Annotated in this window: 53 protein-coding genes (2 of these 53 cut by a window edge); 32 read left to right on the forward strand and 21 right to left on the reverse strand. The window is 42.3% G+C overall.

The window, feature by feature from the left end:
• The 9 genes from tgt to WCG05_01935 all read right to left on the reverse strand — a co-directional run.
• A protein-coding gene (gene tgt / locus WCG05_01895; GenBank protein MEI8320747.1) for a tRNA guanosine(34) transglycosylase Tgt crosses the window boundary here: on the reverse strand, positions 1-276 show its 5' portion. It extends 909 nt beyond the left edge of the window; only the first 276 of its 1,185 coding nucleotides appear in the window; its start codon is at positions 274-276; the stop codon falls past the left edge of the window.
• Positions 266-1,000, reverse strand: a complete 735-nt coding sequence (locus tag WCG05_01900; GenBank protein MEI8320748.1) for a queuosine precursor transporter — start codon at positions 998-1,000, stop codon at positions 266-268. The genes tgt and WCG05_01900 overlap by 11 nt, the downstream gene beginning before the upstream one ends.
• Positions 1,001-1,183: 183 nt before the next feature.
• On the reverse strand, positions 1,184-1,480 hold the full coding sequence (gene rpmB, locus WCG05_01905) for a 50S ribosomal protein L28 (protein ID MEI8320749.1): 297 nt from the start codon (positions 1,478-1,480) through the stop codon (positions 1,184-1,186).
• Positions 1,481-1,571: 91 nt separating this feature from the next.
• Complete coding sequence (locus tag WCG05_01910) at positions 1,572-2,387, reverse strand: NUDIX hydrolase (GenBank protein ID MEI8320750.1); 816 nt, start codon at positions 2,385-2,387, stop codon at positions 1,572-1,574.
• Between the two features lie 106 nt (positions 2,388-2,493).
• A complete protein-coding gene (locus tag WCG05_01915; protein MEI8320751.1) occupies positions 2,494-3,075 on the reverse strand; it encodes a mobile mystery protein B in 582 nt (193 codons plus the stop codon).
• Between the two features lies 1 nt (position 3,076).
• Positions 3,077-3,526 carry a mobile mystery protein A gene (locus tag WCG05_01920; GenBank protein MEI8320752.1) on the reverse strand — a complete coding sequence of 150 codons (450 nt, stop codon included), beginning with the start codon at positions 3,524-3,526 and terminating at the stop codon, positions 3,077-3,079.
• Positions 3,527-3,621: 95 nt separating this feature from the next.
• Complete coding sequence (locus WCG05_01925; protein ID MEI8320753.1) at positions 3,622-4,320, reverse strand: uracil-DNA glycosylase; 699 nt, start codon at positions 4,318-4,320, stop codon at positions 3,622-3,624.
• Between the two features lie 2 nt (positions 4,321-4,322).
• Entirely contained in the window at positions 4,323-5,672 is a 1,350-nt protein-coding gene (locus tag WCG05_01930) for a M48 family metalloprotease (protein ID MEI8320754.1), read from the reverse strand.
• A gap of 32 nt (positions 5,673-5,704) precedes the next feature.
• Positions 5,705-6,298: a hypothetical protein gene (locus tag WCG05_01935; protein MEI8320755.1), complete on the reverse strand. Its 594-nt coding sequence runs from the start codon at positions 6,296-6,298 to the stop codon at positions 5,705-5,707.
• Between the two features lie 183 nt (positions 6,299-6,481).
• Between WCG05_01935 and WCG05_01940 the strand changes: the two genes are divergently transcribed.
• Both WCG05_01940 and WCG05_01945 read left to right on the forward strand, forming a co-directional pair.
• Positions 6,482-6,673, forward strand: a complete 192-nt coding sequence (locus WCG05_01940) for a hypothetical protein (GenBank protein MEI8320756.1) — start codon at positions 6,482-6,484, stop codon at positions 6,671-6,673.
• Between the two features lie 127 nt (positions 6,674-6,800).
• Positions 6,801-9,725: an AsmA-like C-terminal domain-containing protein gene (locus WCG05_01945; GenBank protein MEI8320757.1), complete on the forward strand. Its 2,925-nt coding sequence runs from the start codon at positions 6,801-6,803 to the stop codon at positions 9,723-9,725.
• Here the strand turns inward: WCG05_01945 and rlmB are convergent.
• The 6 genes from rlmB to accD all read right to left on the reverse strand — a co-directional run bounded on the left by rlmB (position 9,679) and on the right by accD (position 15,085).
• Positions 9,679-10,407 (reverse strand): 23S rRNA (guanosine(2251)-2'-O)-methyltransferase RlmB, encoded by a 729-nt coding sequence (gene rlmB, locus WCG05_01950; GenBank protein MEI8320758.1) that lies wholly within the window; start codon positions 10,405-10,407, stop codon positions 9,679-9,681. The two genes, WCG05_01945 and rlmB, sit on opposite strands and share 47 nt — an antisense overlap.
• Positions 10,404-11,831, reverse strand: a complete 1,428-nt coding sequence (gene pyk, locus WCG05_01955) for a pyruvate kinase (GenBank protein MEI8320759.1) — start codon at positions 11,829-11,831, stop codon at positions 10,404-10,406. Before pyk ends, rlmB begins: the two co-directional genes overlap by 4 nt.
• Positions 11,832-11,951: 120 nt before the next feature.
• Positions 11,952-12,740: an inositol monophosphatase family protein gene (locus tag WCG05_01960; protein MEI8320760.1), complete on the reverse strand. Its 789-nt coding sequence runs from the start codon at positions 12,738-12,740 to the stop codon at positions 11,952-11,954.
• Positions 12,740-13,306: an elongation factor P gene (gene efp / locus WCG05_01965; protein MEI8320761.1), complete on the reverse strand. Its 567-nt coding sequence runs from the start codon at positions 13,304-13,306 to the stop codon at positions 12,740-12,742. The genes WCG05_01960 and efp overlap by 1 nt, the downstream gene beginning before the upstream one ends.
• Positions 13,307-14,218 carry a class I fructose-bisphosphate aldolase gene (locus WCG05_01970; GenBank protein ID MEI8320762.1) on the reverse strand — a complete coding sequence of 304 codons (912 nt, stop codon included), beginning with the start codon at positions 14,216-14,218 and terminating at the stop codon, positions 13,307-13,309.
• A 9-nt stretch (positions 14,219-14,227) separates the two neighbouring features.
• A complete protein-coding gene (gene accD / locus WCG05_01975) occupies positions 14,228-15,085 on the reverse strand; it encodes an acetyl-CoA carboxylase, carboxyltransferase subunit beta (GenBank protein MEI8320763.1) in 858 nt (285 codons plus the stop codon).
• 172 nt (positions 15,086-15,257) lie between these two features.
• Here accD and WCG05_01980 point away from each other — a divergent pair, with 172 nt between their 5' ends.
• Together WCG05_01980 and WCG05_01985 are read left to right on the forward strand one after the other, a co-directional pair.
• Positions 15,258-16,931: a monovalent cation:proton antiporter-2 (CPA2) family protein gene (locus WCG05_01980; GenBank protein ID MEI8320764.1), complete on the forward strand. Its 1,674-nt coding sequence runs from the start codon at positions 15,258-15,260 to the stop codon at positions 16,929-16,931.
• A gap of 53 nt (positions 16,932-16,984) precedes the next feature.
• Entirely contained in the window at positions 16,985-18,385 is a 1,401-nt protein-coding gene (locus tag WCG05_01985; GenBank protein MEI8320765.1) for a hypothetical protein, read from the forward strand.
• Here WCG05_01985 and WCG05_01990 read toward each other — a convergent pair.
• Complete coding sequence (locus WCG05_01990; GenBank protein ID MEI8320766.1) at positions 18,382-18,618, reverse strand: hypothetical protein; 237 nt, start codon at positions 18,616-18,618, stop codon at positions 18,382-18,384. The genes WCG05_01985 and WCG05_01990 overlap by 4 nt on opposite strands.
• A gap of 96 nt (positions 18,619-18,714) precedes the next feature.
• On the opposite strand from WCG05_01990, the gene tkt reads away from it, so the two are divergent.
• The 10 genes from tkt to WCG05_02040 all read left to right on the forward strand — a co-directional run bounded on the left by tkt (position 18,715) and on the right by WCG05_02040 (position 33,572).
• Positions 18,715-20,667: a transketolase gene (gene tkt, locus WCG05_01995; GenBank protein ID MEI8320767.1), complete on the forward strand. Its 1,953-nt coding sequence runs from the start codon at positions 18,715-18,717 to the stop codon at positions 20,665-20,667.
• A complete protein-coding gene (gap, locus tag WCG05_02000) occupies positions 20,654-21,670 on the forward strand; it encodes a type I glyceraldehyde-3-phosphate dehydrogenase (protein MEI8320768.1) in 1,017 nt (338 codons plus the stop codon). Before tkt ends, gap begins: the two co-directional genes overlap by 14 nt.
• Positions 21,663-22,112, forward strand: a complete 450-nt coding sequence (smpB, locus tag WCG05_02005; protein ID MEI8320769.1) for an SsrA-binding protein SmpB — start codon at positions 21,663-21,665, stop codon at positions 22,110-22,112. The genes gap and smpB overlap by 8 nt, the downstream gene beginning before the upstream one ends.
• A 21-nt stretch (positions 22,113-22,133) precedes the next feature.
• Complete coding sequence (locus WCG05_02010; GenBank protein ID MEI8320770.1) at positions 22,134-22,766, forward strand: hypothetical protein; 633 nt, start codon at positions 22,134-22,136, stop codon at positions 22,764-22,766.
• A gap of 58 nt (positions 22,767-22,824) precedes the next feature.
• The gene (gene alaS, locus WCG05_02015; GenBank protein MEI8320771.1) at positions 22,825-25,449 is read left to right on the forward strand and encodes an alanine--tRNA ligase; all 2,625 of its coding nucleotides are present in this window, start codon (positions 22,825-22,827) and stop codon (positions 25,447-25,449) included.
• A 158-nt stretch (positions 25,450-25,607) separates the two neighbouring features.
• The gene (locus WCG05_02020) at positions 25,608-26,738 is read left to right on the forward strand and encodes an efflux RND transporter periplasmic adaptor subunit (GenBank protein ID MEI8320772.1); all 1,131 of its coding nucleotides are present in this window, start codon (positions 25,608-25,610) and stop codon (positions 26,736-26,738) included.
• A complete protein-coding gene (locus WCG05_02025; GenBank protein MEI8320773.1) occupies positions 26,731-29,865 on the forward strand; it encodes an efflux RND transporter permease subunit in 3,135 nt (1,044 codons plus the stop codon). Before WCG05_02020 ends, WCG05_02025 begins: the two co-directional genes overlap by 8 nt.
• Positions 29,850-30,149 carry a HigA family addiction module antitoxin gene (locus WCG05_02030; GenBank protein MEI8320774.1) on the forward strand — a complete coding sequence of 100 codons (300 nt, stop codon included), beginning with the start codon at positions 29,850-29,852 and terminating at the stop codon, positions 30,147-30,149. The genes WCG05_02025 and WCG05_02030 overlap by 16 nt, the downstream gene beginning before the upstream one ends.
• 89 nt (positions 30,150-30,238) lie before the next feature.
• Positions 30,239-31,786 carry a murein biosynthesis integral membrane protein MurJ gene (gene murJ, locus WCG05_02035; GenBank protein MEI8320775.1) on the forward strand — a complete coding sequence of 516 codons (1,548 nt, stop codon included), beginning with the start codon at positions 30,239-30,241 and terminating at the stop codon, positions 31,784-31,786.
• Positions 31,787-31,799: 13 nt separating this feature from the next.
• Entirely contained in the window at positions 31,800-33,572 is a 1,773-nt protein-coding gene (locus WCG05_02040) for an extracellular solute-binding protein (protein ID MEI8320776.1), read from the forward strand.
• Between the two features lie 36 nt (positions 33,573-33,608).
• On the opposite strand, the gene WCG05_02045 is transcribed toward WCG05_02040, so the two are convergent.
• Positions 33,609-35,537 (reverse strand): lytic transglycosylase domain-containing protein, encoded by a 1,929-nt coding sequence (locus WCG05_02045; protein MEI8320777.1) that lies wholly within the window; start codon positions 35,535-35,537, stop codon positions 33,609-33,611.
• Between the two features lie 227 nt (positions 35,538-35,764).
• Between WCG05_02045 and WCG05_02050 the strand changes: the two genes are divergently transcribed.
• From WCG05_02050 to WCG05_02080, 7 genes are all read left to right on the forward strand, one after another.
• Complete coding sequence (locus WCG05_02050) at positions 35,765-36,418, forward strand: IS1595 family transposase (protein MEI8320778.1); 654 nt, start codon at positions 35,765-35,767, stop codon at positions 36,416-36,418.
• 51 nt (positions 36,419-36,469) lie between these two features.
• Entirely contained in the window at positions 36,470-36,928 is a 459-nt protein-coding gene (locus WCG05_02055) for a hypothetical protein (GenBank protein MEI8320779.1), read from the forward strand.
• Positions 36,929-37,065: 137 nt separating this feature from the next.
• Complete coding sequence (locus tag WCG05_02060; GenBank protein ID MEI8320780.1) at positions 37,066-37,566, forward strand: DUF3576 domain-containing protein; 501 nt, start codon at positions 37,066-37,068, stop codon at positions 37,564-37,566.
• An 18-nt stretch (positions 37,567-37,584) separates the two neighbouring features.
• Complete coding sequence (leuS, locus tag WCG05_02065; GenBank protein MEI8320781.1) at positions 37,585-40,134, forward strand: leucine--tRNA ligase; 2,550 nt, start codon at positions 37,585-37,587, stop codon at positions 40,132-40,134.
• Complete coding sequence (locus WCG05_02070) at positions 40,124-40,633, forward strand: hypothetical protein (protein MEI8320782.1); 510 nt, start codon at positions 40,124-40,126, stop codon at positions 40,631-40,633. Before leuS ends, WCG05_02070 begins: the two co-directional genes overlap by 11 nt.
• Complete coding sequence (locus tag WCG05_02075) at positions 40,614-41,594, forward strand: hypothetical protein (GenBank protein ID MEI8320783.1); 981 nt, start codon at positions 40,614-40,616, stop codon at positions 41,592-41,594. Before WCG05_02070 ends, WCG05_02075 begins: the two co-directional genes overlap by 20 nt.
• A 36-nt stretch (positions 41,595-41,630) precedes the next feature.
• A complete protein-coding gene (locus tag WCG05_02080) occupies positions 41,631-42,038 on the forward strand; it encodes a hypothetical protein (GenBank protein MEI8320784.1) in 408 nt (135 codons plus the stop codon).
• On the opposite strand, the gene WCG05_02085 is transcribed toward WCG05_02080, so the two are convergent.
• The gene (locus WCG05_02085; GenBank protein MEI8320785.1) at positions 42,019-42,990 is read right to left on the reverse strand and encodes a mitochondrial fission ELM1 family protein; all 972 of its coding nucleotides are present in this window, start codon (positions 42,988-42,990) and stop codon (positions 42,019-42,021) included. The genes WCG05_02080 and WCG05_02085 overlap by 20 nt on opposite strands.
• A gap of 254 nt (positions 42,991-43,244) precedes the next feature.
• On the opposite strand from WCG05_02085, the gene WCG05_02090 reads away from it, so the two are divergent.
• The 4 genes from WCG05_02090 (at position 43,245) to WCG05_02105 (ending at position 48,055) form a co-directional block, all read left to right on the forward strand.
• Entirely contained in the window at positions 43,245-43,799 is a 555-nt protein-coding gene (locus WCG05_02090) for a hypothetical protein (protein MEI8320786.1), read from the forward strand.
• Entirely contained in the window at positions 43,796-44,770 is a 975-nt protein-coding gene (locus WCG05_02095; protein MEI8320787.1) for a Gfo/Idh/MocA family oxidoreductase, read from the forward strand. The genes WCG05_02090 and WCG05_02095 overlap by 4 nt, the downstream gene beginning before the upstream one ends.
• A gap of 229 nt (positions 44,771-44,999) precedes the next feature.
• On the forward strand, positions 45,000-45,701 hold the full coding sequence (locus WCG05_02100; protein MEI8320788.1) for a helix-turn-helix transcriptional regulator: 702 nt from the start codon (positions 45,000-45,002) through the stop codon (positions 45,699-45,701).
• 80 nt (positions 45,702-45,781) lie between these two features.
• The gene (locus WCG05_02105; protein ID MEI8320789.1) at positions 45,782-48,055 is read left to right on the forward strand and encodes a DNA translocase FtsK 4TM domain-containing protein; all 2,274 of its coding nucleotides are present in this window, start codon (positions 45,782-45,784) and stop codon (positions 48,053-48,055) included.
• 254 nt (positions 48,056-48,309) lie between these two features.
• Here WCG05_02105 and WCG05_02110 read toward each other — a convergent pair whose 3' ends face one another.
• The 3 genes from WCG05_02110 to rpsU form a co-directional block, all read right to left on the reverse strand.
• Positions 48,310-49,668 (reverse strand): MBL fold metallo-hydrolase, encoded by a 1,359-nt coding sequence (locus WCG05_02110; GenBank protein ID MEI8320790.1) that lies wholly within the window; start codon positions 49,666-49,668, stop codon positions 48,310-48,312.
• 37 nt (positions 49,669-49,705) lie between these two features.
• Positions 49,706-50,386 carry a SprT family zinc-dependent metalloprotease gene (locus WCG05_02115; protein ID MEI8320791.1) on the reverse strand — a complete coding sequence of 227 codons (681 nt, stop codon included), beginning with the start codon at positions 50,384-50,386 and terminating at the stop codon, positions 49,706-49,708.
• A 192-nt stretch (positions 50,387-50,578) separates the two neighbouring features.
• Positions 50,579-50,782, reverse strand: a complete 204-nt coding sequence (gene rpsU / locus WCG05_02120; GenBank protein ID MEI8320792.1) for a 30S ribosomal protein S21 — start codon at positions 50,780-50,782, stop codon at positions 50,579-50,581.
• Between the two features lie 133 nt (positions 50,783-50,915).
• Here rpsU and rfaD point away from each other — a divergent pair, with 133 nt between their 5' ends.
• The 7 genes from rfaD to pnp form a co-directional block, all read left to right on the forward strand.
• Positions 50,916-51,902: an ADP-glyceromanno-heptose 6-epimerase gene (gene rfaD / locus WCG05_02125; GenBank protein MEI8320793.1), complete on the forward strand. Its 987-nt coding sequence runs from the start codon at positions 50,916-50,918 to the stop codon at positions 51,900-51,902.
• Positions 51,903-51,987: 85 nt separating this feature from the next.
• Positions 51,988-52,431: a hypothetical protein gene (locus WCG05_02130; GenBank protein MEI8320794.1), complete on the forward strand. Its 444-nt coding sequence runs from the start codon at positions 51,988-51,990 to the stop codon at positions 52,429-52,431.
• Between the two features lie 268 nt (positions 52,432-52,699).
• The gene (locus WCG05_02135) at positions 52,700-54,766 is read left to right on the forward strand and encodes an oligopeptide transporter, OPT family (GenBank protein MEI8320795.1); all 2,067 of its coding nucleotides are present in this window, start codon (positions 52,700-52,702) and stop codon (positions 54,764-54,766) included.
• 12 nt (positions 54,767-54,778) lie between these two features.
• Positions 54,779-55,165, forward strand: a complete 387-nt coding sequence (gene rbfA, locus WCG05_02140; GenBank protein ID MEI8320796.1) for a 30S ribosome-binding factor RbfA — start codon at positions 54,779-54,781, stop codon at positions 55,163-55,165.
• Positions 55,166-55,181: 16 nt separating this feature from the next.
• Positions 55,182-56,105, forward strand: a complete 924-nt coding sequence (gene truB, locus WCG05_02145; protein MEI8320797.1) for a tRNA pseudouridine(55) synthase TruB — start codon at positions 55,182-55,184, stop codon at positions 56,103-56,105.
• Positions 56,106-56,117: 12 nt separating this feature from the next.
• Positions 56,118-56,378, forward strand: a complete 261-nt coding sequence (gene rpsO / locus WCG05_02150) for a 30S ribosomal protein S15 (GenBank protein MEI8320798.1) — start codon at positions 56,118-56,120, stop codon at positions 56,376-56,378.
• 16 nt (positions 56,379-56,394) lie between these two features.
• Positions 56,395-57,671, forward strand: the 5' portion of a protein-coding gene (gene pnp / locus WCG05_02155) for a polyribonucleotide nucleotidyltransferase (protein ID MEI8320799.1). 829 nt of this gene lie beyond the right edge of the window; only the first 1,277 of its 2,106 coding nucleotides appear in the window; it begins with the start codon at positions 56,395-56,397; its stop codon lies off the right edge, out of view.

The following is a 57,671-nucleotide window of genomic DNA, read 5'->3' on the forward strand; positions in this document are numbered from 1 at the left end:
CAGCATGGGGCCATCCCATCCGCAAAACTTATGAAGGCCGCCCATTTTCTCAACCAATTCAGCCCCCGGTTGCAACATCAGATGATAGGTGTTTGACAAAATAATCTGGGTGTTCGCTGTTTTTACCTGTTCAATAGTCAAAGATTTAACCGTTGCCTTCGTGGCGCAAAAAATAAAAGCAGGGGTTTCGATTGACCCATGGGGGGTAGTTATTTTGCCCCGGCGGGCTTTGCCCCCTGAGGGCCGAGTGAATGAAAAAGAGAATTTAGAGGACATTATTTTTTAAATCCTTTGGTTTCAAATAAGGCGTTAAGCACATGAACCCAGTATTGACGAAAGACAATATAACACGCAAAACGCTGGCCCCCAAAATATAAGTCCAGAAAATGGTTTGCAGGGGTAAGGGGCTGGGGGACAGCACATACCAGGCCAGCAAACTGAAAATCGTATTATCTAGAAAAGATGAGCAAACCGTTGACCCAAGAGCCCGAGCCCACAAGTAGGCCTTACCGGTTTTTTGGTAAATGAATCTGTAAATCAGAACATCTGTATACTGACTAATGAAATAGGCTGTCAGGCTTGAAACCAGAAAGATGGGGGCTGGCACAAAAAGCCACTTCAGGGCCTCATCCGTAAGGGGGGTTTGGGTTTGGTATCCCATCACCATAAAAATTAGGGTGGAAAAAATAAAGTATCCCCCAAACCCTAGATAAATATTTTTAAGGGCTGCTTTTTTGCCGTAGTATTCGTTGATCACATCGCTGCATAAAAACAGAGATGTAAAAATGACAGTGCCCACCGCGATGGGATGGGGATGAAACGCAAATTGGACCTGTTTCAGAACAGCTAGATTAGCGGCCAGTGTGGCAACAATGGTATACATGTAAAGGCCACCTAGCCCCAGGAAGCGGAAAGAGGCCAGCACAAATAGGCCACACAAGAGGACTTTAAAACATAGAATACTTTCGGGGGGTAAAGTGGTTAGAAAATCTATGAACATATGGAATTTTCTTTCGTGAAAATCTACTTTCGTCCTTGGTGAACTCGCGATGAAGAAAAATTCATCCTTGCGAGGAAGCCATAGGCTGACGAAGCAATCCAGCTTCCCTTTTCTACAGGGCGTTCCGCCCTGGTTGCTTCGCAACAGCTGGATCGCCACACCCCCATGGGGCTCGCGATGACGTTAGGCAGCTGTAGCAGCGGCTAATTTCTTTTCAATTTTCTTTTTCAGCTTTTTCATTTCTGCAGGTAACTTAGCCGCAGATGTGTTCAGCAAGAAGGCATCAAAGCCACCCTTGTGTTCAATGGTCCTAAGTCCATGAGCTGAAGTCTTAATTTTATAGCTAGCACCTAGTGTTTCACTGGTGAAAGAAATTTCTTGCAGGTTCGGCAAAAACCGACGACGGGTCTTATTGTTTGCGTGACTAACATTGTTGCCAGACAAAACGCCTTTTCCAGTAATTTCACAACGACGAGACATGATCTTTCCTTTTACAATTTTATATGTGACCTTCTATTTAAAAGAAATCGCGGGGCAGGTCAAGAGAAAAACGAATGTTGTATAAGTTCTACTATCTTTTACCCTTAGTGATATCTGACATAAAAAGAGCATAAGCTAAAAATGGGTCCCGCAAAGGTATTTTTTGTTTGTGACCTTTTATTTCTTTTATCAAATATCCATCAACAAACCCTTGCTTTAATTCAGCAACAGAAAAAGCATCAATACTCGCAATAGCTTCACTGTCTTCTGGAGTTGAGTTTTCTTGAGCTACCACTTTAGCTCGGAAAATGGGAGCTATCGTATTTAAAGTACCACTATCTACAGTCATTTCGCCAAGCAAAACAAGCTCTTCAACAATCATACCTGTTTCTTCTTTGGCTTCTCTTTTAGCCGCCATTTCAATGGTTTCATTGGGTTCGCGCGCCCCCCGTGGCAATTCATATTCCCAAGATCTGGTTGCATGACGAAAATTTCTATTTAGAGCAATCTTGCCATTGGGCAAAACAGGCATAACAACAACTCCTGCTCGCCCACTTAGAGAGCTTTTCCATAAGAGCCTGCCATAAACTCCATAACTTTTATTCGGAAACTGAACTGCGTCATTTAACCAAAGCCAGTACTTATCATCACCTACGACACCAACAATTCTTCCTGTCGTTTTCTCTATTTCTGCGATTTTTTGTCTATCATGGATGATCTCAATTTCGCCATCTTTTGCCTTGCCAAGAGGACCCAATACATTTTCATAAGTATGGAAATATTTAAAATAATTCTCTAAAGGATCCGGCTGTTTGCGATATTCAGTTTGACCTATAGTAATTGATGAACAACCCGATAAAACTCCTAAACAGAAAATAGCCAGAAAAGAAAAAGTGTGCATTAACATTTTAGGGTACCTTTCATTGTGAAAATATGAAATCTTTTATAGACGCTTCTCTACCCAATCTTCACTACTACATGTAGTTGAATCTTTTGAGTTTTTCAAGATAAGTTTAACTTCTTACAAAAGCTAACAAGGAATTGATATCATTTTTATCAGCTGATTTTAAAGCTGTTATATAAGATTTTCTTAGGTCTGTGGGGCTGCCCAACGAATCTTTTCCCCACGTGAAAATAGGTTGATTTTGATTGTATAATAGAAGATCCGCCATTAATCGAGCATGGCGCCCATTGCCGTTTCTAAAGGGATGGATGCAAACCAATCGGTGATGAAATCGTGCCACAATTTCATCCAAATGATAGGTTGAACTTTGAATCTGAAACTCTACATCTCCCAACAATTGGGCGATCTCTAAAGAAATCATATGGGGAGCAACACCTATATTCGTTTGATAGTCTCTCTGTTTTCCAGCCCACGACCAGACTTCATCGAACATTTTCTTGTGAAGCTTCAAAAGGAAAGAAGAGGTCAGAATATTTTTTCTTTTTTCAGAAAAAGCCCATAAGCTTCCTTGCACAATATTTCTTTGTTCTAATTCATCTAATTCTTTTTGCGTACTGATATGTTTTTGCAAAAGATTATGAATTTCATCTGCTTCAAAAGGTGTTGCCCCTTCGGCATATACAAATTTCATTTTAGCTCCATATTTTTCTTAAATTCCCTTGCTTCAAATCTTCTTTCAATTCTTTAATTTGTAGCGTTATTTCTCGTTCATTCAGCGCTTGATTTTCGAGCATCATGGAATGACTTACTTGGTCAATAATTTCTTTAGCCTTTTTTTCTGCCTGAAGATCTATCATTTTTTCCAAAGGTTGTTCTGGGATAAAAGCATAAACAAACCGACAATTGCAAGCCTCTGCAACAGATTTCATGGTCTTAAGGGTTGGTGACCCTTTAAGTTCTGTCCGTTCAATATGCTGAATTGATTGATATGAAACATTTGTTTTAGATGCCAGTTGTTCCAACGTCATCCCTAGAGCCGATCTTATTGCATGAACCCATCCCTTTGTAGGGGCAGATTCTGTAAAAATATTTCGGAATCTTTCTACACGTCTTGATATTTGTCGTGTTGCCTGTTTTGTCATTTGGCCCTCTTTTCGAATATCCTGATCAAAACATACAACTTATAATATGTATAGTAAAGATAAAAATACAACATATATGTTGTATAAATAAAAATCTAACTTTTAGAAATCCGATCCTTTATCATCAGCACATCCATCCAAACATCCCGCTTTCTGAGCGGACTACGCAGTAGATAAGCCGGGTGATAAATGGCTGTGCTGGTAATGGGTCGGTCCAGATCTGGCACGGGCAAATCAAACCAGGTGCCTCGTATTTTTGTGATGCCTTCTTTGTCCGTAAACAAAGCTTTTGTGGCCGTTCCCCCTACCAACACCAGAACCTCTGGCTGAATGATGGCAATGTGGCGATGCAAAAAGGGCAGACACTGTTTGACTTCTTGTGGTGTGGGTTGCCGATTTCCGGGCGGACGCCAGGGCAGAACGTTTGTAATATATAAATCCGTTTCCCGTTTCAATCCGATGGTCTGAAATATTTTGGTTAAAAGCTGGCCACTCATTCCCACAAAGGGTTTGCCTAAGCGATCCTCGTCTGCCCCCGGGGCTTCCCCGACCAGCATGACTTTGGCATGGGGGTTTCCATCGCTAAACACCAAATTCAAAGCTGTTCTTTTAAGTGAACATTCATTGAAATTTTCCATGGCTTCGCGCAATTTTGCCAGTTGGTCTTCCTTAGAACCACTGACTATTTTTATCCCTGATTTGGAAGTGGTTTGCGGGTCCCATCGATTCAGGGGGGCGTCCCCCAAAACCAGGTCAGCGCCAAACTGGTACAAAATATTTTTCTTTTTTGCCATCGTTAAAATTTCTGTGTCTTTGTCTTTTTATCCATTTCCTGCGAAATGTGATTCTTTAAATCTTGGGCCTTTAAATAAGCATGATCTTTTGGTTTTAAAAAGTGTAGGGCGCGGTCAGCCTGATTTTTTGCTTCAGCCCAATTACCCAACAAGGCCTCTTTTTCTGCAAGAGACAGGGCCATCTCACCCATTCGTTCCTGTCGTCCATATACAATAGATAAGTAGTGGAGCACAAGGGCATTTTCCGGTTCATGCTCTTTCATTTTGCGGAGTACCCTTTCTGCTTGGCCCAAAACCTTCTTATTTTCCAGGCCAATCAAGGACTGGGCAAGCCCTAACATCAACAGAGGACTTTCCGGACTTAAGGAAAGAGCCTTTTCATAACAAAAAATAGATTCCTTCAACTTTCCATGTTCATACAAAATTTGACCTTTGAGTTCCCACAGATAGGGGCTAGCGTGAGGAGATTTCAAAAGCCCATCCAAAATACGCAAGGCGTTCCCTATATCTGACAAGCGGTAATAGGCAATTACTTGGGCATAATGATTTAAAAACCCTTCCCCTTTATATTTCTCAAGGACAAGGTAGGGTGGACTTAGGAAGGCATCCAACTTCATTTTCAAGATGGCGTAATTTTCCAGCATTTCTTTCGGAAAGGGTTTTGAGCATGAGGTCTCTTGCGCATGATGGACAGTCGTTACACGATCTTGTGTTAAAGGGTGAGTCCGCAAATAGGGGTCTTGCTGACTTTCTCTAAGTAACTCTTGCCCGTGCAGTTTATGCAAAAAACTGGCAAGACCGTCAACGGGCCAACACAGTTCATGCAAAAATCGAATAGCCATGCGGTCAGCGGCAGCTTCTTGGCCTCGGTTAAATTGTGAAAAAGAATATATGGCTGTGGCTTGCCCCCCCGCCAGGGAAAATAAAGCAATATCAGGGCGTCCTGTTAACACTCCCAAGGTTACCCCCGCAAGGGTTCCCAACAAGCTTGTCTTTTGCGCATTATCAATGGCGTCTGTTAACCCCATCAAATGGTTGCCCGCCAAATGCCCAATTTCATGCGCGAAGACGCCAATAATCTCATCTACCCGTTCCGTTTTAAGCAAAAATCCCGTCAACACAGTAATGGTTGTATTAAAGGTGGCTGAGGCATTCACATCTTTACTAACCACAATAATCAGTCGCAGATCTTTGGGGTTTAGATGTGCAACCTTAAATAGGGGGTCCGTATAGCTGTGTAAAATAGCTTCAATTTCCGCATCGCGAATAACTGTGCCGGGTGCCAGTTCCTCTGAATTTGCAACAAAGACAGCAAACAAGATAACACTGAAAATCTGAACAATTCTTTTCATAAATTCACTATATCTAATTGATGCTGGGGTGGCTATGCCTTATCTAAATCCCGTTCCGTCTCAACCCCCTGCGGTGTATCAGGCCACACGATAGAGCGGGCCCGATTTTTACAGTACGTAATCAAATCTTCCCGATGATGGGGCTCAGCCTTTGAAAGGGGACGGAACTCACGTCGTTCAAAAGTTTGGCCCACCATATCCTCTAGTTCTTTCAAGTCCTCAGGGCTCACTTTATTGAAATCCACAGTTTGCAAAATGACGGCTTTTGATAAATCATACAGGGCCAATAAGGCATCCGGGTCTTGATCTGGCTGCTTCATCATCCCAACAACCCTTTTGTAATCATCTAAATTTCCCATAGGGGCTTTTGTTTCATACATGCCTTCAAAAAAAGGCGCATTATCATCCACTTCTGACAGGGTGGCCACAAAAATTAGGGCACATTCTTTCACATCAGGATCTGTTGGGTCACACTCAATCATTTTGGCTGCCGCTTGTTCTATGGATTTTTCACAAAGTTCAGCCCCTCCATCCGGGCAAATACCCCCTTGACTTGAGTGGACGTAAAAAATGGTGACTATGCTTAAAAAAAATTGCGTTAAAGAAATTTTTTTATTTAATATCATGGTCTTGTTCCATTTTTATCTATTTTTTCCGTGGGACTACGCCCCATCCTCGCAAGGACGCCCTTATTCTGGATTCATTCTAAGGCCTTTTTGTGGAAACATCAACTTTTAGATATACTGCACCTATTTTAGATATACTGCACCTATGTTCTCACTCCTTGATTGGCCTCAACCTCTGTTGAGATGCAGCTTTTGTGTCTTGGGGTCTGGTTTGTGGTGTCAGGCACTATCATCAATACGGGCTATGGCATTTTAATTGCCCAAGTCCGCCACACCCTTTTAAAAAGTACGTTTATTCAGAACCGTCTTCAAAAAATTACAGGCATGATTTTTGGAGCTTTAGCTCTGAAATTGCTGTGGGTTGAATCCCGTTAGTTCCGACCAAAACATATATACATATCGGATCGGCCTTGACCAATCCGATATAGGACTTTCCCATCATATTTTTCTTGGCTTCATAAATAATCTTTTAAGGCGTCCATAATTCCACTATCTTAAACTTATGATGAAAAAGAATCTTATCCTTTTTGTGAAAATTCTGGCAGCGCTGCTGATTTCGCTATTTCTGGTGGGAATGGTTGGGTTAGACCGTTTGTCGCGCCACCCCATTGTTATTACAAAAGAATCAGGATTGGCAAAATACATTCCCAAGGAAGTTCGGTTCGATCAGGCCATTTTAAAGACTGAGGGATTTTACGTTTTCCCCACCCTGGAACTCAGCAATTTTTATTTCAAAAATGATACCCTGGAACTAGAGAGCCCCTTGGTTCGATTTACCTGGCGGTTTTTAGATGTTTTGATGTTTAAGTTTAACCCCATGGCTGTTTACACGGAAAAGCCTTCCATAAAGATTTCAGCGGTTCAGGATATAGGACCGTCTCAATCCCTGGCGGACAGAATAAAAACGGGGCTGGAAGTTATTCCCCTAAAATACCTTGAAATTCAACAGGGCCATCTGGAACTTGAACAGGCTGACAAGCCCCCAGTCCTTGTCAATAATCTGAATCTATCTGTTCTTAAATACATTACAAAAACTCTTTCTAGTATTCAGGGAGAAGTTATTGTTCAAGAGAAACTTGTAACGGTAGAAGGAAGTCTAGAGTTCAACCACCTAACCCAGTCTCTCTCAGGTACTTTAAAGGCAGACAAGATTCACTTGGGGCTGCTACCTTTGGACCCTAAGATCATAGAATTTTATCCGTATGAGGGCGCCCTTGAGGTGACGTTTGATTTTTCTCTTTTTTCAGAAACTCTTTCTTTTGATGGGAAAGCAAATCTGAAAACAAATGAAACTGAAACCATGACCCTGTTGGCCAAGGGTAATTGGGAAAGTAAAAACCAGGTCCTGTTTTTAGATATAAATACACCAACTTTAAAAGCCCAAGAGCTTTCCAAATTCTGGTATCCATCCCTAGAGAATATCCGGGGGTGGATCTTAAAGAATGTGCCCCAGGGAAATGTGAAGGATTTGCGCATTCAGCTTACCCTAGCCCTGCCAGAAAATGCCCCTGTCCAAGTTCAGAATCTTCAGGGGTCTTTAAGTCTAGATTCCGCCATTCTTTCTTATACAGATGATCTTCCTCCATTAAACAATCTAAGCGGCACGGTGCAGTTTGATTTAAATCAGGTGAGGGCCTTTATACATCACGCCATGATTCGGGACCTAGAAATTCATGATTCATCCGTAAGATTATTGGACTTTGACAAAGAGTTTATGAGATTAGAACTGACGCTAAAACTTAGAAAAAGTCTGGAATCATTGCTGTGGTTTCTAAAACATCCGCCGCTCCAATCTATTTTGAAAAATTTGGTTCAAAAGGGCACTGGGCAAGTTGAGGGAAATCTTTCTTTGATCCTGCCCCTGAAGAAAGATCTGGCTGTTGCCGATGTTAAAACCCACGGCACCTTAGAATTTTCTGATACAAAATTGAATCTAAAACTAGAAGATAAATTTTTAAATCTAACCAAGTCTTTTTTGACCCTGAAATGGACAGAAGTCGATTTCCATGTTTCCGGCAAAACAATTATTGATAATTTTTTAGCCAATATTGATATCCACCGAAATTTTCATCCGGAAGGAAAAATCAAAGAAAGCGATATGATTGAAGGCATTGGGAACATAAAACCTCTGTTAGACTTTCTACCTGCTGATATGACCACGCACTTTGAAAGCTCAGGTAATGTTGAGTTAAATTATAAATCTCAAGAGAACTTAGAAGGCCTAAGGCATACAGATGTTAAAGTAAATTTTAAAGATGCCACTTTTTCTTTACCCTTTTTAGGATGGCAAAAGAAAAAGAATCAAGCCGGTTTATTGGATCTTTCCTATGCTACCCAAAATGGAACCCTAAAGAAAATTAATAAAATGAATCTGAAATCTAAAAACTTAGATATTCAGGGAAAATTATCTTTCAATGATGGGGGGCAGATCACGTCCTTTGCGCTGTCTCCCTTTACCTTTAACCAATCAAAGGGAGTTCTAAAAGGCACCCGTAAGAAAGATCATTGGGCCATTTATGCCCAGTTTCCCTATCTACACGGGGGTGCTTTGCTTCCTGGCCTAAAAGCCTATTTCAAGAAGCCTTCAACCTCTACCGATTCCTATGGGTTAACCCTTTCGATTACCAATTTATTTTTGTCTCACAACATACTGGTCCCCAATTTCAAATGTTCCTTACAAAGCGCAAAAGGAAGCCTAAATAATCTTAATATCGCAGGGGGTAAAGAAGGTGAGCTGATCAAAATATTCTATGGAAAAGACGGTAAGAATACGAAATTTCTGGCCAACATCCAACAGTTAGAGCCTTTGTTAAAGGGTCTGCAATTAAGCAATAAAATTAAAGGAAGAAATCTTAAAATTGATGCCACCCAACTATCTAGCGATTCAAAAAATCCCTTAGAAGGTTCTTTCTCAGTTGATGAAATTTATGTGAAAGATGCCCCCATTTTAGCCAATATTTTAAGTCTTATTTCCGTGGAAAGTTTGGTAAGTCAGCTGAAAGGGGATGGTCTGTTGTTCAAAGATAACGCAGGAAAATTCAGATACAGAAATAAGATTCTTATATTAGAAGAAGCAAAAATGATGAATTCATCTATTGGGATTACGGCCAAAGGGCATATTAATTTTAAAGACAACCACATAGATCTGGATGGTGTTTTGGTGCCCGCCAATTTCTTTAATCAGATTCTGGGGAAAATTCCTTTAATTGGCCAACTATTGTCAGGCGAAAAAGATCAGGGATTAGTATCCATGTCGTATTGGGTCAAGGGTGATTTAAACAACCCCAAAGTGCGCAGCAACCCCCTAAGTTTACTGGCCCCAAATTTTATACGAAATTTGTTCCAGGGTATTACCCATAAAAGATCAGAAGAAGAAATGACTATAGAAGAAAAGTTTTTTGCTTCTGAACCTGAAATACAGCAATAGAAACTGTTTGGGCTACATTTAGGGTGGTAAATTTTTTACTGGTAGGTAACTTTATTAACACATCGCAGTTTTCTTTTGTCAGCCTGCGAAGGCCTTCTCCCTCGGCTCCGAATAGCAAAGCAACCCGGCCGGAAATCTCATAGGTTCCCAAAACATTTTTGCCTTCTTCCGCAAAACCATAACACCAAAAATTATGACCTTTCAAAAACTCTAAAGCTCGGGACAGGTTCATGACCCGCAACACTGGAACTTGTTCTAAAGCGCCTGAGGCAACCTTGGCAATGGTTCCCTCAAAATCGGGGGAATGATGCTCAGGCACAATTAAGGCATCCACCTGGAAGGCCGCACAAGATCTTAGAATAGCCCCTAAGTTTTGCGGATCTGTAACTTGATCTAACACAACAACGCACGCTTCTTCACCCAGAGAATCCACAATATCTTCCAAGGATAAATCTTCCAGGGCCGATGTTTCCAACACAACCCCCTGATGAACAGCTCCCTTAGAAATCATCGTCGCTAAGGTTTTATCATCCGTAATTTTATAGGGAACATGGGATAAAAATTTTGAAAAAGCCCCCTGGGATTTTTCAGTCAGCCATAACCTTTTATGATCCCGTCGGGAGTTGTTTAAAGCCGCTAAAACTGCGTGGGTTCCATAAATAGAAATTATTTTTTTGCTCATAAAGTTTCAACGCACATTATATTGGTGGTACCGGGCGTCCCAAAGGGGACTCCACAGGTTATAATGATTGGTGTTAAAGAGGGCAAGAACTTTAAGTCTTTTGCCACTTTTTTAGCCATTACAATCATTTCATCCAGATCTTCCACATGGGGAATCAAACAAGGATAAACACCCCAAACAAGGTTTAAATAGCGCGCCACGTTTTCGTCTGTTGTCATGGCTAAAATGGCGCTAGGAGGTCGTTTGTGGGCGGTGCGAATAGCCGTTCCCCCCGTTGCCGTATAGGTTACGATAAGGGGGCTTTTTATATCTTGGGCTATTTTCTTGGCGGACGCCGTAACCCCATCAGAAACAGAAGAGTGCTCCAGGGGGGGTGAAAAAGTTTCCAGGCTTTTGCTAAAGGAGGCATCATCCTCAACGGACTGAATAATGCGATGGAGCATTTCTATGGCCTCAAGGGGGTATTTACCCGAGGCAGATTCTGCTGAGAGCATAACCGCATCTGCCCCCTCGTAAACAGCCGTTGCTACGTCAGAGGCCTCAGCCCTTGTGGGGACAGGGGCATAAATCATGGATTCAAGCATTTGGGTTGCCACAATTACGGGTTTTCCTTGTCGACGACACTCTTGAATAATTTTTCGCTGTAAAATGGGTACATGCTCTGGAGGGCACTCGACCCCCAAATCACCACGAGCTACCATGATGCCATCGGCCAATTCTATAATTTCAGCCAAGGATTGTAAGGCCTGGGGCTTTTCTATTTTCGCCATAACCTTAAAAGGTTTTGCCAAAAGATTTTTTAGGGTTTGCAGGTCTTCTGGCTTTTGCACAAAAGATAGGGCTACCCAGTCGATGGGTTGGTTTGACAAAAATTTTAAATCCTCTTGATCTTTCTGGGTAAAGGCAGAAATTTTCAAAAGCGTATTAGGGATATTCACCCCTTTTTTATTAGAAAGAATACCCCCCACCACAACCTTAGTTTTTAAAGAAGTTGGGGTCACTTGGGTCACTTCCAATTTCAGCTTGCCATCATCTAATAGCAAAAAATTTCCTGGGGACAAGGATGTATGTAAATCTAAATGACACGGAAAAAAGACTCGTTTTTCATTTCCCAAACTATCTTCGGAATCCAACACAAAAGTTTGGCCTTCTTTCAAGGTAATAGATCCTTGTTCAAAGTCACCAATGCGGAGTTTTGGGCCCTGAAAATCAGCCAAAATAGCTACAAATATTTTGGTGGTTTTTTCAGCTTGCCGAATCCACTGAATATTTTGGGCATGTTGATCATGGGTTCCATGGGAAAAATTCAGCCGGAAAACATTGACGCCCGCTTCAATCATTTTGGTAATCATGGGCAAGGACGAACTGCTGGGCCCCAAGGTTGCCACAATTTTAACTTTGCGTAAGGACTGCTGTGAAATCATTTGCTTAGTTTATATCAAGTTTTAGAAATAATCGAGGTCTCATTTCTATCTGAACCTGTGCATACACATTTTCTTAAGTGTTGTCCTCGGACTTGATCCAGGGATCCAAATGGGGTTGTGTTAGAGCAATAATGTCTTCAGTTTTTCATAAACCCCAATGGGGCCGGCAACTAGATTTGAAACCTCATGACCGGAAACGTCATAAGACAAGGTTCCCCGACTTTCTTCAACAATAACTTTTCCAGCAGATACATCCCAAACTTTCAAGTTATCTTCAAAGTATCCGTCCGTCCGTCCTGCAGCCACATAAGCCAAGCTAAGAGCTGAAGAACCCAGGCAGCGCACAATAGCATGATGCCCAAGTAAAATTTCTAAACGAGCCAACGCTTTTTTTTGGGCTGCCTCATTCCCATGGGTTCCCGTGATGACTAAGCTTTCCTTTAAGTCTTTGCGACTTGATGCCTGCAGTCGTTGAGAATTCAGGAAGGCACCTTTACCTTTTTCGGCCCAGAACATTTCGTCCAGCAAGGGATCAAAAATAACACCCGCGGTCAGCACGCCTTTGTGTTCATAAGCAATCGACACGCAAAAGCCAGGAAGGCCATGCAGAAAATTTGTGGTTCCGTCCAAGGGGTCAACAATCCAGCGATGGTCTGGTTCTGTTCCTTCCTGAATACCGCTTTCTTCCATAAGATAGCTATACCCCGGCCGTGCTTTTTCTAGAATAATCTGAATGGTTTTTTCAGCTTTTCTATCAGCCGTTGAAACGAAATCTTTGGGCCCCTTGCGATCAATTTGGAGTTTTTCAATTTCGCCAAAATCTTTGACCAGTCCCCGCCCTGCTTTAAAGGCGGCTTCAATCATCACGTTCAAAATGGCCGATTGGGTAAGGATGCGTTCTCTAAACATTAGTCTTTGGCTTTTTCGACGTAAGTGCCATCTGCCGTATTCACGACAACACGCACGCCCGATTCAATATGAGGAGGAACCATAACCCGAAGACCATTTTCTAATATAGCTGGCTTATAGGAAGAAGAAGCTGTTTGCCCCTTTACAACCGGATCAGCCTCAACAATTTTCATAACAACAGTTTCGGGCAATTCCACACCAACTGGTTCACTTTCATAGCTAATAATTTTGACAATCATGCTTTCTTGCAAATAGTCTGCAGCGCCACCAATAAAATCTTTTGTCAGTCCCACTTGGTCATAAGATTGCACATTCATGAATGTATAAGTATCGCCCTCAGCAAATAAGAACTGATACTCTTCTTCATCCATATGAACCCGTTCAACGGTTTCGCTAGAGCGGAAACGTTCGTTCAATTTTGTGCCGGTTTTTATATCTTTAAGTTCAACCTGTAAGTAAGCGCCACCCTTTCCTGGCTGAGTATGCATAGTTTTTACAGCAACCCACAGACGGTTTTTATGCTCAATCACATTACCAATTTTTATACTGTTTCCTGAAATTTTCATTTACTTGCCCTTATAAATACGAATCATCTCATCTATCAGACTTAAGGCTTCTTGTCGAGGCCTTTGAAATAAATTCCTGCCAATGATAGACCCAAAGCCGCCCCCTTTTTTGACATCATGAACTTCTTCCAACAGTTCCTTATCTGTCTTTTTGGCACCCCCAGAGAAAATCACCATTCGGCGCCCCGCAAAGCAAGATTTCACAACATACTCAATACGATCTTCCAAAGTTTTGTAAGGAATTTTTCCAGCAATCAAAGCTTGGCGATCAACTTCCTTTTCCAGATGGTCTGTAGGGATTTTAACTTTAACAATGTGGGCGCCCAGCAAACAGGCCATATGGGCCCCATAGCTAACCACGTCAAGGCCCGTTTCCCCGGCTGAAGACATATTCCCCCGGGGGTAGGACCAGATAATCACAAAAAGCCCCTTAGATTTCGCTTCTGCAATAAGATCTTTCATTTTTTCAATCATTTCATAGGTATGATCAGAGCCTGGATAAATGGTGAATCCAATGCCGCTGCACCCTAAGCGGACGGCATCATCTACACAGGCCGTAATCGCTTGATTGGGTTCGCCCGCAACCAAGCTATTGCCGCTATTCATTTTTAAAATGGTGGGAATCTTATCAGCGAAAGTTTTTGCGCCCGATTCTAACAACCCCAAGGGCGCCGCAAAGCCGGAAAGGCCGGCGTCAATAGCCAGTTGAAAATGATAATGAGGATCATAAGCGGCGTGGTTCACAGCAAAGCTGCGGCTGGGGCCATGTTCAAAACCTTGATCCACGGCCAGTACAATCAATTTCCCCGATCCCCCTAGTTTGCCATGGGACAACAGCTTCGCCAAATTGGCCCTGGTGGCTGCAGAGTCACTTTCGTAGTGGGCTAAAATCGAATCAATTGTGTGGGGCATGTCTCGAGTCTACTTTTTTCGGCGAATCAAATCAATAAGTCTTGCAATGGTCTCGCTTAAATCTTTTCGATGAACAACCATATCAACCATTCCATGGTCGCGCAGATACTCAGCCGTTTGAAACCCTGCTGGTAATTTTTCCCGAATCGTTTCCTGAATAACACGAGCCCCTGTAAAGCCAATTGTGGCCCCGGGTTCAGCAATCGCAATATCACCTAACATCGCAAAAGAGGCTGAAACCCCTCCTGTTGTAGGATCTGTTAGCAACAAGAATAAAGGCAGGTGAGCTTCCCGAACCAACTGCACTGCAATAGTTGTGCGAACCATTTGCATCAAGGCAAGCACCCCTTCCTGCATACGGGCACCTCCAGATGCGGGCACAATGATCAGAGGAAAATTCATTTTAATAGCCAGTTCGGCTGCAGCAACAAGTCCTTCACCAACCGCCATGCCCATAGACCCACCCATGAAAGAAAAATCAAAAGCTGCCACAACAGCAGACTTCTTGCCAATTGATCCATGAGCCACCAAAATCGCATCATCCCGATTTGTTTTGTCTCGATAGGCTTTTAGACGATCTGTATATTTCTTCGAATCTTTAAACTTTAGAGGATCTGTCGGGACAGAGGGCAGGGTGATGAGAGTATAGATGCCTTCATCAAATAAATAATCCAACCTCTTTTTGCCATCTAATCTGAAGTGATAGTTGCAATAATGGCAGACAAACAGGTTTGTTTCCAAATCCCGATGAAACAACATTTGCTCGCAAGAGGAACACTTCTGCCATAGGTTGTCAGAAATTTCCGGTTTTTTATCGGCGGTCAATCGTTGTAATTTTGGCCGAACGTAATCTGTGATCCAATTCATAAGCTCTTTCTTATCAAAATTCTGGCAAACTCGCAAGTTTTGAAAAAACTTTCCTACCACAGAATATCTAAAAAGATAGATTTTCTGGGCAATTTATGATTAAATAAAAAATCGTATTATAAAAATTTAGGAGGAAGTTCTGGAGGCCCTACCAAATTCTTTTTGGCAAATTCTGTACTTTTTAAGTGCAGCTATTGTGGTATCTGTTGTTTGTAACAAGCTGCGGGTTACTTCTGTCTTGGGCTATCTTTTTATTGGATTGATTCTGGGGCCCCACGTATTGGGGGTTTTTTCTGATATTGAGGCCTCAAAAAACATTGCTGAACTTGGGGTTGTTTTTCTGTTATTTACCATTGGTCTAGAATTACCTTGGGACAAACTTCAGGAACTTAAACGTTATATTTTAAAGATGGGAAGCTTACAGGTTTTATTAACCTCGACCTTGTTCGGGGCTATTGCTCATTATTGTGGTGCTGACCTTACGACCTCTATTTTGATTGGAATTGCCCTTTCTTTTTCTTCCACCGCTGTTGTTTTGCAAATTCTGTCTGATCAAAAGGAATTGACCACTCGGTATGGGCGCATGTCTTTTTCCGTTCTTTTGTTTCAAGATTTTGTTGTCATCATTTTGCTTGCCTGGATGACCATGCTGAAAGATAGTAGCTCATCTTTCTTATACTTGTTGGGGTGGTCTGTCTTTAAAGTCTTTCTTGTGTTCCTTTGTCTAGTTGTGTTTGGGCGATTTTTTCTGAGACCATTTTATCGGCTAGTGGCATCAGTGGGCAGTTCTGATTTATTTTTTGCAGTTACAATCTTCATTATTTTGGCCATCAGCTTCGCGACAGAAAGTGCTGGCCTTTCTTTAGGGCTTGGCGCTTTTTTTGCGGGATTACTGCTGGCTGAAACCGAATATAAACACCAAATTGAAGCTGATATAAAACCTTTCCGCTCTTTACTACTAGGCCTGTTTTTCATGATGGTGGGGATGAGTTTAAATCCCGAGATTATGTTGAAAGATTCGTCTTTGGTGGGCGGTATTTTTGTGGTCATGATTTTAGCCAAGGCTTCTATTTTGCTTGTCACCTGCATGGTCATGCGCATTAGTGTTAAAACCAGCATTCGGTTTGCTTTGTTATTGGCAGGGGGAAGCGAGTTCGTTTTCATTTTGATGAAACAAGCCCAATCCACAGGAATTGTAAGCGATGAGCTGGCCCAAATTATTTATCTGAATGTGGTTTTAAGCATGATGGTGACGCCTCTTCTTTCTTGGGTTGGAAACTTTATTAGTGGGCGTATAGGTCGAGAAATGGGATTTGCTTTAAAGGCGGCGGAAGAAGAATCTCAAGATTTGAAAAACCATGTGATTATTGTTGGGTTCGGGGCGGTGGGAGAAACCGTCCACAATTTGTTAACAAGGCGTTTGATTCCTCATGTTATCGTTGACCTAAATGTTGCACGGGTTGCCCTGGGACATAAGAAAAAATTCCCCATATTTTATGGAGATGCTAGAAAGATAGAAGTTTTTCAAGCCTTCAGAGCAGATAAAGCAAAGGCTGTTGTTGTAAGTTCTGATGACTTTACATTTTCTTCTCGTCTAGTCATTACTTTAAAAAGATACTATCCTAAGTTAAGAATTTTGGTGCGTGTTCAGGGGGCCCAAGATGCCCTTAAACTAAAAGCCCTGGGGGCAGAACCGATTGTGCCGGAAATTTTCGCACCTAGTTTCCAATTAGCTTCAGCTGTTTTTGAAAGTTTTGGCATGAGCCAACAGGAAGTTGACTCGATCATTGAAAAATATCGCCAAAGTTTGGGAAAAAAAGAACTACAGGTTCTTGAGCAAAATTAAATATTTAAGAAAAATAATATCAACGAAGTTTTAAAAGTGATATAAAAGGTCTCATGAAAATATTATTTTATGAATTGAATGAAGTTCCTTGGCGTCTTGTAGATCATTATATTAAGCAACACCCAAAATCAAACCTTGCAGACCTACTGAACCATTCTTTACAACTGACCACTGTTACTAAAGATTCAGGAGAACTTCATCCTTGGAGTACCTGGCCAACTGTTCACAGAGGGGTTTACAATGACACCCATGATATTCGTTTTTTGAATCAGGAAATTAAAACTTCTTATTTACCCTATTGGCGTATTTTGGCCCAAGAAAATATTAATGTTGGGGTTTTTGGCAGTTTGCAGTCGTGGCCAATTCCCAAAGATGAAAACTATGCTTTCTACGTGCCTGATACTTTTGCCCCAGATTCCCAAACTTATCCGAAATATCTTAGTTTATTTCAAGCATTCAATTTAGCTCAAACAGCTCGGGATGGGGGAAGTACACCGAAAAAAGTGCCTTTATCTCTTAATTTATTAAAGGATTTGGTTGAATTGACGGCTCGGGGAATTACCTTTAGATCTTTAATGACAGTTGGAAATCAGTTATTGAGGGAAAAATTGAATCCTTTGGTAAAAGCACGTAGATCTATTTTTCAGTCGCCTCTCGCTTTTGACTTTTTTTATCAGCTTATCCAACGAACAAGACCTCATTTTGCAACCTTCTTTAGCAACCATGCGGCAGGGATGATGCATCGGTATTGGAAGTACACCTTTCCAGAAGATTTCGGCTATACCTTGAAAGGAAAAGAGGACGAGTTAAAACGGGATCACCTAACCCAAGCCATGAATATTACGGACTACCAGATCGGCAAACTAAAAAAATTTGCAGATGACTATGGGTATGTTCTGATGATTGGTTCTAGTATGGGACAAGAAGCTATTGATCGGGGCGATTATGTTGGTGAATTGCGTTTGGAAGAATTTGACAAGTTTTATAAGACACTCGGCTACAAAAAACCCATTAAAAACAATTTGGCTATGCAGCCCGATTTTGCTTTTTCTTTCAACAAAAAAGAAGATCTGAAAGATTTTAAAGCCTGTGTGTCTGAATTAAAAACAGTAGATAAAAAATCCTTATTTACTTTGAAAGAATCAGGGCTGACTTTGAATTGTAATTTGCAGAGTTCTCCCGAATTAGTGTTATCAGGGGTTGTAATGTACGAAGGTAAAAGAATCCCCTTCCGGGATCTTGGTATTATTATTGAAGTGCGCGATCAGGGAACGGCCTACCACTGTCCTGAAGGAATCTGGATTGTGTACTCTAAGGGCCTTAAGAAGGATCAATCTCGGACTCGGGTAGAATCTATCAAAGTTGCCCCAACTATTCTAAAGATGTTTGGCATCAAAAGCCCGGACTATATGATCCCTGCAGAAAAAACTGTTGTGGATAGGGTAAGGGGTTAGGACAAAGATTTAGCAAAGTATTTTTCCAGAGCTTCCTGCCAAGGAAGAACAAGGACATCTCCAATTTTTTTTGCCCTTGGTTCTTGTGAAATACAAATAGCCTCACTGTGATCTATCTCTTTCACAGTACACAAAATTTTCTTTCCTGGTCTTTCGACAATAAGATCTATTTCCACATCATCTTTCGTTCTAAGATAGGAAAATTTATATTCAGGATAAAAGTAGCCGGCCATTTCCGGAGTATAGTCTATTTTTTGAAACTTCTTTTTTGATGTTTTTCTTGTCCAAAGGCTTTTGAATCTTTATGATCCATCAAAAGGATTAAAACAATGAATTCACAATTACCAAATGCTATCCGGGCTCTTAGCATGGATGCCGTCGAGCGTGCACAGTCGGGACATCCTGGTCTTCCTATGGGAATGGCTGACGTGGCAACGGTTCTATTCTCAAAACATTTGAAATTTATGGCTAGTGATCCTCATTGGCCCGATCGAGATCGGTTTGTGCTTTCTGCTGGTCATGGATCCATGCTTTTGTATAGCTTGTTGTATCTGACGGGGTATAAAGATATGACCCTGGATCAATTAAAAAACTTTCGCCAAAAAGATAGCAAAACCGCTGGACATCCAGAGTATGGTTATGCTGATGGGATTGAAACCACAACGGGGCCCCTGGGGCAGGGAATTGCTAATGGGGTTGGAATGGCGCTGGCTGAAAGCATTTTGCGCACCCGCCATGGGTCAGAAACAGTCAATCATTATACTTATGTTTTGGCAGGGGATGGTTGTTTGATGGAGGGGATCTCCCAAGAAGCCATTTCTCTGGCTGGGCATTTAAAACTTTCCCACCTCACAGTTCTTTTTGATGATAATCATATTACCATTGATGGGCCTACTTCTCTTTCCACATCTGAAAATCACTTGAAGCGGTTTGAGGCTTGTGGATGGGCTGTAAAAGCCATTGATGGACACAAGGCAGATGAAATTGATGCAGCCCTTGCCTGGGCTAAAACCGTTGATCAACCCGTCCTTATTGCCTGTCTAACAACTATTGGTTATGGCGCCCCTACTAAGGGTGGATCTGAAAAAGTGCATGGGTCTCCTCTAGGTGCAGATGAAATTAAAAAAGCCCGGGAATTTTTAGGGTGGCCCTATGGCCCCTTCGAAATACCCGAGTCTATTTTGAGTGAGTGGCGCGGTTTTGGAAGCAGGTCTAAAGAAGTTCATGCAGATTGGAAAAATCGCAATAAAAACACAAAACTTTCTGCCGAATTACCGACTAATCTTTGGGAAACAATCCACAAATTTTGTCAGCAAATTGAACTATCAAAACCCAAGATTGCCACCCGAAAAAGCTCAGAACTTGTTCTGGAGCAATTGACGGAAATTTTGCCCAATTTGTTAGGGGGTTCTGCCGATCTAACGGGGTCTAATAACACAAAAACTGCTGCCATGCAGCCCATCAATCCCCAGGATCACCGAGGCAATTATATTTATTACGGTATTCGAGAGCATGCCATGGCAGCTGTGATGAATGGTTTGGCCTTGCATGGAGAGTTCATTCCCTATGGAGGAACTTTCTTGGTCTTTACAGATTATTGCCGCCCAGCCATTCGTTTGTCGGCTCTGATGGAACAGAGGGTTATTTATGTTATGACCCACGATTCTATTGGTTTGGGGGAAGATGGTCCCACTCATCAACCAGTTGAACATTTAGCCAGCTTGCGGTGTATTCCCAACCTACATGTGTTTAGACCAGCGGATACTATTGAAACGGCGGAGTGCTGGTTCTTAGCTTTGACAGCAAGCAAAAATCCATCTCTACTTGCTTTATCGCGTCAGAATTTGCCCACCATCCGGCAAGCGTTCCAAGAAAACTTGTGTGCTAAGGGAGGATATGTTTTGCAAGACCACGCCGAAGCGGAATTTACCCTGATTGCTACGGGGTCAGAGGTTTCTTTAGCATTAGATGTGGCAGCTGAATTGAACAAAAGAAACATTCTTGCTCGCGTTGTTTCCATGCCTTGCCGAGAGCTATTCAGTCAGCAATCTCATGCCTATCAACAAACAGTTTTGGGCCAAGGAAAACGAGTTTTTATTGAAGCTGCTTCAAAGGAAAGCTGGTACAAGTATGCGCGTTCCACAGATTTAATTTTTGGAATGGCAACTTTTGGAATGTCAGCCCCTGCGGAAGATGTTTTTGATCATTTTGGGTTTACTGTTGAAAAAATAAGCTCTACCATTATAGAAAGTTTGAAGGAGGTGTCCGATGAAAAAAATTAAAATTGCGATTAATGGATTTGGTCGTATTGGGCGTCTTGTATTGCGCGCTATCTATGAATCTCATCATGAAAACATTGAAGTTGTGGCGGTGAATGATCTGACAGACGTCAAAACAAATGCTCACCTTTTCAAGTATGACAGCGTGCATGGTTGTTTTGCGGGCACGGTGGATCATGACCAAGAAAATCTGATTATTAAAGGCCAAAAGATTCAGGTTTTTTCAGAAATGAACCCGGAAAATATTCCCTGGAAGAAGCTGGGGGTTCAAGTGGTCATGGAATGTTCTGGAAAATTTACAGATCGGGAAAAGGCAGAACTTCATCTGAAAGCCGGCGCTGAAAAAGTTCTGATTTCTGCCCCTGCCAAAGGGGAAGATAAAACTATTGTTTATGGAGTAAACCATCACACTTTAACGGCTAAAGATAGGATTGTTTCAAATGCTTCTTGCACCACTAACTGTTTGGCGCCCGTTGCCTTTATTTTGGACCGAGAATTTGGCATCGAAAAAGGGTACATGACAACTATTCACTCTTATACAGGAGATCAACGTTTGATTGATACGGCCCATCAAGATTTGCGACGCGCCCGGGCAGCCGCTTTATCTATGATTCCAACCTCAACAGGAGCGGCAAAGGCTTTGGGTCTTGTTTTGCCCCATCTAAAAGGGAAATTGGACGGAACAGCGATCCGAGTTCCCACATCCAATGTGTCTATTGTAGATTTAACCTTTGTTTCCAGCCGCCCTACAACGGCAGAAGAAATCAATAAGGCCATGGAAAAAGCCGCAAGATCAGAACTCAAAGGAATTCTGGATGCAGTGAATCTGCCTCTTGTATCGATTGATTTTAACCATAATGCCCATAGCTCTAATTTTGATTTGACTCAAACTGCCGTAGTAGATGGCAATTTCTGTCGTATTTTATCTTGGTATGATAACGAATGGGGTTTTTCTAACAGAATGTTGGACACAGCCCTGATCATGGCTCGTTTAACCCATGGGTAAGACTATTGCCCAAAACCGTCGAGCCCGCTTCGACTATTTTATTGAGGAAAACCTTGAGGCTGGTCTTGTCTTGTTTGGCAGCGAAATTAAATCAATTCGACAAGGAAAAGTTACTATTAATGAAGCTTATGCAGGAGAACGAGATGGGGCCATTTACCTTTTAAATTCCCATATTTCTGAATACACAGGGGCAAATCGCTTTAATCATGAGCCCACAAGACCCCGCAAGCTTTTGTTACACAAACGTCAGCAAAATAAACTGTTGGGGGCTATTAAACGCAAAGGCATTACTCTGGTTCCCTTGAGCCTTTATTTCAATGCAAAGGGTTTGGTAAAATTAGATTTAGGTATTGCAAAAGGTAAAAAACAACATGACAAACGGGCAACAGAAAAAGAGAGAGACTGGAGTCGCGAAAAAGCCAAAATCATGAAGGATGGATAGAAGAAAATTAAGGAGGGCCCTGTGAAAAAAATTTTAACTCTTTTTATATTAACTTTAGGGATTTTTCCTTGCGCACAAGCTGTCACTTCTGATGAGGGTTTTGAGACCTATAGCCCCCCTTTTAATCCCTCAGGTTTTCTTTTGGCAGAGACTCCGTATAAGCATACAAGTGATCACAAACAAGAATTTCCAACAAAAATTCCCTTGAGAAAAAAAATTCTTAAACCAGCTCCGAAAGAGCTCCTAAGAGAGGATCATTATGTAGTTCCTTCGACCTATAATGAGATTATTGAGAATATGCAACATGTCGATCGTTCTATTGCTGCAAAAAAACTTAATTCCGTAGCCGCCACAGACCTAGAAGAAATTTGTGACGAAATGGATCGCTTAGCCAAATTAGCGATGAAAAAAATTGAGATTATGAATCCCACAGAACGGAACAGGGTTTTTAACAAAATAGACGCTTCAACCAAATCAGCTGTAGATGCAGTTATTAGAAAAAAACCTCATCTTTCAAAAGAACGTGAAGATTTTACCTTGTACTGCGTGTTTATTTCTAGACAATTAAGAGACACTACTCATACCCCTCTTGATGATGAGGGGAAAATTAATCGCTTGATTTGGTGGGACTTGGGACGAAAGCCATTTCTATAAAAATTACTCTCCATTCCGGAATGGTTGCATTTTTTTTACTGGCTGGTAAAGTGTGAACATGATGTTAACAGCAGATATTCGTCAAACTTTTTTAAAGTTCTTTGAGAGAAATGGACACAAAGTTGTGCCCTCAAGTCCTTTGATTCCCCATAATGATCCCTCTCTTTTGTTCACAAATTCAGGGATGGTGCAGTTTAAAAACTATTTTACGGGCCAAGAAAAGGCTCCCTTTGCAACAGCCACTACAGCGCAGAAATGCTTGCGGGCAGGGGGCAAACATAATGATCTAGAAAACGTGGGATATACAGCCCGCCACCATACGTTTTTCGAAATGCTCGGGAATTTTTCTTTTGGAGATTACTTTAAGGAAGAGGCAATTTCCTATGCCTGGACTCTACTCACCAAAGAATTTAAATTAGATCCCACCAAGCTTTATGTGACCGTTTATGCAGATGACCACGAAGCAGCGGCCATTTGGAAAAAGATCACTAACTTTCCAGATCATAAAATTATTTCCATCAGCACTACAGATAATTTTTGGTCCATGGGTGATACAGGTCCTTGCGGCCCCTGTTCTGAAATTTTTTATGACCACGGAGAACACATTCCTGGGGGGCTTCCTGGAACGCCTGATCAGGATGGAGACCGATTCGTTGAGATTTGGAATTTAGTGTTCATGCAGTTTGAGCAGCATAAGGATGGATCCCAAACAAAACTGCCCCGCCCCTGTGTAGATACGGGTATGGGGATAGAGCGCATTGCCGCTATTTTGCAGGGTGTTCATAACAACTATGATACGGATATCCTGAAAGCCATCGTTGAGGATGTGGCGCTTAAAACGGGTGCACCCTTGACGGATCAAAACCTTATTTCTGAACGAGTCATTGCTGACCACTTACGGTCTTCCAGCTTTTTAATTGCAGATGGCATTTTACCCTCTAACGAAGGCCGCGGCTATGTACTGCGTCGCATCATGCGTCGGGCTATGCGTCATGCTCACCTTTTGGGGGCAAAGGAACCTTTGATGCATAAAATTGTTCCTGTCCTTTTGGATAAAATGGGCGGGGCTTATCCAGAACTCAACCGGGCAAAAGACTTGATTCAATCTACCCTTAAATTAGAGGAAGAACGCTTCAGCGAAACTTTGAGTCGGGGTCTTAAAATACTTTCAGAAGAAATTTCGAAACATGAAGGCTCATCAACTTTTTCAGGCCATGCGGCTTTCAAATTATACGACACTTTTGGATTCCCTTTGGATTTAACAGAAGATATCTTGAAGTCACATAAAATGGTTGTAAATCATGATGAGTTCCTTGAGGCTATGGAACAACAAAAAGCTTTGGCACGCACTTCATGGGTAGGATCTGGGGAAGAAAATACGGATGCAGCCTGGTTTGAAGTGCTCGAAAAACATGGGCCCACAGATTTCTTAGGATATCAAACGGATTTTGCGGAAGGGTCCATTTTAGAGTTGATGAAGGACGGTCATTTTGTAGGGGAAGTTCGCGAAAATGAAACGGCCTATCTTTTGACAAGCCAGACTCCTTTTTACGGAGAATCCGGTGGCCAATTGGGTGACATGGGTGCTCTTAAGGGACCTCATGGCATTGCGCTGGTTGTGAATACATTTAAAAAAGCAGGCAAGCTTTATGTCCATGAAATAAAAGTGGCTGAGGGCATGCTGCGGGTCAATGACCCCGTTCAAATGTTGATTGATTCAGACCGTCGGCAAAAGCTGCGGGCCAACCACTCGGCAACTCACTTGCTCCATGCGGCTTTGCAGATTCAGCTGGGAACATCTGTTGTGCAAAAGGGGTCTTTGGTGGCCCCCGATCGTTTCCGTTTTGACTTCAGCTATCCCCAAGCCCTTGGCAAAGCGGCTTTAATGATTTTAGAGCGAGAAGTAAATGCTCAGATTCGGAAAAACTCCCCCGTATTGACTTTAATTTCAACTCCAGAAGAAGCTATCCAAGGGGGTGCGCAAGCTCTGTTTGGCGAGAAATATGGGGAAGAAGTTCGAGTAGTCGCCATCGGGGAAGATGATCATACGGCCTATTCAAAAGAACTATGTGGGGGAACCCACGTTGCCCGAACCGGTGATATTGGATTCTTTAAGATTATTGGCGAATCGAGTGTTTCAGCTGGTGTTCGCCGATTAGAAGCTGTCACAGGTATTGGGGCAGAAGATTATGTGGCTGAGATAGAAAGCATTGTTTATACCTCGTGTGACTTACTGAAGAGTCCTTTGAAACAAATGCTTCATCGACTGATGCAGGTTATAGAAGACAAAAGAAAGATGGAAAAAGAAGTAGACCATCTTAAAAAACAGTCTTCACTTTCCGTCAAAGGGGGGGAAGAACTTTATGAAACCAAGCATGGTCCCTTGTTCCACGTAAAGGCTGATGGGCTTTCAGCCAAGGATTTAAAACCCTTGATGGATACCCTGAAAAATCGTCTAAAATCTGGAATCGTGTTTTTGACTTCTGTTAATGGCAGTAAAGTATCAGCCCTTGTAGGGGTAACAGAAGATCTTCTTTCTGCCTTGGACGCCCGTATTTTGATTCAATCCATTAGCCATGCCCTGGAATCTAAAGGTGGCGGCGGCAGGCCAGATCTAGCCCAATGTGGGGGCGACAAACCCGAACTGATTCCTGTGGCGCTGGAAGTGTTGAAACAGTTTTAAGGTATAAAACCCATCTTTTTTGAGGGCGCAACGCAAGAGGTAAGGCGTGAGCCCTCGGGTCACGCCTGAGGAAAGCAATGACGGGATAATCAGTTATTTCTTGCGTTCCAGAAGCCTTGCTCGTAAAATGACGTCTGTATGTGGGTATCATCAAAAAAATGGATTTATCAGAACGAACTTTCAAGAAATGGCGGCCTAACAAATCCTATTTGTTAATTGCCTTTTTAGTTTCTGTCGTTGGGGGATGGTTTCTTTTCGGGGCGTCTTCTCATAAGAAAAAACTGGTCCTTACGACCCAACACCAACAAGCAGAATCTTCTTCCTCGTCACCCCTTCAAAAGGTGCGTACCCAGAATTTCTTAGCAGCTGTTTACCCTATTTCCGTACATCTAAGTGGCCAAACAATGGCTTCTCAAACCGATGAAATCTCATCTCAATTGGATGGCAGAATTGAAAAAATTATAACCCCTAAAGGAAAATTTGTTTCCCAGGGAACCCCCCTTATTCAATTAAAAGCACAAGATTTTTTTCACAAAAGAGACACGGCCAAAGCCCAGTTAAAGCTTAGGGAGATGCAGCTGAATACGGTATCCAAACTTTATGCCAAAAATTATAGCTCACCCATTTCACTGGCCCAAGCAAACGCTAATTTTGAGGAAGCTAACCAAGCCCTAAAAAAGGCGCAACTGGACTGTGATCGGTTGATCATTCGCGCCCCCTTTGATGGGGTTGTGAATCATTACAGCGTTGAGGAAAATGGGGCGGTGAGCATAGCCAAAACCCTGGGCCAATTTGTGAACCTAAACCCCCTGCGGGTGAAAGTGTTTATTAATGAACAAACTTTCCAACATGTTCGTCAGGGACAAAAAGCCGAAGTTCTGCTGTCTAACCAACAAACAATTCAGGGGGTTGTAAGCTTTCTATCGGTCATTGCGGATGATGCAACAAAAACATTTAAGATGGAAATTGCGATCCCTAACCCTCGGTACGAATTGCCGGTAGGGATGACGGCAACGGTGAAACTGGAGCTCAAAGATCAAAAGCTTCATAAAATAAGCCCCGCCTATTTGACCTTGTCGGAAGCGGGAACTTTGGGTGCAAAAACTTTAACGTTTGGCAAAGCTAAATTCATGCCAGTTAAAGTGGTCGACTCAACAGCAGACCATGTCTTGGTTGCTGGATTGCCCCCTGAAGTCACATTGATTACTTTGGGGCAAGAAACTGTTAAAGATGGGGAATCTGTCACCCCAGTTTTTGAAGATACTTTGTCCGAGCCCCCTCATGCTTAGCCTGATTGAAATTGCCTTAAAGCATAGCCGAACTGTTTTGTTGCTTTTCGGGTTTTTGGTGTTGGCAGGGTTTGTGAGTTATCTGACGATCCCAAAAGAATCAAGCCCGGATGTGCCCATTCCTATTGTCTATGTCGTCATTACCCATGCAGGTATTTCGCCCGAAGATGGGGAGCGGTTGCTTCTGAAACCTACCGAGCAAGAACTGCAAAGTATTGGGGGCGTTAAAGAAATTAAGTCAACAGCTTATGAAGGTTATGCCGTTGTTTATGTGGAATTTCATACGGGTGTTGATTTAGCCAAAAGCCTGACAGAGGTACGCGACAAAATAAATTTTGCCAAGGCTAAGTACCCTGTGGGAACCGATGATCCCTTGGTTAAAGAAGTGAATGTGAGTCTGTTTCCCGTCTTAAATGTTGAACTTTCTGGGGATGTACCCGAACGGTTTTTGTATGAGGCTGGCAAAAAAATTCAGGATGATATCAAAGGAATCAGTAACGTTCTAGATGCCAAGCTGGTGGGAGATAGAGCTGAGGCCATTGAGGTTTTGATTAGTCCTCTAAAACTGCAGTCTTATGGAATATCGGCCCAAGAAATTATGGAATCATTTGCCAGAAATAACCTGATGGTCCCGAGCAGCGTTATGAATGTGGGGGCAGGCAGTTTTTCTTTAAAGACTCCGGGCTTAGTGAAAGATCGACAACAGTTTTTTAATTTTCCTGTCAGGGCAACAGCCAATTCTGTGGTGCAGTTGCAAGACATAGCAGAGATTCGAAGATCTTATCGCACGCAACAAAACCTGGCCCGCTCCTGGGGGCAATCCACCGTTAGCATTGAAGTATCGAAACGCATTGGGCAAAACATCATTGAAACAATTGAAAAGGTCAGGGCAACCGTTGATAAGGATATCAGCGCACTTAAGGGGGCCATAAAAGTAAACTATTCTCAAGATGCCTCTCAACGAATTAAAGATATGTTGAAAGAGCTGCAAAATAATATTCTGATGGCCATCTTCCTGGTGATGTTAGTCATTATTGCCAGCTTGGGTTGGCGGTCAGCTTTATTGGTGGGGCTTGCAGTCCCCGTGTCTTTTTTGTCAGCCATCTTTTTCATGGGCCTTTGTGGGATGACTTTGAACATGGTTGTGTTATTTAGCCTAATTTTATCGGTTGGTATGTTGGTGGATGGTGCCATCATTGTGGTTGAATATGCGGATAGGAAAATGGCCACAGGGATGGACAGAAAAACCGCTTATCACCATGCGGCAATTCGCATGGCCTGGCCCGTTATTTCTTCTATTGCAACAATTGTTGTTGTCTTTTTGCCCCTGTTGTTTTGGCCTGGGGTCATGGGTCAGTTCATGAAATATTTGCCTATTACCTTAATGGCGACTCTGACTATGTCTTTGCTTGTAGCCTTGATTTTGGTGCCCGTTCTGGGGGGAATGGTGGCTAAATTAGATGGGGCTGATAAAAAGCATATTCAGGATTTAGCAGCCATGGAAACTGAACCCTTGACCGACATAAAGGGTTTCACTGGTTTCTATGTGTGCTTTACCAATAAGCTTCTTAATTATCCGGGACGCGTTTTGCTTGGGGCTGTGATGGTCTTGGTTTTAGTGATTAACCTTTATGGAAAATTTGGCAGTGGGGTGCAATTTTTCCCCAATGTTGAACCGGATGTAGCGTCTTTTTTGGTGCACGCCCGAGGGAATTTTTCTTTGGATGAAAAAGATCGCATTGTGCGGTTAGCAGAACAAAAATTGTTAAATCATAAGGAATTTAAAAGTATTTATACGCGTGTGGGGATGGCAGAGACTCAGAATGCTGCTGACGTAATTGGTACCCTGACCGTTGAGTTTATTGACTGGCAACTGCGCAGACCCGCCCAGGAAATCTTGGATCAGGTTTCGAAAGAAATGAATGTGATCCCTGGGGCCAGCGTTGAAGTTCGAAAAGAAAGTTCGGGTCCTTCCCAAGGAAAAAATATTCAGATCAATGTGATGTCAGCCGATTACGATCTGATTGAACCAGAAGTTAGGAAGCTGCGTACCTATTTAGATCAAATGTCCGGGCTGCAAGATGTGGAAGATAGCCGCCCCATCCCTGGTATTCAATGGCAAATAGATGTGGATCGACTAGAGGCAGCTAAATATAAAGCGAACGTGGCTGCGGTCAGCAATATGATTCAAATGGTGGGAGATGGATTAAAGATAAGCACATTCCAGCCCGTAGATAGCCGAGACGAGATTGACGTGATTGTCAGATTCCCCGCAGAATATCGGACTCTTAATTATCTAGATGCTTTACGTATTTCAACCACTGAGGGTTCAATCCCCCTAAGTCACTTCATTAAAAAGAAACCAAAACAACGGGTAGATCATATTGACCGAACTGATGGAAAGCCTGTTTTGCGGGTCCTGGCCAATACAAAACCAGGTGTTCTGACAGATACTAAAGTGAAGGAAATAAAAGCATGGATCGAAAAAAAACCTCCCTCTAAAGGGGTTGAAATTCGTTTTAAGGGGGAAGAGGCCGATAAGCAAGAAACCCAAGCCTTTTTATTAAAGGCTTTTGCCGTGGCCCTGTTTTTAATTCTGGTTATTTTGGTGACCCAGTTTGACAGCTTTTTTAGCGCGATGCTGGTGCTTAGTGCGGTTGTCTTGTCAACCATTGGGGTGTTCCTGGGGCTGCTGATTATGAAACAACCCTTTGGTATTGTGATGGGCGGTATTGGGGTCATCGCCTTGGCGGGAATTATTGTCAGTAACAATATTATTTTTATTGATACTTTTGATGTTCTGGTGAAGGAAGGAACCAATGTGCGGGAAGCTATTTTGCGCACAGGGGCTCTTCGCCTACGTCCGATTTTTCTAACAAAAATTACCTGTGTATTGGGGTTGTTGCCCATTATGGCTCGTATGGATATTGACTTTCTAACGGGCGCCATCACTGTAGGTGCCCCCTCAAGCGCCTGGTGGGTGCAGCTTTCAACCGCTATTGTTTACGGGGTTTCCTTTGCGTCAATGATTACACTGATTGTGACGCCGTGTGCGCTGATGATGCGAGAAAATTGGAACAGACGGAAAACTAGAAAGAACGGAGAATTAAAATGGCCAAAAAAATAGCCCCCATTCATCCCGGGGAAATTCTTTGGGAAGACTTTATGCAACCTCTTGGATTATCAAGTGCCGAGCTTGCTCGAAAATTGGGAGTTCCAGCTAAAAGGATGTCTCAAATACTTCAGGGCAAAAGAAATATAACTGTTGATACGGCCCTAAGATTTGAACGCTTTTTTGGAGTGGGGGCCAATACCCGGATGAATTTACAACAGCGCTATGATCTGGAGTTTGGCAAAGATCAATTGTGGGCGCAGATTAAAAAAACCGTTAAACCTAAGCAAGCTGCATAGAACTTATACCAAATCAAACAAATCGCTTGCTGCTTTTGCAAAATATTTTTAATATCCCCACAGTTTTATTTATCAGAAAGTTTTGAACTATGAAAATTATTCGTTCAGTTTTGTCCGTTGGCGGGTTCACTGTTTTAAGCCGTATCACCGGGTTTGTACGGGAAACCCTACAAGCTCACTATATTGGCGTTAACGTGGTTAGTGACGCCATTGGGATTGCCATCAAGGTTCCCAGCTTGTTTCGACGCATCTTTGCTGAAGGGGCTTTTAATGCCTCATTCGTGCCCATGTTCTCGGGCGTTCTGGCTACCGAGGGGCGCAAGGAAGCCCTGAACTTTGCCCAAAACATTTTTTCTCTTTTATGTTTCGTGCTTTTAGGTCTGACCATTGTTGTTGAACTGCTGTTACCTAATTTAATTCCCATGCTTTTTCGTGGTTTGGGTCAAACCCCAGAACGGCTTCTATTAACCATCGAATTTTCAAAAATAACTTTTCCCTTTTTATTCTTCATTTCTCTGACTGCTTTTTTTAGTGGTATTCTGAATTCTTTTGAACGATTTGTGGCAGCAGCGGCTTCCCCTGCAGCAGGAAACTTATTCATCATTGCCTGTATGCTTTACCTAAGCCCTACCGTCAAGTCAGCGGGATATGCCCTTGCTTGGGGTGTTTTGGGATGTGGGGTTGTTCAGTTTCTGTGGGTCTTTGTGCCTTGCAAGATGTCAGATATTTCAGTCAAAATTACCTGGCCCAAAATAACGCCTTCCCTAAGGAAATTTTTCAAAATCATGCTACCGGCTGCTCTGGGGTCTGGAGTTGTTCAGATTAATTTATTTTTAGATATTATGATTGCGTCTTATCTAAAGGTGGGCGGCATTTCCTATATGAACTATGCGGATCGCTTGGCCCAGTTGCCCCTTAGCGTTATTGGGGTGGCTATGAGCACAGTTCTGTTGCCAACCCTATCAAAACATTGGCGTAAAAAAGAATCCCAAAAAGCCCTTGAAACACAAACTATCGCTATTGAATCTTCTCTAGCGCTAGCAGTACCTGCTATGGTGGGACTGATCATGTTGGCGCCTTTTTTAATTGAACATTTATACCAACATGGGGAATTTAAAGCGTCTGATATTGCACCCACATCGCACACGCTAATGGCTTTAGCTTCCGGACTTCCGGCTTATATTTTGGTGAAATTATTTAGTACCGTCTTCTTTTCAAATGGTGATACCAAAACTCCCATGTGGATTGGTCTTGGATGTATGGCTTTGAATGTAGCCCTTAATCTGATTTTGATCGGGTCTATGGAATATGTGGGTTTGGCTTTATCAACAAGCGTTGCCTCGTGGACCCAAACTCTTCTGATGGGAACTATTTTAAGAAAAAGAAAAATGCTTGACCTAAAACATATCATCCAATCTTTTTGTCCGCGCTTATTTGTGAGTATCGGCCTTTTGATTTTGTATATTAAGTTTATAAACCCTTGGGTAGAATTGGCGTTGACCCGCATCACTGTTTCAAGTTGGATTCTGTTGCCGGGGGTCCTTGGGCTGGCTTTTGGGGTCTATATGTTGATTGCCTACGCCACAGGAACCTTTCATTTTGGGAAGATTCAGTCTAAACTCAACAGCATTAACTAGGAATTTTTATTCAATGAAACAAATTTTGTTTTTCACTTTGTTGTTGTCGATTGCCATGGGCCTTAAAGCCAAATCAATGCACGGCATTTCGAAATTAGAAGGAGATCTTAAATACAAGTCTTCTTTTACCCACTATGACTTTGTAAATCCTAAAGCGCCCAAACGGGGAAAGGTTACTATTGGAAAAGTGGGGACTTTTGAAAGCCTGAATCCTTGGATTGTTAAGGGCGTTGCGGAAGAAAAAGTATCCCTAACCCGGGCAACCCTTTTGGGCCGTTCACCGGAAGAATCTTTTTCTATGTATGGGGCTGTGGCAGAAAGTGTGGAAACCCCAAAAGATCGATCATGGATTATCTTTAATATCCGTCCTCAGGCCCGTTGGGAAACGAGAGATCCTATCACAGCTGATGATGTGATTTTTAGTTGGGAAACATGGTTAAAGGTGGGACAACCCTTTATGAAAACCTACTATTCAAAAGTTGAAAAAATGGAAAAGTTGGGGAATCTTAGGGTGAAAATGACCTTTAAAAAAGTATCCCCCCCTGACAAGGAAGTGCCCCTGATTTTATCTATGATGCCCTTGTTATCTAAGAAGGCTTATGAAGGGAAAGACTTAACCAAATTGACTCATCTTCCCCTTATTGGCAATGGGCCCTATCGCATTAAGTCTGTTGATTTTGGCCGATCTTTAGTTTTTGAACGAAACAAAGATTTTTGGGGAAAGGATCTTCCCGTCTATCAGGGACGATACAATTTTGATGAAATAAGGATTGATTATTACCGAGATGGGGCCTCAAAATTTGAAGCCTTTAAATCAGGAAAAATCGATTATATTGAGGAAGAAGATCCGCAAAAATGGGTGGAAGATTATCATTTTCCATCTTCTAAGCACATTGTTAAAGAAGAAATAACTCATAACCGGCCTGAGGGAATGACGGCCTTTGCCTTGAATACTCGCCGCGACTTTTTCCACGACATTCGGGTGCGGGAAGCTTTCAATCTTGCCTTTAATTTTGATTGGGTTAATAAGACTTGTTTCCAGGGTCAGTATACTCGACTGAATAGTTTTTTTGCCAACGGTGACTTTGCGGCAAAGGGTATGCCCAGCAAGGCAGAATTGAAGATCTTGAAAGCCTACAAAGACCAGTTGCCGGAATCGGTTTTTAAAGATATTGCCAATGCAACTCCAAAAATAATCGAAAGCACAGAAAGGCTGCATATAAAGGCGGCTCAAAAGCTTTTGAAAGAAGCCGGGTGGGTTTTGGAACAAGGAAAACTGGTTCATGAGAAAACAAAAAAACCTTTCATTGTAGAAATTATTATTGCAGATCCATTTTATGAAAAAGTGGCTTTAGGTCTTGTTCGGAATTTGAAATCTTTAGGAGTGGTCGTGAATCTTAAGCTTTTGGACGGGGCTCAATATGAACGACGGAAAGTGGATTTTGATTACGATATTTTATTTCATAATTGGTTTGCGGCAAAATCTCCAGGAAATGAGTTGATTAATTACGTGTCTTCGTCCTCAGCGGATACGCCCGGAAGCCGGAACTACCCAGGGATCAAGAACCCTGTGATTGATGCCCTGATTCCTAAAATTATTGCAGCTAAAACAAAGAAAGAGCTTGTGGTGTATGTGAACGCACTGGATAGAATTTTAATGGGCGAGTTCTATCTGATCCCCCTGGGGTATCTTAGCAAAGATATGATTGCCCACAAAAGCCGGTTGAAGCATCCTAAGCATACAGCCCATTTAGAATCTAGATTAGAGTCCTGGTGGACAGATTAAAAATCTGGGTTTTTTTTCCTTTTCCGTTAAATTAATCTAGCTATAAAACTGTGGTTTTTCGCCCAATCTTTTTTGATAGACAGGGATAGTTTCTAAAATACGCTGGATGTAGCTTCGGGTTTCCCCAAATGAAATGCTCTCAATCCAGTCCACCAAATTAACGTTTGGATCTCGAGGATCCCCAAAAGCTTTAACCCATTCAGCAGCAGGCTTAGGACCAGCATTGTAAGCCGCTAAGGTCAGAGGAATATTCCCATCATATTTTTTCATCAGATCAGATAAGTAATGAGATCCTAATGTTAAATTAATATCGGGACGCGTTGTAAGATAGTGATCTTTAAATTCAATCTTATGGCGTTTTGCCAGCTGTCTTGCCGTAGGTGCAACCAATTGCATTAAACCTTTTGCATAGGCAGAGCTGACAATTTTCTCATTAAAACCACTTTCCTGACGGATCAAAGATAAAAGCAACGGTTTTGTAAGAAAGGGAAAATCAGACGGAACAGGACGGACAGGATAGACCGCTTCCAATAAAATTGCTCCATTTTTAGCCGCAAACTTTGTACCCAAAACAATCATATGTTTTAGACCCAGATTATCAGCCACAGCTATGAGAGCTTTCGTATTGTGCGCACTCAAGGTTTTAGCTAGAAACAAAAATAAATCTTCGGATTCTTGATCAAAATGATATGTCACTAGAATTTTCAGAACATGAAAAAGCTCTTTGTCCGATTCTTTTTCTGGGCGCAATTCAGCGGTTTCCTCAAAGTCGAAATCCAGAGGTTTGTCGAGTTTTTCCAAACAGCATTGCCCATAAAATGTATGGGGAAAAATGGCTCCCTTTTTAAACCATTCCCTTGCGGTTTCTTTATTTCCAAGAGTCTCATAAGATTCGCCTGTCCAATAGGCCATTTTTGATTGGCTGATAGGGGTTTTAACTAGAGCATAAAGTTTTGAAAATCTTTTTGCAGCTTCTTTCGGGTGACCCAATTTTCTAAGCGCAAGCCAAGCAGCTAGCCACTCTCCCTCAACATAATCAATCAAATTTTCTTTTTCTTCTTCAACTAACGCTGTAGTCAAGAGGGTATGGGCCTCTAGATTTTGACCTTTTTTCATCAGGCTTCTAGCGCAGTAATTTCTATACTTTCTTAGAGACACAGGGTATTCGTGTAACAACCCACCATCCAGGGCTGTTCGAAAAAGTTCTAAGACATCTTGTTCTTTTTTAGCGGCAATATTAGCCTGAATCAGACGCACAAAGACGGCAGAATTATTTTGATAATAGGGACTCAGTTTTTTTAAGTCTCCTTTTGAAAATCTTTTTTTCTTTAGAAGGTTGTTTACGAAATTAATGGCCTCCCTTGCTCGAGTAGAAACTAGTGGCTTTATACGCTCTAATCCGTAATAGTTGCCCTCATAAATCAACCTGTTAATTCTTGCCGCATGGTCTTCTTTGGTCAGTATTTTTTTATAGGTTTTATAAAAAGATTTTTCGTCAGACTTTGTAAAATCTGTTTCCTGCCATAACTTTTGAACAAGGGCTGCCCGTTCAGGGGCATTTTTCAAGCGCGAGGCATAAGCATAGGCCATGGCGCCCTCTGAAGTTGCCACAGGGAATTTTTCAAAAAAGGTCAGCACTTCTTTGGCAGGCGTGCCCGCATTTATGGAAAGTTCAGCTTGGATGCGAATTTTCTTTTGGTCGGGCCAGCCAGAGTTTTCTTTCAAGAAATCAAAGCGTTCTTGAAAGTCACCGGAATTATTCCGAAACCATAGCCACCGCAAAATTTTAGCTTCAAGTATACAATCCTGTGGATTGGGAATGATAGGCTCTCGACCTGCTTTTAAGGCCTTTAACCCATTTTCCAGCAACTGAGCGCAGGATTGATCTTTGTAAGCCCGTAGAATTTCTTGAGAGGCATTTGAAATAAGAACAAAATTAAAAAAGATCAAAAATATATAAATCATTCGCCCAGTATGCCATTTTCTTTTGTTAAGAAGTAGAAGTATTTTGTTTCTTGTTTCTTGTTTTTTATGGAGTCAGCTCATATACTGTTTAGAAACAGGGGGTGCATCGAATATGAAAATATTTTTTGTGGCCACACATTAACCTTTGGAGGTCCTAAAATGAAAAGAAAATTTAAATTTTGGGGCTGAAGTAGCTAAGACCTAAAAGAGGGTCTATAATAGCTAGAATGTATGTAAGAAAAAGCAGATTAAGTGGAAGGCAGCAGAGCAGGCTTATAGAGCATTTTGTAGCCGGAACAACAGCGCGAGCTGCATCAGAGATAGTGGGCATCCAAGCAAACACAGCCATAAGATTTTACCATCACTTGAGAGAGCTAATTGCTTGCAAACAACCAAGCTATGAATTAGAGGGAGAGGTTGAAGCCGATGAAAGTTATTTTGGAGGAATAAGAAAGGGGAAACGAGGTCGAGGGGCTGCAGGGAAAGTCGCGGTATTCGGGCTTCTTAAGAGAGGCGGCAAAGTTTATACAGCCATCATTAATGATACAAAAACAGATACTTTAATGCCTATTATTCAAGAGAGAGTAACACCTGATAGCATTGTATATACAGATTGCTACAAGTCTTATAACGCCTTAGATGTAAGTGCCTTTCACCATATGAGGATTAACCATTCTGAATTGTTTGCTGATAGGCATAATCATATTAATGGGATAGAGAATTTTTGGAATCAGGCTAAACGTCATTTAAGAAAATTTAACGGTATTAAACGTGAGAATTTTCACTGGTTTTTGAAAGAGTGTGAGTGGCGCTTCAATGGAGGCAATCACAAAACCCTTCTAACTCAGCTCAAATCCTGGTATAAATCATCTAAACATTAATCCTTAGCTACTTCAGCCCCTAAATTATTTGGTTTATTAAGTTTACTGGGGGTGTTTTTAGGAAAAACACCCGAAAGTTTTGCTGATTTGGCCGCGGACGAAAAAAAACAAATTTTGCGCCAGGTAGATGTTTGTGCCGGTGCTGTGAAAGAGGTAAGGGTTGATGAGAAGGATAATTCAATCCGGGTTATAGTTCTGGAAAACATACTTTCTCAATCTGGAGATCCTTTTTTTAAGAAGTATGCAGTATATCTCTGTCAAGATAAAGCTTTTGGCTGCAGCTTTTCAAAAGGGGATATTGCAGTCTTTATGTCTTTTGCTGTTTTGCCGGCCACAAATGCTATACAAGCGCTCATTCCAACAGACCTTAGGAGGGATGCATGCTTCATTCGTAATGGTAGTCTACTCCTCGTGAACGTATCTACATCTACTGAGATAGAACCTCAAACACCCAGAAAAGGGATTCTTTCTGCAATTAGGAAACGATTCCTTCGTAAGGGTGAGCGTTGAAAGCTGGCTCAACATAGTTGATCCAGCCCGAAGTAGGGATCAAACATATCAAATATTTGCTTTTCTGGAATATGAAAAAACCTTTGTCTAAAGTTCAAAAATAGTTTATTGATAAGACTATGAATTTGGGAATTTCTATGAATAAAATCTTTGCCTCTTTGATGCTTTTGTTGTTGGTTTCTTGTTCTGCCAAAAAAGATGATAGTTTGCGCGTTCCAAAAACCGTGCGCGAACGTCGGGAAGCTAAAATTGAGGGGTTGTTGTTTGATGAACCCATTTATGAAAGCACCAAATCAAAGAAAAATGCAACAAAGGGGATTGGGGTTAATACTTACCTTTGGAAGGCCAGCTTAGAAGCCACATCTTTCTTGCCCAAGAAATCTGTTGACCCTTTCGGGGGCACCATTTTAACGAATTGGTATATTCCCACAGAAACACCCAAGGAACGACTAAAGGTTGAAGTGATTATCACGGGCCGGGAATTGAAGTCAGATGCGCTGAAAGTTTCCATCTTTAGACAGAAACAAGATAAGTTCAATAAATGGAAGGACCAAGTGGTGAACGCTAAAACCGTTGACCAATTTGAAGACACCATTTTGACTCGTGCCCGCGAATTGAAAATTGCGGAAGAAAAATAATTTTATCCAGTACCCTTGATGTCAACACCTTATAATTTTAAAAAAGTCGAGCCTAAGTGGCAGAAGCATTGGGCTGAGCAGAATTGCTTTGCAGCCCACGATGATAAACCCAACAAGTATTACGTATTAGAAATGTTGCCCTATCCATCGGGCCGCCTGCATATGGGCCATGTACGCAACTACGTGATGGGGGATGTGGTGGCGCGCTCTAAAAAAGCACAGGGCTTTAACGTGTTGCATCCTTTTGGTTGGGATGCCTTTGGACTACCTGCTGAAAACGCAGCCATTCAAAACAAAACGCACCCTGCCAAGTGGACACGGGAAAATATTCAAACTATGAAGGGCCAAATTCAGTCTTTGGGCCTTAGCTATGATTGGTCACGGGAACTTGCAACCTGTGAACCCGAGTACTACCAACACGAACAAAAAATGTTTCTGGATTTTTTGGCTAAAGACTTGGCTTATCGGAAAGAATCTTGGGTGAACTGGGACCCGATTGAACAAACGGTTTTAGCCAATGAACAAGTGGTTGATGGTAAGGGTTGGCGATCAGGCGTGCCCGTTGAACGAAAGCTTTTATCCCAATGGTTTTTGAAAACAACAGCCTTTGCAGAAGACTTGCTGCAATCTTTAGAAACCCTAAAAGACTGGCCCGCGAAAGTTACAACCATGCAGCACAACTGGATTGGGAAATCCGTTGGGGCCTATATTGATTTCAAACTGAATGATTCTGCAGATTCAATTCGCGTATTTACAACCCGGCCGGATACCTTGTTTGGCGCTTCCTTTTTAGCCATTTCTCCGGATCATCCTTTAGCGACGAAATTGGCAAAGGATAACAAAATTTTACAAAAATTCATTGAAGAATTTAAAGCCTTGGGAACCAGCGAAAAAAGTCTTCAGACCACTGAGAAAAAAGGTTTCTTAACGCACCTTAAGGTTGCATCGCCCTTTGAACCTGATCAGCTGCTGCCCGTCTTTGTGGCTAATTATGTGCTTATGGACTATGGCACTGGGGCTGTTTATGGATGCCCAGCTCATGATGAGCGGGATTATGAATTTGCCCATAAATACAAGTTACCCATTCGCCCTGTGCTTTCTGCATTGCCTCATGGGGAGCCCCTGGATGTTTCTAAGGAAGCTTATGGGGGGGAAGGATTCCTGTGTAATTCTGGATTTTTAAATGGGCTTTCTATAGAGGCTGCCAAGATAAAAGCTATCGACGCTTTGCAAAAACAATCCTTGGGTGAATCCACGATCATCTATCGTTTAAAGGATTGGGGGGTTTCTCGCCAACGGTATTGGGGCTGCCCAATTCCGATTATTTACTGTGATCATTGTGGGGTGGTTCCAGTTCCTGCGGATCAGTTGCCCGTGACTTTGCCTGAAGACGTGACCTTTGATAAGCCAGGCAATCCCCTGGAACATCACCCCACCTGGAAACATACAACGTGCCCAAAATGTAAGGGGAAAGCACGCCGTGAGACGGATACTTTTGATACTTTTTTTGAATCCTCTTGGTACTTTTTAAGATATTGTTCCCATCCAACAGATAAGGCTTTTGATCGATCTATTACAGAATCTTGGATGCCTGTCGACCAGTATATTGGTGGGGTTGAGCATGCGGTGATGCATTTGCTGTATTCCCGATTTTTCATGCGGGCCCTTTCTGCGTGTGGGTATTTGAAATTGGATGAACCTTTCAAAGCCCTGATGACCCAGGGCATGGTATGTCACGAAACTTATCGCACAGCAGATGGCCAGTGGGTTTACCCGGGCGATGTTGTATTCAAGGAAGGCAAAGCTTATTCCACAAAGGGAGAAGCGCTAAAAATTGGCCCTTCTGAGAAGATGAGTAAATCCAAGTGTAATGTGGTGGACCCATCTGACATGCTGGAAGCTTATGGAGTTGATACAGTCCGCTTATTTATTCTTTCTGACTCACCTCCTGATCGGGACTTCGACTGGTCTGAAGCAGGGTTACAAGGGTGTTGGCGTTATGTGAACAAGTTGTGGAAGTTGCTGGATGAGGTGACAGAAAAGTATTGTGGATCTTCCGGTGGGCAGCCTTCTGCTAAGGCCCAAGCGGTTGAAAAGAGACTGCATCAAACCATTTTGGCAGTAAAACAGGACTATGAACAATTTCATTTCAATAAAGCAATTGCCCGTGTTCGTGAGTTGTCTAATGCGATTGAAGATCTTTCTTTAGATCATAAAGATGACCTTGCTGTAGCCTATGAATCTCTTAAGGTTTTGTTGCAACTGATTGCCCCCATGATGCCTCATTTAGCTGAAGAAGCGTGGCAAAGTCTTTATAAGGAATCGGGATTTATTTTTGATGCCCCCTGGCCCAAGGCAGATCCTAAACTTGCCGCGGAAGATAAGATTATCCTCGCGGTTCAGGTGAACGGCAAGATGCGGGGAACCTTGGAAGTTGACAAGGGTTTGACAGAAAAAGATCTGCTAGAGTTAGCGCTAAATATGCCAACCGTTCAAGGGGCTGTGGCTGATAAAAGCATTAGAAAAACGATTGTAATTCCGAATAGGGTGGTCAATATTGTTGTATAATTTGGGTCTTATTATTCTATCCTTGTTTCTTTCCAGCTGTGGATTCACACCCCTGTATAACCAAAAGTCTGATGGCTATTTGGGCCAAGTTAAGGTGGGAACCATTGAGGAAAGATCAGGGCAAATTTTGCGCAATATTTTGCTGGAGTCCTTTTCTCCCTTTGGGGAAGAACGCCCTCTTTATGAAATAAATGCCCAGGTTAATTATTCGACCCGCAATCTATCTGTGCAAAAGGACGCAACTACAACCAGGGCTCAGGCCGTTGTGCAGGTTGATTTTTCTCTGACTCACATTGGGTCTGGAAAAGTCTTGTTTAAGGGAACGGAATCATCGGTCGCTGACTATAATATTTTGACCTCATCCCCCTATTCCACATTGATTTCTAAAAAAGATGCCCATGTTCGTTTGCTAGATGGCATTGCTCTTGGTATCCGCAGACAAGTTGCCACTTTTTTCAAGGGATACAAACCTAAAAATCATGAAAATAAACAAGGCTGATCTTTCTTCAACCCTTAAAAAACAAGGGACTACTTTTAAGTCTTTGTTGTTTTATGGGGATCAAGAGGGTTGGGTGGCCTCAGAAGTTGAGAATGCCCTTCGCCTCAATTTTCCTAAGACTCCCATTAAACGAATTTATGAAGAAGTTTTACTCCAAAAGAAAATTTTTCTATCAGACCTTTTATCTTCCAACAATCTTTTTGGAGACAATGAGCTGATTCTAGTCACCCAAGCAACGGACAAGCTGTGTCCCCTTTTAAAGGAAGTTTTGTCTCAAGATCGAGACACCCTATTTATTGTTCAATCATCCGAATATCTGGGACCTTCTTCCAAATTAAGGCAGCTTTATGAAAAAGAATCTACCTTGGGATCTATTCCCTGTTATGCCCCTGATGTACGCACTTTAAGTGCTGCGGTTAAGAATTATTTTGCCTCAGAACAAAAGATTATTTCCGATGCTTTGGCTCATCAAGTGGCAGGATTGTTTCTGAAGGATGCCTCCCTGTTAAGTAGTGAACTGAAAAAGCTGTGTACGTATATGGGAGATAAAACCCATGTACTGGAAGAAGATATCGCAAAGGTCCTAAGCCCCTTAGTCACGGAAGATACGCAAAGGTTAGTGGCGTCATTTTTGGCTAAAGATAAAAAAGCACTGCAAGAGGAATGTGATCTGAATAAAGTGAGCAACCCCATTGGTTTAATTCGGGAACTGTTGAACAAATTGATTCGCTTGCATCATGCTAAAGCCTTGGCGGGCACCCATTCCGCGGATCAACTTTTATTCATGGTATCTCCCCCCGTTTTCTTTACAGAAAAAGCCCAATTTTTAAATCAGTTGCGCTTGTGGAATGCACAAGATCTTGAGACAACGGTTTTGAAACTGTTGGCATTAGAGTCTCAATGTAAATTGAATAGTCAACTATCTGAAGATTTGTTCAAAAACTTTTGTTTGAAGTTCTAGGATTTCTTTGGTACCCTAAAAAAAACAGGGGGAACCATGAACGCTATTTCTAAAAAGATTTTCTTAAGCATTATTTTTTTGAGCCTTATGGGTCTTGCCATGCCGTCAGATTCTGTTGCAAGCCAGCAGGATGCACGGACCCTGTTTTGGAATAAAATATATTCATCTACGCAGTCAAAAGTTACAGAACTTGTGCATGGAAATAATAACGAAACTAAAACCCCAAAAGATGAATTGACCTATTCAGTGGCTAAGGCCCTTATGCAGTATTTTGATACTCATCCAAAAGTTGCAAAAATTGATCCGCTGATCAACAGATTGTTAAATAAGTTGGTGGTTAGCATGAAGTTTTTTGTAACAACACAGGGCCATTCAACTGCTAAAATTGAAAGCATTTTGAATAGCGAATTGTCCCAAATCCCTGCTAGTGATTTGAAGAGCTAAGAGCTTTTAGCCTGGGTTCTATTTTTTTAAGAACTTCTTCGTGATCCCTTAGAGGAGGGTAAGAAAATTTGTCAAAAGTTCCCATAAAGTTGCGAACAAAGCCCTTTTCTTTCAGATCAGAAATAAACTTACTCAATCGGTTGGATCGAGATTTAAGCTCAAGAACATAAACAGATTTTTCGGTTGTCAGAGCTTCGCTTATCATAGACACGGAATCCGTTGTTACGACCAAGAAATCAGCCAACCCTAAAAATCCTAAATAGGGGTTGTCGCCCGTTCCATCCCAAAAATAGGCAGGAGTGTCTTGCAGGGCTTCTTTAAAGGCTGTTAAGGCTTCAGAGGGCGTCCGCCGGGACGCAGTAATCAAAAAACCCATGGGGTTCTTCAAAGCAGCCTTTCGGATCAAACCCCCGAATTCCTTCATAAGTTCTAGCGTCATGGAGTGGTGTCGACTGTTGCCGCCCAACATAATAGTGGCTAAAGGCCGCGGCAAAGAGGGTAATAATTTTTCCCATTTTTTGGCCTCAATCCTTAAAGTTTCCTTTTTCAAAAAAGCCATGGCCCCTGTAATGGAAATGACATTTTTTCCCACCAGTTCATCATGGGAAGGAGCAATAATAAAATCAAACTTGGCTGGGTCCAAATGAGGGTTTTGAATATAAATAACCAGAATTTTCGGGCCTAATAACTTCTTGATGGCCGCTAAGGGAGCCGCTGCAATTCGGCTGGATCCGATAATAACCTGGGGCCATGGGCCATTCAGTAAATTCCCTTTTGCTGATAAACCCTTTAAGGGGCAAAACCATAGACGAGGCGGCAAAAACTTCCAGGGATTGCGGGCCTGAATTCTTTTTACTTCGGGCGTTAGGTTAAGCAGGCTAGCTAGGGCTAAGCATTGCTTTTCCGTACCGATTTTTCCGTCCGTTACAATCCAAGTTTTCAAAGATTTCAAAGTTTTTCCCTTGCTTTTTATGGGATAGAAACGGAGGATTCCAGTGCCACAACACTTAGAATCCCACCAACCATATAAACCTAGAAATAAGGTCTAAATGACTAACAACTAGGAAAACTTAACCTATTTTTTCTAACTTTTAAAGAGATTTGATAAAGGTAAGGATGGATTTTTGGGGTGAGTCCGAGGAAAACAAGAGCTCGTTTCTATGAGACCATCTTTACTTAATCCAGTTTTTCTGCCATGTATTAGGAATGGTTAAACACTCAACAGAGCAAAAGAAATTTTTGGCCTTTATCAAGTCTGCAAAGGAAACAAATCCTCCTTTTGGGCCGGATACTCGATACTATCTTGACCTATACGAACACTTCCGCTTAGGCAAATGGTTTCAAAGCTGGAACTGGGCTGTGTTTTTACTTAGTTTTTTTGATCTTGATTACTATTGGTTTCTTTATCGTCGTATGTATTGGAATGCATTTTTTCTTTTCCTTGGGCGTACAACCTTTATTGTAAGTCTGATTTTTGCTCTCCAAAAGGTTAATTTGGGCCCCTATCTGCCCAAAATTATCATTTATCTTTTTAGAATGATTTTGTCTTTAGGTTTAGGAGTTTTTGCTAATGCTTTGTACTTTAAATTTGTAAAAAGAAAAATGTATTCAGTAAAGCCGGGCCAAGGCCTTGGGCCAAATCCCATTTTACCTATTATTGTTTTGATGATTCAAATAGCTTATTTATCAATGATTTTCAGATTACTTATCGATCAGCCAGAAGCCTTTAAAAAGTTATTACAAGGATTTTACTTTTCATGAACCAAATTGCTGTTATAGGATGCGGAGATTGGGGCAAAAACAGTGTTAAGACGCTGGCTCGTCTACATAAGTTGGGGGCATTGGTTGATCATCCAACACCTGATAAAATTGCCCTGGCGAATCAGTATAATCTGAAGATTTCATCTCTTGAGGAAGTCCTGGCCAGCCCTCTTATTAAGGGTTGTGTGATTGTGACCCCCACGGCAACTCACTTTCCTTTGGCTGAAGCGTGTCTGAAAGTGGGAAAGCATGTTTTTTTAGAAAAGCCTTTTACAGCGAATGTCCTGCAAGCAGAAAAGCTTGTGAGCTTGGCTGAAAAAGAGCATCTGTCTTTAATGGTGGGGCATTTGCTTAGATATCATCCTGCTTTCTTAAAGGTTGTGGAATGTGTTCAACAGGGGTTGGTTGGTTCTGTCATTACCATTGAATCTTTTCGTAAGAATTTGGGAAAAATATTCCCCAAGGAAGGCATTCTGTGGGATATGGGCCCCCATGATTTATCGATGATTTTGACGCTTATGGGCAAAAATCCAAAGAAAATTCTTGCTGTTGGACAGTCTTGTTTTGTAGAGCCCTATTTAGATATTTGCAGTCTGTATTTAGATTATGGTTCTATCAAAACCAGCAGCCATCTTTCTCGCGCTCATTTTCAAAAGGAACAACGTCTTGTGGTGACGGGCGAAAAGGGAACTCTAGTTTTTGATGATACAAAGCCGTGGGGTGAAAAGGTTGTGTTTTATAAAACCTATGCGGAAAAAAAGGATGGATCTTTCATTTTGCATAAAGATCTTCAGGGGACTGCCTTGCCTTTATCGCCTGCCGAACCTTTGCAACTAGAGCTTGAACATTTCGTTCAAGCGGTTGAAAAGGGCACGAAACCTTTAACCGATGGACATGAGGCCTTGCAGGTTATTAAAATTCTATCAGCAGCAGAAACATCTTTAAACCAGGGAATGTGGGAAAAAATTTAAAAGAAAAAATATTTTTCTCTTTTCCCCTTGCCATGGATGATCTTATGGTGTAAAAATTTCCTTAATGATAGGGAGTACTTAGCAGAAGGGAAATAGCAAAAAATCTTCTTCATCTAACTCCTATAAAAAACCTCAAATGCTATTCTTTTTTGTTTAGGTTTCCCTGTCAGTTTCTATGGGGGCTGCTATTAGTATAACATCGTCAAATTCTGTTCGAGCTGCCGCAAGTGTGTTGAAGAAAACACGCTTGGAGAGAGGCTATAAGGTTACAGATGTTGTGCGCGCCCTGAATATCAGCGAAGATTACGTGAAAGCTTTAGAATCTGGTGATGTAAGTCGATTGCCTTCGGAAGTTTATGTTATTGGATTTGCTAAGTCCTATGCTCATTTTTTGGGTATTGATGAACAAACTGTTGTCAAATCCTTTAAAGAAGTTTTTCAAAAACCTGAAATTCAAGAACCAAATGACAAACTAGAAGAAAAGGGCGCAATGCCCTCTTTTAATCTGAAAGCTCTTCAAGATTTTTTTCAAATGATAAATGCAAAACAACTTTTAAGCATTTTGGGATTTTTGTTGCTAGCTATTGTGGGGTACAAGGTCATAAAGTCTGGATCTAAAGACACACCTGTGGTTGAAGATGTTGTGCTTGCACAAGAAAAACCAAAATCCCAATCAATAATTCAGCCTGCAAAAACAATGGAAGCACCCGTTGTTGTGGAGCCTGCTAACACTCAGATGGTTCCACCGTCAAGAACAGCTAAATATCCCTTTGCAGTGATGGATGTTAAATATGTAAAGCCAGTTGCTCCTCAACCTACTCAGGAAGAAAAAGATTCACCAGATGTTTCCTCTGGAGATAGCTCAACGTCTCAAGTATCTCTGTTAAACCTGGCAAAAAGCTCAATTGATCAAAACAAGACAGCTGAGTAATCTTTCAGAACGGTATTATTTCCTTTAAAAATTCCTAATATTATTCTATTTTAAAGATATAGTTTATTTGAAGGATTTTGATGGCCTATAAATTTTCGCAAACAAAAAAGATTTCCTTTTTTTCAGAAGAAGTTAAGTTCTTTTTCATTAAAAGACTGATTGAACTTTCAGGCCTTTTCTTGATTGTGCTGGGGTTTGTTAGTTTTGCAAGTCTGGCCAGCTATAGGGCGGGGGATCTTTCTTTCAATACGTTTTCTCAAGAGCCTATCCATAACCTTATGGGCTCTTTTGGCAGTCATTTTGCTGATTTATTATTTCAAACTTTTGGCCCCATTGCCTATATTATTCCCTTTATCTTTTTTGCCTGGGGTGCTCATGTAGCGTTGTTACGCCATGTTAACCATATGAAGTGGCGATTATTTGTTTTGATTGCTGCCTTATGTGCCTTGTGTGTGGGTAGTACTTTGTTTAGTCACAGTTCAGCCTTTGGGCTTCTTTTGGCCTATCGCTTAGATGTTGTTGGGAACATCTCTGACTTTATTCCTATCACATTGTTCAAGCTTCTTTTAGGGGTTGCAGGGGGGGCGGCCTATCTATGGTCGCTGGATATTCCAAAGGAAATGCGTGACTTCGTTGCCCAAGGCTTTTTGAAGATTGGAACCTATGTCTGGGGGCTTATTCGCAACCTGATTTTCAAAGATCCCTTTCCTGAATCAACGCCGGCCCCTGTTATGGCAGAAAGCTTTGCTACAGAATCTGTGGAAATGGCAGAGGAGGTTGATTTTGATGAAGCCCCCCAAGCCCTTTCCCCCGTCAAAGAAAAGATAAAACCGGTGATGGAATTGCCAAAAGTTGCAAGGGAACGGAACATGAATTACAAAAGCCCGCCCTTGGATTTGTTGCAAGAAGACAGCAACTTAAAGACTCCTCCTATTCAAAAACAAGCGTTGCAAGAACAGGCGGATAAGCTGCTTTCCACATTGCAAGATTTCGGGGTTCAGGGAGAAATTTCAAATGTTTACCCAGGCCCTGTTGTAACGCTTTATGAATTTAAACCAGCGCCGGGCATGAAATCATCCCGGATTATTTCCCTGTCTGACGATATTGCCCGGTCCATGAGTTCAGTTTCTGCCCGTATTGCAAATATTCCAGGCTACAATGCCTTGGGCATAGAGTTACCCAACCCCACCCGTCAAACGGTTTATATGCGGTCTTTATTACAAGACCAAACCTATGATAAAACGGCGGCCCATTTGCCCTTGATTTTGGGGAAAAACATTAGTGGGGAGCCCATTGTGGCAGATTTAAGCAAAATGCCCCATTTGTTGGTGGCGGGAACAACTGGATCCGGTAAATCTGTGGCGATTAATGCCATGATTTTATCTTTGATTTACAAGTTGTCTCCTGAAGAATGCAAATTCATTATGATTGACCCTAAGATGCTGGAACTTTCTGTTTATGATGGTATTCCACATTTGTTAAGCCCCGTAGTCACAGATCCTCATAAAGCCGTTATGGCCCTGAAATGGACCGTTCACGAAATGGAAAACAGGTATCAAGCTATGTCTAAGCTAGGCGTGCGGAATATTGAGGGCTACAACCATCGGATCATGCAGGCTAAAGAAAAGGGTGAAAATTTAACCCGCCGTTTGCAAACGGGTTTTGAGCCGCAAACCGGAAAACCTATTTTTGAAGACCAACCTATTGAGCTGAAACCCTATCCCTTTATCGTTGTCATCGTGGACGAAATGGCGGACCTGATGTTGGTGGCGGGGAAAGATATTGAAACAGCGGTGCAGCGCTTGGCTCAGATGGCGCGGGCGGCGGGAATTCATTTGATTATGGCCACCCAACGACCCTCGGTTGACGTTATCACAGGAACTATTAAGGCAAACTTCCCGACCCGGATTAGTTTTCAGGTGACCTCAAAAATTGACAGCCGCACCATTCTAGGCGAACAAGGGGCCGAGCAGCTTCTGGGGCAGGGAGATATGCTTTATATGGCGGCAGGGGGGCGCATTTCCCGTATTCATGGCCCCTTTGTGAGAGACCAGGAAGTTGAGCGTATTGTGCAGTTTGTAAAGTCTCAAGGAGATCCAGAATACGAAACCTCAATCACAACAGAAGAGTCAGAGGGCGCAGGGTTCTATGGGGCTGAAAATTCAGGAGACGGTCTTTACGATCAGGCCATGAATTTGGTTCTGCAAGAAAGAAAAGTATCCACTAGCTTCATCCAACGGCACTTGCAAATTGGCTATAATCGGGCCGCCCGCATTGTTGAGAAGATGGAGCAGGAGGGTGTTGTCAGCAAACCCAACCATGTGGGGAAGCGGGAAATTTTGGTGGGGAATTAGCAAAAACCTAGCCTTTTGGCCCTTTATTTCGCTCGTACTCGACGCAAAAATCTAGGTTTTTTTCCTTTTCCGTCATTGCGAAGAAATTCGAAGAAGTTCTGTGGCAATCCAGCTTCCTTTTTACACAGGGCGTTCCACCCTGGTTACTCCGTAACAGCTGGATCACGACTCCCCCTTTGGGCCTCAAGGATGACGGAAATGGTCAGGTTTCGGTGCTTTCCCAACATTCGTATACTAAGGGTCAAGTCCCTATGTTACACCAACTCCTCCGACTGCAAATAGGTCGGAATAACGCATTTCCAATGAAATTTGGCCTCAACTTTTGCTTTCATGGATTCTGCGGAATCTGACTCCCCATGCGTAATGAAAACCTTCTTGGGGGCTTTCTTGAAGTGACTTAACCATTTCAGCATTTCTGCGTAATCCGCATGGGCAGACAAGTTACTCATGATCAACACTTTCGCCTTGATAGAGGTCATTTGTCCGTGAATTTTAACAATTTTCTCCCCATCCACAATCAACCGACCTAGCGTTCCCTCGGCTTGGTAACCCGTAAACAGAATGGTGTTGCGTTGATCAGGCCCCAGAGTTTTCAAATGGTGCAGCACACGTCCCCCCGTTGCCATACCGCTGGCGGCAATAATCACACAGGGAAATTTTGAGTTCATAATTTTCTTGGACTCATCAACCGAGTTGATATAGGTCGCAACCGCATTCAGCTTGGCACAGTGCTCGGGCCTTAGGTGATGCTCTTCAATATGCCGCACATAAATATCCGTCACATTTTCAGCCATAGGACTGTCTAAAAAAATGGGTAGATCGGGGATTTTCTTTTTCTCTTTTAGTTGGGAAATATAATACAAAACGCTTTGGGCGCGCCCCACGGCAAAGGCGGGGATCAGCACGGTTCCCCCGCGCGCAGCTGTTTCATTGATGAAAGTTTCCAGCTGATCTTCAGGATTTTCTGTACTGTGGAGGCGATCTCCATAGGTGGATTCCATCACCAAATAATCTGTTTCTTCAATGGGGTCTGGGTCCCGCATGATGGGGTCATGGGTGCGGCCCATATCGCCCGTGAACACAATCGTTTTGGTGCCGTGGGTTAGGCGAATGCACGCTGCCCCCAAAATATGACCAGCGCGGGAAAAAACAAAACTGCAGTCCTGATCAAGCTTAAAGGATTTATCAAAGGGAATCGTTGAAAATTGACCCATAATTCTTTCAGCTTCCTCTTTTGTATACAAAGGAAGGGCTGGAGTATGGCGGGAAAAGTGATGCTTATTGGCATAGAATGCATCCTCTTCCTGAATATGGCCGCTGTCGGGCAATAAAATAGCGCACAGCTCTTTGGTTCCTGGGGTTGAATAAATGGGTCCCTTGAATCCATTTTTCACAAGAACGGGCAGATAGCCCGTATGATCCAAGTGGGCATGGGTTAAAATGACGGCGTCAATTTTAGAGGGATCAATCGATAGTTTTTCCCAGTTTCGTTCGCGCCATTCCCGCGGCCCCTGAAACAAACCGCAATCAATCAGCACTTTTTTATCATTGATTTCGAGTAAATATTTAGAGCCTGTAACCGTCCCTGCGGCTCCTAAAAATGAAATTTTCATGAAATAAAGCCTCTCTTTTTTTATGAGTATAGCAGATTTAATGCCCCATCAAATTCTTTTCGTTAGTTTTTAGCCAGTGCTTGGCTTTTTTGTAATGGGGATCCAGCTGCTCAACCAGTTTCCAGAATTTGGGACTGTGGTTCATTTCTTTCAGGTGCGCTACCTCGTGGGCTGCAATGTAAGACGCAACCTCAAAGGGTGCCAGGGTCAACCGCCAATTAAAGTTCAGTGCCCCTTGGCTAGAGCAGCTTCCCCAGCGCGTTCTGGCATCTCGAATGGTAATCCGCTGAAAGGAAACACCCAGTTCTGTCGCATATTCCCGACTCATTTTTTCAAAAAAGACTTCGGCTTCTTCCTTTAAAAACGTCACCAGCATGTGCCGCAACTGCTCAGGCTTGCCACCAATCCATAAAATCCCTTGATCTTTTTTCACTTTTTTGTGGCGCAGAGGATCATGCTTTAAAAGATACGGCATCCCAAAAATTTCAATAGTTTGGTCGTACTCAAACTGAAAATGTTGCACACTATTGATGTGTTTTTCAATCCAGATTTTTTTGTCATTCAGGAAATGTTTCAAAACGGTTTGGGGCGTTCCCATGGGACTGGTTAAGGTCACCACCGTATTCCGAATAGTCAATCGAATGGTTCGAGATCTGGCGGAGGGCTTCCACTGAACGAAGATAGTTTTTTCTGTTAGATCGAGAGGGATTAATACCATTTCTATAAATTAACGATTACTTCGGGAAACTGCAAGATCCTGGTATAAGGGGATGAGAATTCAGTAAAAAACTGTCGTTGCCAGGATTGCTTCGTCGGGGCTGTGCCCCATCCTCGCAACGACGTTTTTTATGTTATGGTTTCAAGACTACTTTCGCAGTTTTGCGAAGTAATCGTTAATTTTGAAATGGTACTAAGCGTTCTCGCGTTCGTTTTTCTTTCGCATAAGCTTTCGAAAACGACGAACGGCTTCAGACTTTTCACGAGCCTTACGCACTGAGGGTTTTTCATACCCTGCACGCAGCTTAATTTCACGGAACACGCCTTCACGTTGTAGTTTTTTCTTTAAAACACGCAAAGCCTGCTCAACGTTGTTATCATGAACATTTACAAGCACTAATCTCACATCCTTTCATAAAATGTCTTTTAGATATAAACAAAATTTCCCTAAAAAGAAAGCATAATTTTATAAAAACCTATTGCAAAAGAAAGTATCTTCCGTCACTTTTGAGAAAAGACAAAGGAAAGACATGCAGATTGTTACGGGCGGTGCCGGATTTATAGGATCAAATATTGTGAAAGCACTGGAAGATCGAGGGTTTCACGATACGGTTATTTGTGACTGGTTAGGAACAGACCATAAATGGCAAAATATCGCCAAGCGTGAAGTGGGATCCATCATTCAGCCCCAGGAGTTATTTCAGTTTTTGAACCAAAATGTGTCGCGCATTGATACCATTTTTCACATGGGGGCTATTTCGTCCACCACAGAAACAGATGCGGATGCGATTATTACCAATAATTTCCGCCTTTCTCAGGGGCTTTGGTCTTGGTGCAGTATTCACAAGAAACGGTTTATTTACGCGTCTTCCGCTGCCACCTATGGAGGTGGCAAGCAGGGATTCATTGATGATGAAACCCCAGAATTTTTAAGCCATCTTCGTCCTCTGAATGCATATGGGTGGAGTAAACATCTGTTTGACCGATGGGTTGCCCGTGTTTCTAAGGGAACGACTGAGGCCCCAACCCAGTGTGTGGGACTGAAATTTTTCAACGTTTATGGGCCGAATGAATACCACAAGGGCGGCCAACGAAGCGTTGTGGAGCAAGCCTTTGGGCGCGCGCAAGCGGGGGAAGCTATTAAGCTTTTTAAATCGTATACCTCTAAGTATCGGGATGGGGATCAACTGCGAGATTTCATTTACGTGAAAGACTGCGTCGATGTAGCCATGTGGTTTTTTGACAACCCTGATGCTGAAGGTCTTTATAACGTGGGCACGGGGGAAGCGCGCACTTTCAACCACCTGGCCGAGGCCGTGTTCGCAGCCTTGAAACTAACAAAAAGAATCGAATATATTGATATGCCAGAAACCCTGCGCACCCAATATCAGAACTTTACCCAGGCAGAAATGAATAAGCTGAGGGGGGCCGGATACAACAAAATGTTCACGTCTCTGGAAGAGGGTGTTGAGGACTACATCAAGAACTTTTTGAATACGGCGGATCCGTATTTGTAGGCATTCTTCCATGCAATTATGGAGTCAGACTCCATTTTTACATAGACATTTTATTCATAATTAACGACAGAAAAAGAAAAGTAACATGAAAAAAATTTGGGTTTTTATCTGCCTTGGTTTGTGTTTGGCAACACATGCTTCTGCAAAACCTTCATGTCAGGATTCAAGACAAGAAGTATTTAATGCACTAGCATCAGAAGTGAGTGCCCAGATGGAAAAATATGCCCAGAAGATGGGAACAAAAAAATGGACCTATGAAACCGCTGTAAAAGATCTGCCTTGCCAGGTGGGTAGTTTAACGAAACTTCTTATGCAATCTAAAAATGAAAGAGATCGACACCAGCAAACAGATGCAGAAATTAGGGAAAGAATTTCCGATGAATTGGCGGATCTTTTGTCTCTAGTTATATTTATTGCCCATGAACAGAATATTAATCTGGCAGATGCGTGGCAGAAAATGCTAGAAAGCGATGAAAATAAATTCAAAAAACATGCTGCCAAAAAGATAAAGCTTGAACAATTACAGTAAAAAGGAAAACCCCATGACTCTGTCCCCGTTGGCGTTATGCGCATTGTATCCCTTATAAAATTTAAGGATAACCTCATTTGCAGCTTTGAAGTTTTTCTGTAACTTATTCCTTTGAAGGTAAGGGAAGCGAAATATTTGGAAAATAATAAAACGTGTCTTTATCAGTTTCCCAGTATCTCTCAGAAATACCTAGTTTTTTTTGAGTGGACAGAAATACTTCAAATCACTATGATGACTCGATTAATATTAAGCATGTGGAGAAACATTCATGTCTAAAAAAACAACATCATCTATCATAGAAGTTGCAGGTCTTAAGTTAGAGCCTTATATTCCGGCGAGCAAGTCTTTACCAGAAATTACAATTAAAGCGGTTATTTTAAGTCTTATTCTGACGGCGTTCATGGCGGCGGCGAATGCCTATTTGGGGCTAAAGATCGGTATGACGGTGGCGGCGACTATTCCAGCAGCGGTTATTTCTATGGCAGTGCTTAGTCTTTTTAAGAAGTCGAATATTTTAGAAAACAACCTTGTTCAGATTACGGTTTCAACGGGGGAATCTTTGGCGGCGGCCTCTGTATTTACCCTGCCTGGTCTTATTCTGATAGGATATTGGAAGGTTTTCCCCTTTTGGCAAGTTGCTATTTTGCTGGCTACAGGTGGTGTTCTGGGGGTTCTTTTGTCTATTGTTCTGCGTCGCGCTTTGGTTGTAGATGCGGGCCTGAAATTCCCTGAAGGTGTTGCTGCAGCGGAAGTATTGAAGGTTGGTGATGGAAAAGAAAGCAAAACTGAGGCTAAGGGCCTGTTTATGGGCGCCATTTTTGCCGTTCTTTTGAAGTTTGGCCAATCTGGATTTTCTATATTCAATGAAGGTATTGGGGTTTGGAAACGAGTTTCTGATACAGTTATTGGCGGAAATGTAGGATTTTCAGCCATTATGGTTGGGGCTGGTTACATCGTTGGTATTTCTGTTGGTGTTGGTGCCCTTATCGGGTGTGTGCTCGGATGGGGGATTTTGGTTCCTTATTATGCGCATCTGACTCCAGATCTGACATCAGCTGCTGAGTCTGTAGCCTCAGGTGTATGGGTTAGCAAAGTTCGAATCATCGGCGTGGGTGCCATGGTTATTTCAGGGCTTTGGATTGCTTTATGTTTCCTAGGATCTATGAAAAAAGCCATAACAGACGCAATCAAAGCTGTCAAAGTTTCTCGCTCTAATAAAGACTTAGGAATTCTTTCTTTAAGGACTGAAAAAGATATTCCGATTACTTATGTTGGTTGGGGAATTTTGGGTGTTGCGATCGTAATGTTTGCTTTGATTCATTACATTTTTGGTGCCCAAGGTCTAACCCCAGAAGGGGTTGCCTATTACTGGCCAATCGTGGGGGCAATCACTTTGTCTACCCTGGCCATTACCTTCCTGATGACGGTTGTGTATGGTTATATCATGGGTATCATAGGATCTACAAACTCACCTTTGTCAGGGATGACAATTATGGGTGTTTTGTTTGTTTCTTGCCTACTCTTGATTTTGTTGTCTCACCATATTGGCAGTACAGTTTCCATTGTTGCTATGGCATCAATTGGATTACTGTTCGCGGGCTTTATTGCGGGCTCTATTGTTGTGGGCGCCGAAACTTTGCAAGATTTCAAAGCCGGTCAAATTGTAGGGGGAACACCTTGGAAATTACAGGTTATGCTGATCGTCGGGGTGATTGTTTCTGCCTTGATCATGGCACCAACTTTGAACCTGTTGTTACAAGCTTATGGTATTGGCGATGTATTGCCCGATCCCTCTATGGATCCAACAAAATCTTTGGCTGCCCCGAAAGCGATGTTAATGGCAACCATTGCCCAAAATATTTTCGGTCATACAATGGATTGGAGTTTGCTTTCTATCGGTATTGCGATTGGCGTTGTGGCAATTATTGTGGACGAATATCTGAAATACAGAAAATCTGCAATTACCATTCCTAGCTTGTCCGTAGCCTTTGGTATTTACATGCCGCTTGACATCATCGTTCCCATTTTTATCGGGGGATTGATTGCTTATCTGGCAGAGCGCCATATTCTGTCTCAAGAAAAAACTGCAGGGGCTGACTTTGAAAAGAAAGCCTCTCATGTGCGTCATCGCGGATTATTGGTGGCTGCAGGTTTGGTTGCGGGAGAATCTATCATTGGTGTGCTGATTGCCTTAATTCTTGTCTGTGGCGGGCCTGTGAAAGAATTGGTTCAGTCTGTCCAAGTGCCTGAATTATTCAAAATGCTTTTGACTATTCCTTTCTTTGCTTATATCTGTTGGTATTTGTATAAGAAATCTTCTTGTTTCAAAAGATAGATAAAGGCGAGGATGCGGAAAAAATCTTCAGAATTGAGTCAACGTTGCCTGAAAGTCGGCGAAGAAATTCGCCGACTTCTTTCAGCTATTTTCCAAGAAGAAGAATTTTGGCATCCTGAATTAGGGGGGCATAGCGTTATCGTTACGGAAGTTCGCTTAAGCCCAGACCTAAGCCACGCTAAAGTATTTTTCGTAACGCTCAACAACGAAGATCCAAAAAAGATTGGCGATTTGTTGAAGAAAGAAAAACACGCCATTCGAAAAATTCTAGCTAAAAAACTTCAGCTGCGCATAACACCAGATCTGTTTTTTACCTTTGATGAATCTTTGAGCCAGGGGCATCGAATTGATTCGTTGCTGAATGACTCTGGCGATCTTGGAGGCGAGCCAAAAGCATAGGAGTTTTCTGGTCATCGTGAGCCCCAGAGTGTGTGCAAAAGAAAGTGAAAAAATGTCTTTCAACGGTTGGGTGATTCTGGATAAGCCTTTAAATATGTCTTCGTTCTTTGCTGTCAAGAAAGTTCGGCAACTCTTTAATATATCAAAAGTAGGCCATGGGGGAACGCTCGATCCCTTAGCGTCTGGCATTTTGCCCATTGCTTTGGGGGAAGCCACCAAGTTAATTCCCTTTATTATGGATAAAAAGAAAACTTATGAATTCACCGTTCGTTGGGGAATGCAAACCTTAACCGATGATGTGGAAGGGGATGTTGTTGAAACCTCAACCATGCGCCCCACAGAAGCAGAAATTCTGAAAGCGTTGTCTCACTTTCTGGGGGATATTCAGCAAAAACCACCGGCCTTTTCAGCCCTGAAAATTAAGGGAGAGAGAGCCTGCGACAAAGCCCGACGGGGGGAAGAGGTTGATCTGGCCCCCCGCACCATTCGCATTGAGCAGCTGGAGTTGTTGGAAATTCCTGACGAAAATCATGCCACTTTTCGGGTTATCTGCGGCAAAGGCACCTATGTGAGAAGTTTAGCCCGGGATTTAGCCATTCAGTTAGGCACCGTTGGACATGTTTCTTACCTACGCAGAACGGCTGTGGGCCCCTTTTTGCTTAAGAATTCAGTGTCTTTTGAGAAAATGCTTGAACTTAAGGAGGGTTCTGCGCTAAAAGAGTTAGTACATTCGCTGTCTCTTGTGCTGGACGACATCCCGGTGATTGTTTTGAACGACGTTGATTTGCTGCACCTTAAACAAGGTCAGAAGATCAAAATAGACCAAAATAATTTCCCAAGAGAATGTGTGATGGCGTGTGAAGATGATCAAAAAATCTTTCATGCTTTGGCGCGAATAGAAGGTTCTATTCTGGTGCCAATACGTGTGTTTAATATTTGAAAGGAGAAAACGATGTCGAAATTAAAGAAAACAACTATTCAGGAATTTGCTACAAAAAAAGGGGACACAGGTTCCCCAGACGTTCAGGTAGCTTTGCTTACAGGTCGCATTAAAATGCTAAGCGGACATCTGAAAAAAAATCCAAAAGATTTACATTCTCAACGGGGTTTGATCCTTATGGTGGGTCGCCGTCGCCGGTTGTTAGATTATCTGAAAAGAATATCCATGGAACGTTATCAAGATATTTTGAAGCGTTTAGGGCTCCGTTACTAAAAGTTAGGAAAAATATATGAAAGTTTACAAAAAACAAATTGAGTGGGGGGGCCGTCAACTTACATTAGAAACGGGTCTTTTGGCTAAACAGGCTGATGGTTCTGTTCTGGTTACCTATGGGGAAACAAGTGTTCTGTGTACAGTTGTGGCAAAAAAACAAGCCTCACCTGATCTAGACTTTTTTCCCTTAAGCGTTAATTATCAGGAAAAATTCTATGCCTCTGGCCGTATTCCAGGCGGATTTTTAAAGCGCGAAGGCCGGCCTTCTGAACGGGAAACTTTGATTTCTCGTCTGATCGATCGCCCTATTCGCCCCCTGTTTCCAGATTTGTTCAGAAATGAAACCCAGGTTGTTTGTACAACCGTTAGCTACGATATGGAAAATGATCCAGATATCGCGGCCTTGATTGGGGCTTCAGCTGCTTTAACCCTTTCCGGTATTCCTTTCATGGGACCTGTGGGTGGTGCACGCGTTGGCTACATTGATGGGAAGCTTGCTTTGAACCCTACTCGCACGGATATGGAAGAATCTAGTCTTGAACTGATTGTTGCAGGAACTCGTGAAGGTGTTTTGATGGTTGAATCAGAAGCCAAAGAACTTTCTGAAAAAGACATGTTGGAGGCCGTTATGTTTGGTCATAAGTCCTTCCAGCCTGTGATTCAAGCCATTATTGAATTGGCTGAAGAGACGGCAAAAGAACCCTGGGATTTGATTGAGCTGACTGAGGCTCAAAAAGCCGTTCAAAAGAAAGTATCAGAACTTTCTGAAAAAGACTTGCGGGAAGCTTACAAAATTACCGCAAAACAAGACCGTTATGCCCACATCGATGCGGTGAAAAAGTCTGTAAAGGAAGCTTTTGCTGACCAAACAGATGTTTCCCCGGTTTTCGTGGCTGGATGCCTGAAAGAGGTTGAAAGCCAGATTGTTCGTGGCAATATTTTGAAAACTAAGAAACGTATTGATGGGCGCGACACAACAACCGTTCGTCCTATTCAGTGCGACACAAGTTTCTTGTCACGCACCCATGGAAGCGCTGTATTTACCCGTGGTGAAACACAGGCTTTGGTGGTGACAACCTTGGGAACGGGTGACAGCGAACAGCTGATTGATTCTCTGGACGGAGAATCAAAAGAAACCTTTATGCTGCACTATAACTTCCCTCCATTCTCAGTAGGAGAAGTGGGTCGTATGGGCAGCCCTGGCCGTCGCGAAGTGGGGCATGGAAAATTAGCTTGGCGGGCAGTTCATCCTCTATTGCCAAGCAAAGACCAATTTCCTTATACCATTCGGGT

The organism is Alphaproteobacteria bacterium (assembly GCA_037146715.1).
Classification (GTDB): Bacteria; Pseudomonadota; Alphaproteobacteria; order UBA7879; family UBA5542; genus JBAWWO01.

What these genes read in the sequence shown, in the direction of transcription:
- WCG05_02115 (MEI8320791.1), bottom strand. Translation starts at nt 50,386, where the DNA reads ATGGTATTAATCCCTCTCGATCTAACAGAAAAAACTATCTTCGTTCAG.
- rlmB (MEI8320758.1), bottom strand. Translation starts at nt 10,407, where the DNA reads ATGAGCAAAAAAATAATTTCTATTTATGGAACCCACGCAGTTTTAGCG.
- WCG05_02135 (MEI8320795.1), top strand. Translation starts at nt 52,700, where the DNA reads ATGTCTAAAAAAACAACATCATCTATCATAGAAGTTGCAGGTCTTAAG.
- rpmB (MEI8320749.1), bottom strand. Translation starts at nt 1,480, where the DNA reads ATGTCTCGTCGTTGTGAAATTACTGGAAAAGGCGTTTTGTCTGGCAAC.
- WCG05_01940 (MEI8320756.1), top strand. Translation starts at nt 6,482, where the DNA reads ATGCAGCTTTTGTGTCTTGGGGTCTGGTTTGTGGTGTCAGGCACTATC.
- WCG05_02050 (MEI8320778.1), top strand. Translation starts at nt 35,765, where the DNA reads ATGTATGTAAGAAAAAGCAGATTAAGTGGAAGGCAGCAGAGCAGGCTT.
- WCG05_02130 (MEI8320794.1), top strand. Translation starts at nt 51,988, where the DNA reads ATGAAAAAAATTTGGGTTTTTATCTGCCTTGGTTTGTGTTTGGCAACA.
- WCG05_01945 (MEI8320757.1), top strand. Translation starts at nt 6,801, where the DNA reads ATGATGAAAAAGAATCTTATCCTTTTTGTGAAAATTCTGGCAGCGCTG.
- WCG05_02095 (MEI8320787.1), top strand. Translation starts at nt 43,796, where the DNA reads ATGAACCAAATTGCTGTTATAGGATGCGGAGATTGGGGCAAAAACAGT.
- gap (MEI8320768.1), top strand. Translation starts at nt 20,654, where the DNA reads ATGAAAAAAATTAAAATTGCGATTAATGGATTTGGTCGTATTGGGCGT.
- WCG05_02045 (MEI8320777.1), bottom strand. Translation starts at nt 35,537, where the DNA reads ATGATTTATATATTTTTGATCTTTTTTAATTTTGTTCTTATTTCAAAT.
- WCG05_01990 (MEI8320766.1), bottom strand. Translation starts at nt 18,618, where the DNA reads ATGGCCGGCTACTTTTATCCTGAATATAAATTTTCCTATCTTAGAACG.
- accD (MEI8320763.1), bottom strand. Translation starts at nt 15,085, where the DNA reads ATGAATTGGATCACAGATTACGTTCGGCCAAAATTACAACGATTGACC.
- WCG05_01985 (MEI8320765.1), top strand. Translation starts at nt 16,985, where the DNA reads ATGAAAATATTATTTTATGAATTGAATGAAGTTCCTTGGCGTCTTGTA.
- WCG05_02080 (MEI8320784.1), top strand. Translation starts at nt 41,631, where the DNA reads ATGAACGCTATTTCTAAAAAGATTTTCTTAAGCATTATTTTTTTGAGC.
- WCG05_01910 (MEI8320750.1), bottom strand. Translation starts at nt 2,387, where the DNA reads ATGTTAATGCACACTTTTTCTTTTCTGGCTATTTTCTGTTTAGGAGTT.
- WCG05_01925 (MEI8320753.1), bottom strand. Translation starts at nt 4,320, where the DNA reads ATGGCAAAAAAGAAAAATATTTTGTACCAGTTTGGCGCTGACCTGGTT.
- WCG05_02060 (MEI8320780.1), top strand. Translation starts at nt 37,066, where the DNA reads ATGAATAAAATCTTTGCCTCTTTGATGCTTTTGTTGTTGGTTTCTTGT.
- WCG05_02105 (MEI8320789.1), top strand. Translation starts at nt 45,782, where the DNA reads ATGGCCTATAAATTTTCGCAAACAAAAAAGATTTCCTTTTTTTCAGAA.
- rbfA (MEI8320796.1), top strand. Translation starts at nt 54,779, where the DNA reads ATGCGGAAAAAATCTTCAGAATTGAGTCAACGTTGCCTGAAAGTCGGC.
- rpsO (MEI8320798.1), top strand. Translation starts at nt 56,118, where the DNA reads ATGTCGAAATTAAAGAAAACAACTATTCAGGAATTTGCTACAAAAAAA.
- WCG05_02030 (MEI8320774.1), top strand. Translation starts at nt 29,850, where the DNA reads ATGGCCAAAAAAATAGCCCCCATTCATCCCGGGGAAATTCTTTGGGAA.
- rfaD (MEI8320793.1), top strand. Translation starts at nt 50,916, where the DNA reads ATGCAGATTGTTACGGGCGGTGCCGGATTTATAGGATCAAATATTGTG.
- pyk (MEI8320759.1), bottom strand. Translation starts at nt 11,831, where the DNA reads ATGATTTCACAGCAGTCCTTACGCAAAGTTAAAATTGTGGCAACCTTG.
- WCG05_01915 (MEI8320751.1), bottom strand. Translation starts at nt 3,075, where the DNA reads ATGAAATTTGTATATGCCGAAGGGGCAACACCTTTTGAAGCAGATGAA.
- tkt (MEI8320767.1), top strand. Translation starts at nt 18,715, where the DNA reads ATGAATTCACAATTACCAAATGCTATCCGGGCTCTTAGCATGGATGCC.
- WCG05_01935 (MEI8320755.1), bottom strand. Translation starts at nt 6,298, where the DNA reads ATGATATTAAATAAAAAAATTTCTTTAACGCAATTTTTTTTAAGCATA.
- leuS (MEI8320781.1), top strand. Translation starts at nt 37,585, where the DNA reads ATGTCAACACCTTATAATTTTAAAAAAGTCGAGCCTAAGTGGCAGAAG.
- WCG05_02020 (MEI8320772.1), top strand. Translation starts at nt 25,608, where the DNA reads ATGGATTTATCAGAACGAACTTTCAAGAAATGGCGGCCTAACAAATCC.
- WCG05_02090 (MEI8320786.1), top strand. Translation starts at nt 43,245, where the DNA reads ATGGTTAAACACTCAACAGAGCAAAAGAAATTTTTGGCCTTTATCAAG.
- WCG05_01960 (MEI8320760.1), bottom strand. Translation starts at nt 12,740, where the DNA reads ATGTTTAGAGAACGCATCCTTACCCAATCGGCCATTTTGAACGTGATG.
- WCG05_01930 (MEI8320754.1), bottom strand. Translation starts at nt 5,672, where the DNA reads ATGAAAAGAATTGTTCAGATTTTCAGTGTTATCTTGTTTGCTGTCTTT.
- WCG05_01970 (MEI8320762.1), bottom strand. Translation starts at nt 14,218, where the DNA reads ATGCCCCACACAATTGATTCGATTTTAGCCCACTACGAAAGTGACTCT.
- WCG05_01900 (MEI8320748.1), bottom strand. Translation starts at nt 1,000, where the DNA reads ATGTTCATAGATTTTCTAACCACTTTACCCCCCGAAAGTATTCTATGT.
- WCG05_01920 (MEI8320752.1), bottom strand. Translation starts at nt 3,526, where the DNA reads ATGACAAAACAGGCAACACGACAAATATCAAGACGTGTAGAAAGATTC.
- murJ (MEI8320775.1), top strand. Translation starts at nt 30,239, where the DNA reads ATGAAAATTATTCGTTCAGTTTTGTCCGTTGGCGGGTTCACTGTTTTA.
- alaS (MEI8320771.1), top strand. Translation starts at nt 22,825, where the DNA reads ATGATGTTAACAGCAGATATTCGTCAAACTTTTTTAAAGTTCTTTGAG.
- WCG05_02110 (MEI8320790.1), bottom strand. Translation starts at nt 49,668, where the DNA reads ATGAAAATTTCATTTTTAGGAGCCGCAGGGACGGTTACAGGCTCTAAA.
- smpB (MEI8320769.1), top strand. Translation starts at nt 21,663, where the DNA reads ATGGGTAAGACTATTGCCCAAAACCGTCGAGCCCGCTTCGACTATTTT.
- WCG05_02025 (MEI8320773.1), top strand. Translation starts at nt 26,731, where the DNA reads ATGCTTAGCCTGATTGAAATTGCCTTAAAGCATAGCCGAACTGTTTTG.
- WCG05_02040 (MEI8320776.1), top strand. Translation starts at nt 31,800, where the DNA reads ATGAAACAAATTTTGTTTTTCACTTTGTTGTTGTCGATTGCCATGGGC.
- WCG05_02075 (MEI8320783.1), top strand. Translation starts at nt 40,614, where the DNA reads ATGAAAATAAACAAGGCTGATCTTTCTTCAACCCTTAAAAAACAAGGG.
- efp (MEI8320761.1), bottom strand. Translation starts at nt 13,306, where the DNA reads ATGAAAATTTCAGGAAACAGTATAAAAATTGGTAATGTGATTGAGCAT.